The organism is Mycolicibacterium gadium (assembly GCF_010728925.1).
Lineage (GTDB): Bacteria > Actinomycetota > Actinomycetes > Mycobacteriales > Mycobacteriaceae > Mycobacterium > Mycobacterium gadium.
Genome location: NZ_AP022608.1, coordinates 458,655 through 516,325, shown reverse-complemented (window position 1 = coordinate 516,325; position 57,671 = coordinate 458,655). Strand labels below are relative to the sequence as shown.

The window sequence follows — 57,671 nt, the reverse complement described above, 5'->3', positions numbered from 1 at the left end:
TGTAGCGGCCGAGTTCGAGCAGCGACTTGTCGACCTGCTTGATCATGCCGTCGGTGGTTTGAATGTGCGGAACGATGAACGTCTCGGTGCCCCAGCTCAGCGCGAGCTGGCTGCGGACCTCGGGCAGCGACGTGAACGCCAGCAGCGGCAGCGGGGTGTGCAACCGTGCGAGCCGGCGGACCGTGTCACCGGACTGCGTGTAGGCGACCAGCGCCTTGGCATCCAGCCGCTCGCCGATATCGCGGGCGGCATACGAGATGACGCCGCGTTTGGTGCGGGGCACGTGCGTGAGCGGCGGGACGACGACCGAGTTCTCTTCGACCGCACGCACGATGCGGGCCATCGTCTTGACGACCTCCAGCGGGTACTTGCCCACCGACGTTTCGCCCGACAGCATCACGGCGTCCGCGCCGTCGAGCACCGCGTTCGCGACATCCGACGCCTCGGCGCGCGTCGGCCGGGAATTCTCGATCATCGACTCGAGCATCTGGGTCGCGACGATGACGGGTTTGGCGTTCTCCCTTGCCATTTGGATGGCCCGCTTCTGCACCAGCGGAACCTCTTCCAGAGGCAGTTCGACACCGAGGTCCCCGCGGGCCACCATGATCGCGTCGAAAGCCAGCACGATGGCTTCGAGGTTGTCGATGGCCTCGGGCTTCTCGAGCTTGGCGATGACGGGCACCCGCCGCCCGACGCGGTCCATGATCTCGTGCACGAGTTCGATATCGGCGGGTGAGCGGACGAACGACAGCGCGACCAGGTCGACGCCGATCTGAAGCGCGAACTCCAGATCCTCGATGTCCTTTTCCGACAGCGCGGGGGCCGACACGTTCATGCCGGGCAGCGACATCCCCTTGTTGTTGCTGACCGCGCCGCCCTCGGTGACGGTGCACACCACGTCGTTGCCGTCGATCTCGTCGACGACCAGCCCGACGTTTCCGTCGTCGACGAGCACCCGGTCGCCCTCGGTGGCGTCCTCTGCGAGCCGCTTGTAGGTCGTCGACACCCGGTCGTGCGTGCCTTCGCAGTCGTCGACCGTGATCCGCACGGTCTCACCTTCGGCCCAGTAGGTGGGCCCCGCCGCGAACCTACCGAGGCGGATCTTCGGACCCTGCAGGTCGGCGAGGATGCCGACGGCGCGGCCGGTGGCGTCAGATGCGGCGCGAACGCGCTTGTAGTTGGCTTCGTGATCGGAGTAATCGCCATGGCTGAAGTTGAGCCTTGCGACGTCCATTCCGGCCTCGACCAGTGCCTTGACAGCGTCGTCAGTAGCGGTGGCCGGACCCAGGGTGCAGACGATCTTTCCGCGTCTATTCACGCCTGAGAGCATAGTCGTTAATCGATTCAGACGACGGCCAGCGGAAGGGCGCCCGGGATCACCGGTGCGGGCAGGTCCGACTCCCCCATCAGGTAGTTGTCCACGGCATGAGCGGCGCTGCGCCCTTCCGCAATGGCCCAGACGATCAGTGAGGCACCACGGTGAGCATCGCCACAGACGAACACGCCGGGCGCGTCTGTCTGCCAGTCCGATCCGCAGGGCAGCGCTCCGCGTCGGTTGAGGTCGAGACCGAGCCCGTCCAGCAGCGGCATGTGCTCGACACCGTCGAAACCGATCGCCAGCAGGGCCAACTCACAGGGAAGCTCCAACGAGTCGCCGACCGGTGTGATCACACGACGCCCATCGGCGTCCCGTTCGACCTTCACCTCCGCGATCTCGATGGCACGCAGGTTCCCCTGCTCGTCGCCGAGGAAGCGCTGGACCGCCACCTCGTACCGGCGGTCGCCCCCTTCGGCGTGCGCCGGCGACAGGCGGGTGCGCAGCACGACCGGCCACATCGGCCACGGCGAGCGGGACTCGTCGCGCGACTCCGGCGGCTCCGGGTTGTAGTCCAGCTGGGTCACGGACTTCGCCCCCTGACGGTGGGCGGTGCCCAGGCAGTCCGCGCCGGTGTCACCGCCACCGATGATCACGACGTGCTTGCCCTCGGCGGAGACTGGGCTCGGACCGTCGCCCTCGCACTCCTTGTTCGCGGGCACCAAGTGGTCCATCGCCAAGTGCACGCCCTTGAACGATCGGCCCTCCACGTCGCTGTCGCGCGCCCTCAGCGCGCCGACCGCCAGCACCACGGCGTCGTACTGGGCCTTGAGCCGCTCGACGGGCAGGTCGACGCCGACTTCACACTCGGTGACGAAACGCGTTCCCTCCGCCCGCATCTGGGCCAGCCGCTGGTTCAGCGTGGCCTTCTCGAGCTTGTATTCCGGGATGCCGTAGCGCATCAAACCGCCGATCCGGTCGTCACGCTCGTACACCGTGACGTCGTGACCGGCACGTGTGAGCTGTTGTGCCGCAGCGAGTCCGGCAGGACCTGAACCGACGACTGCCACTCGCCTACCCGTCGCGATGGCCGCGGGCTGAGGCTCGACGATGCCGTCCATCCAGGCCTGGTCGGCGATGGTCTGTTCGATGCGCTTGATCGTGACGCTGCCGCCCGTCTGCTCCTCTCCGATGGAGAGGACACACGCCGCTTCGCACGGTGCCGGGCACAGCCGTCCGGTGAACTCCGGGAAGTTGTTCGTCGCGTGCAGACGGTCGCTCGCCGCGTCCCAGCGGCCGCGCCGCACCAGGTCGTTCCATTCCGGAATCAGGTTGCCCAACGGACAACCCGCACTCCCGGAGTGGCAGAACGGGATTCCGCAGTCCATGCATCGACGGGCCTGCTGAGAAACCTCGCCCGCGCGCTGGTGGGGATCCTGTTGTTCGTAGACCTCGCGCCAGTCACCGACGCGTTCGTCGACCGCCCGCTTCGCGGCCTCGACCTTGGGGACCTTGAGAAATCCTGTCGGATCAGCCACGGCTCGCCTCCATGATCGCGGTGTCGACATCGCGGCCCTCGCGTTTGGCGACCAACGTGGCCTCCAGAACCCGTTGGTAGTCGCGGGGCATCACCTTGGTGAACTGCGCACTGCGCCTTGGCCAGTCGGACAGCACACTGGCGGCCAGCGTGCTTCCGGTGTACTTGGCGTGGGTAGCGATGACGTCCCGCAACCAGGTCAGATCCTCGGGTTCGAGCCGCTGCAGCTCGACCATCTCGGTGTTGACCTTCTTCGGGTCGAGCCCGAGTACGAACGCGATGCCGCCGGACATGCCCGCCGCCATGTTGCGGCCCGTCTTGCCGAGCACGACCACCCGGCCGCCGGTCATGTACTCGCAGGCGTGATCGCCCACGCCCTCGACCACGGTCAGCGCCCCGGAGTTGCGTGCGGCGAACCGCTCGCCGACCCGGCCGCGCAGATACAGCTCGCCGGAGGTGGCGCCGAACAGCAAGGTATTGCCCGCGATGACGTTGTCCTCGGGCAGGAACAGCACGTCGTCCGGCGGCCTGACGATGACCCGTCCGCCGGACAGCCCCTTGCCGACATAGTCGTTGGCGTCGCCGATCAGCTCCAGCGTGATGCCGGGCGGCAGGAAGGCGCCAACGGACTGACCCGCGGACCCGGTCAGCCTGATGTGAATCGTGTTGTCGGGCAGCCCCGCAGCGCCGTAGCGTCGGGTGACCTCGGACCCCAGCAACGTGCCGACGGTGCGGTTGACGTTACGCACCGGCAGTTCGAGCCGCACCGGATGCGCGTCTTCCAGCGCGCCCTCGGCGAGCTGGATGAGCGTGCGGTCCAACGCTTCTTCGAGGCCGTGCTCCTGCCCCCTGGTGCGGCGGCGTGCCCAGTCACCGGGCCTGTTCGGCACCGCGAACACCGGCGCCAGGTCCAGACCCCTGCTCTTCCAATGGGCGACGCCTTCGTCGGTGTCCAGCATCTCGGCATGACCCACCGCCTCGTCGATACTGCGGAATCCGAGGTCGGCGAGGTAGTGACGGATGTCCTCGGCGATGAACCGGAAATAGTTCTCGACGAACTCCGGCTTGCCGTTGAATCGCGCCCGCAGCTTAGGGTTTTGAGTCGCGACACCGACGGGACACGTGTCGAGATGACAGACCCGCATCATGATGCAACCCGAAACCACCAGCGGCGCAGTGGCGAAGCCGTATTCCTCGGCACCGAGCAGCGCCGCGACGACGACGTCACGCGCGGTGCGCATCCCACCGTCGCACTGCACGGTGATGCGGTCGCGCAGACCGTTGAGCATCAGCGTCTGCTGGGTATCGGCCAACCCGATCTCCCACGGCATGCCCGCATGCTTGAGGCTCGTGAGCGGCGCAGCCCCGGTGCCGCCGTCATACCCGGAGATCAGCACCACGTCGGCGTGCGCCTTGGACACACCCGCCGCGACGGTCCCGACACCGACGCTGCTGACGAGCTTGACGTGGATGCGGGCGTCGGCGTTGGCGTTCTTGAGATCGTGGATCAGTTGAGCCAGATCCTCGATCGAGTAGATGTCATGGTGCGGCGGCGGGGAGATCAACCCGACGCCCGGTGTCGAGTGCCGCGTCCTGGCGATGTTCGGGTACACCTTGTAGCCCGGGAGTTGGCCGCCCTCACCGGGTTTGGCGCCCTGAGCCATCTTGATCTGGATATCGGTGGCGTTCAGCAGATAATCGCTGGTGACACCGAACCGCCCGGAGGCGACCTGCTTGACGGCGCTGCGACGCCGTGGGTCATACAGGCGTTCGGTGTCCTCGCCACCCTCACCCGAGTTCGACCGGCCACCGAGGTTGTTCATGGCGATGGCCATGGTCTCGTGCGCTTCCGCGGAGATCGAGCCGTAGCTCATCGCACCGGTGTTGAATCGGGTGACGATGGAGTCGACCGATTCGACCTCCTCCAGCGGCACCGGGGGTCTCAGCTTCTTGAAACCGAACAGGCCACGCAGCGTGCCGCCTTCCCTGGAGAGGCGGTTCACCTCCTCGGAATACTGTTTGAAGATGTCGTGTCGACCGGTGCGCGTCGAATGCTGCAGCAGGAACACCACTTCCGGGGTGAACAGGTGCAGTTCACCCTCGCGGCGGAACGCGTATTCACCGCCGACCTCGAGCCGCCGGTGCACCCGCTCGGTCGGGTTCTCCGGATACGCTCGCCGATGCCGGACCTTGACTTCCTCGGCGAGCACGTCCAGCCCGACACCGCCGAGTTGGCTGGGCGTACCGGTGAAGTACTCGTCGATGACGTGCTTGTCGATGCCGACCGCCTCGAAAGCCTGCGCCGCGGTATAGGAGGCGACGGTCGAGATGCCCATCTTGCTCATCACCTTCATGACGCCCTTACCGAGTGCCTTGAGGTAGTTGCGAACTGCCGCAGCGGGTTCGATGCCGGTGAGCTCACCTTCGCGGACGAGGTCTTCGATCGACTCGAACGCGAGATACGGATTGACCGCGGCGGCACCGAATCCGATGAGCATCGCGATGTGGTGAACCTCGCGGGCGTCGCCACTCTCCACCACCAGCGCGACCGTCGTGCGCTGCTTTGTGCGAACGAGGTGATGGTGGACGGCCGAGACCGCGAGCAACGACGGTATCGGCGCCTTCGTGTGGTCGGAGTCGCGGTCCGAGATGACCAGGGTGCGCGCACCTTTGGCGATGGCGTCGCATGCCCGAAGGCGCAGGTCCTCCAACGCGTCGGCCAGGCCGTCACCGCCGCGCTCGACGTCGTAGAGCGCCTTGAGGACCGCGGTCCTCAGGCCGCCGTACTCGCCGTCGTCATTGATGTGAACGATCTTGTTGAGCTCGTCGTTGTCGAGAACCGGCCAGCGCAGCACGATCTGGCGGCACGACGCCGCGGTCGGCTCAAGGAGGTTCTGCTCCGGGCCCATGATGCGGGCCATCGATGTGACGACCTCCTCGCGGATCGCGTCCAGCGGCGGGTTGGTCACCTGCGCGAAGAGTTCGACGAAGTAGTCATAGAGCAGCCGGGACCGCTGCGACAGCACCGCAGTCGGAGTGTCGGTGCCCATGGAGCCCAACGGCTCAGCACCGGAGGCGGCCATCGGGCTGAGCAGAATGCGCAGGTCTTCTTCGGTATAGCCGAAGGCGATCTGTCTGCGCACGACGGTCTCGTGGTTCGGCTGGAAACGGACGCGGTCGGCAAGGGTGTTGATGTCGAGCAGTCCGGAGTGCAGCCATTCGCCATAGGACTCCTGCCCGGCGAGGGATTCCTTGATCTCGTCGTCGCCCACGATCCGACCGGCGGCGGTGTCGATGAGCAGCATCTTGCCGGGCTGCAACCTACCCTTGGCGACGATGTGCGCGGACGGCACGTCGAGCACACCGCTCTCACTGGCTAGGATGAGGCGGTCATCCAGAGTGCGCCACCAGCGTCCTGGCCGTAAACCGTTGCGGTCCAGCACAGCTCCGACGAGTGTGCCGTCGGTGAACGTGACGCACGCGGGGCCGTCCCACGGCTCCATCAGGGAAGCGTGGAACTGCCAGAACGCCCGCTCGGCGGGCTCCATGGTGGTGTTGTTCTCCCACGCCTCGGGGATCATCATGAGCACGGCGTGGGGCAGGGTGCGCCCACCCAGATGCAGGAGTTCGAGGACTTCGTCGAACGACGCCGAATCGGAGGCCTCCGGTGTGCAGATCGGTGAGAGCCGGGACAGGTCGCCGGGAATCTTGGAGCTGGCGAGCATCGCTTCGCGTGCGTGCATCCGGTTGCGGTTGCCGCGCACGGTGTTGATCTCACCGTTGTGCGCGACGAAGCGGAAGGGATGCGCCAGCGGCCAGGACGGGAACGTGTTCGTCGAAAACCGGCTGTGCACAATCGCGATCGCGCTGCAGCAGCGTTCATCGCGCAGATCCGGAAAGTATTGGGGCAGTTGCATGGTGGTGAGCATGCCCTTGTACACCATGGTGCGGCTGGACAGCGAAGGGAAGTACACGCCGTTGCGCTCGGCTCGCTTGCGCAGCGGGTAGACATGACGGTCGAGATCGATGCCGCCGAGGTGCTGCGGCGAGGCGACGAACAGCTGCTCCATGCGCGGCATACAGCCGAGCGCCGTCGCCCCGACCTCGGCTCCGTCCGGGTCGGTGGGGACCTCACGCCAGCCGAGCACGGTGAGCCCTTCCTCGGCGGCGATGGCTTCGACGTCGGCACGTGCGGCCGCCCTGTCGGCGGCGCCCTGCGGCAGGAAGCAGATGCCGGCGGCGAAGGTGTTGGCGCCCTCGGCCGTCGGCGGCGGCAGCTCGAAGTCGACGACGTCGCGCAGCAGTTCGACGGGCAGCTGGATGAGGATGCCGGCACCGTCACCGCTGTTGGGTTCGGCGCCCGCAGCGCCACGGTGTTCGAGATGTTCGAGGGCGACCAGTCCGTCGACGACGATGGCGTGCGACCGGCGACCTTGGATGTCGGTGATCATGGCGACGCCGCAGGAGTCAGACTCGTTATCCGGGTCGTAGAGCCCCTGGGGCTCGGGAAATGCCGAGTAGCGCATCGAGGAAGAACCCTCCGCAGTCCGGGGAAATCATGTCCCGGGACTGCACCGGCCCGAAGTTCGATTGTATCAGCGCAGCGCGCTGGCTACCCGTCGAGAAGCGTCGGGACCAGCGGGAATCCGGGAAGATTCCGTACCACCGTCCACACGATGGCGACCACGACGATGACGGCGCCCGAAACCGGCGTCAGCCATGGGCGTCCACTCTGGCGCCGCACCAGGATCCATACCAGCAGCAGCGGCAGGCCGATCAAGGCGGCGACGTTGTCGACGACGGCGGCGGCCAGGTCGCCGTTGAGTACGTCATGGACCATGCGCAGGCCGCCGCAGCCCGGACAGAACAGACCCGTGGCCGCGTGGAAGGGGCACGCGGGGAACAAGAAGTTCGGCCGGTGGGGGTCGGCGATGCCGATGTAGGCCAGCGCACCGACCAGGGCGGCACCCGATCCGAGGGCGGTGTAGAGCCGCCCCCGGTTGGGGGTCGTGCTGGTCGTACTAGGTGCCATCGCGCAGCGGGCGACCTTGCGGATCGCGCACCTTGTCGGTGAGCATCAGGATCGCGTCGATGATGCCCCAGATTATGGCGCCGATACCGCAGGTCACCAGGCCGACGATGAGCTGGGCCACGCCGAGCCCGGTCTGGCCGATGTACATGCGGCCGATACCGACGAGCCCGAAGAGACCGAGCAGCTGCAGCAGGCCCGCGACGACCTTGGATTTATCCGAGTACGGCTCACCGGTCATCGGGTGGCGACCGAAGGGCGCGCTCGGGTCCATGTAGGCCTGCGGATACTGCCCGCCCGGCGGCGGATAGCCGCCCTGCGGCGGCGGTGGGTAGCCAGGCTGCGGCGGGGGCGGCGGCGCTGGCTGGCTTCCATATTCGTTGCCACCGAACTGCGGCTCAGTCATGCCCACAGCATGCCAGAAACGCCGCCATTACTTCAGGTTTGGCCACTCACCAGCGCAAGGACGTCAGCGAGACCGTCTACCGGCAGCGACGGGTCGATCGAGCGAAGCAATCCGAGGCCGACTCCAAGCGCAAGCATCACGGTGGCCGTTTCGCCGCCGGGCAGCGCCGGCGTGGTGCTGCCGACGGATTCTGCTGCCCCGGTGAGCATTTGGAGTATGCCCTTGAGTCGAGACGCGAGTTCGTTGCGCAGCTGCTCATTGTGACGCGCGTGTGCCGCGAACTCGACTTCCAAGGACGTCCAGGCCGGATCACCGATGACGCGCTCGGCCCAAGCCTGTAGTCCCTCGACGCGGGATGCGGCGTCCGGCGTGGCCATGATGTCGAGAATCTCGCCGAGACGCTCTCCGCGGACCTCGTCGAGCACGGCGATGCACAGCTCGTCCTTGTTCCGGAAGTTCGAGTAGACCGCGCCCTTCGAGAAACCCGCGGCGTCGGCGACCTTCTCCAGCGACGTCGGGTGGTAGCCGTCCTCGAAGAAGAGCTGCCGGGCGGTCTTGACCAGCTGCATCCTGGTCTGGGCCTGGCTTTCGGCGCGGGTCATCCGAGGCACGCTGCCATCGTACCCCGTTGACATACTTTTGGACTCTGGATACCGTCGGTTTCTGAATTGAGAGGAGGTCGTCGTGGGCTATCCCAAGATCGCGCTGGACGGCGCCGTCGTCGCCGTGACGGGGGGCGCACGCGGCATCGGCAAGGCGACCGCCGACCTCTTCGCCTCCGAGGGTGCCGTGGTCTGCATCGGGGACCTCGACTCCGCGGAGGCGGCGGACGCACTCGTCGTCGACGTCACCTCCCGCGCATCGTTCGGCGCGTTCGTCGACACGGTGCTCGAACGTCACGGTCGCATCGACATTCTTGTCAACAACGCAGGCGTGATGCCGCTGGGCGACTTTCTCTCCGAGGACGACACCATCAGCCAAACAACGCTCGATGTGAACGTGGGGGGTCTGATTCACGGCATGAGAGCCGTCATGCCGCACATGATCGAGCGCGGCCGAGGACATGTGGTCAACGTGGCGTCGATGGCAGGCAAGCTGGTGGTCCCGGGATTGGCGGTCTACAACGCCAGCAAGTACGCGGCCGTCGGACTGTCCGCGGCGGTCCGTGAGGAATACCGGAGTACCGGTGTCAGTGTGAGCGCGGTGCTGCCGAGTGCGGTGCGGACGCGACTCGCGTCGGGCGTGCCACTCGGCCATGGGCTGCCGACGGTCGACGCCAATGACGTCGCACGGGCGATTGTCGGCAGTGTCCGCAGTCGGCGCGCCGAGGTCACCGTGCCCCGGTATCTGGCGGGATGGGATCTGGTGAATGCGGCGGTTCCGGAACCGGTGATGCGGCTGGGCCGCAAGCTGATCGGCGATCGCAGGGCGCTGACGTCGGTGCAGGACGGTGTCCGCGCCGCCTATGAGGAGACGATCGCGGCGCAGGCAGGCCGATGACACGGGAGCCTCGAGTTGTCATCATCGGTGCTGGCGTGGCCGGCATCGCGACCGCGGTGACGTTGCAGCGGGCCGGTTTCCACGACTTCACGATCCTGGAGAAGGGTTCCGATGTCGGCGGCGTGTGGCACTGGAACCGCTACCCCGGTCTCACGTGCGATGTGCCATCGCAGCTGTACCAGTTCTCGTTCGCGCCGAAGCCGGACTGGTCGGGGCTGTTCGCACCCGGCGAGGAGATTCAGAGCTACCTTCGTGGTGTTGTCGACAGTCACCGCCTCGGCAGCCGTCTCAGGCTCAACGCTGAAGTTCAGTCGGCGGTATTCACCGGATCATATTGGCGGATAACGACTTCTGACGGTATGGAGTTCGAAGCGGACTTCCTGATATCGGCAACGGGTGTGCTCCATCACCCATTCACCCCCGACATTGCCGGCCTGGAGAGTTTTGCGGGCGACGTCGTGCACACCGCGCGCTGGGATGACGACGTCGTCACCGACGGGCGACGCATCGCGGTAATCGGCACCGGGTCGACTGGCGTGCAGGTCGTGTCCGCTTTGCAGCTCGGCGCGGCACGCATCAGCCATTTGGTGCGGTCGCCCCAGTGGATCATCTGGGCGCCGATGAGGCTTCGTCAGCCGGCAGTGGTGGGCAAGCTGCTGCGAAAGGCACCTACAGCGCATCGTCGGCTTTACGGCGTATTGCTCAGGGGCTCACGCATCTTGACCGACATCGCGCTGCGACCGACCGTGCAGCGTCGACTGGCACAGAGTTATGCGAGATTGTGTCTGCGCATACAAGTTCGCGATCGCGGACTGCGCGACAATCTCACACCGGACTACGAGCCTTTCTGCAAACGGCAAGTCATTTCGAGCTCGTACTATCGCGCGATCCGTGCGGAGAATGCGGAGCTGGTCACCACGCCGATCGAACGGGTTATGCCGCAGGGCATTCGGCTGGCCGATGGCCGTGAGATAGACGTCGACTTGCTAGTGTTGGCGACCGGCTTCCACACCCATCACTACATGCGGCCCATACGGCTGCGAGGGCGAGATGGCATCTCGATCGACGACGCGTGGGCCAAGGGGCCACGGGCGTATCGGATGACGGCGATCCCCGGTTTCCCCAATCTCTTTACGGTGCTGGGACCCAACTCGCCCACTGGCTCGATCTCCCTGCAGTATTCGTCAGAGCTGACGGCCCGCTACATCACGCACTGGCTGCGGAGGTTCCGCGATGGCGAGATCGACACCGTCGAGGTGACCGAGGAAGCCACTGCGAAGTTCAACGACGACGTCAACGCCGCATTGGGCCCCACGGTGTGGAATACCGGTTGCAACTCGTGGTATCTCACCGACGAGGGCAATGTCGACCTCTGGCCATACGACCGCAAGACGATGACGGCAATGCTGAGCCGGCCCGACGATCGGGACTTCCACATCCAGATCGAAAGGGGCTGAACGTCAGCGCGTCGTTTCCCGACGATTACCTCAGTACCGCTATCACTTACGCGGCGTGCAGGTCTGCGACCTCGATGCCGATTCTGACTTCGACTTCGCTCACGGTGACCATTCGAGAACCCGGAAGCGGCGGTGCTGTCGATTGGTAGTGCGCACCAGTGGGTGTCACGAATTCGGCAGTGTGAACGCCATCCACCTCACAGCTGCTTACGTTCCAGCCCGGCGATTCCTTGACATAATTGCAGTGCGCGCACATACCCAGACCGTTGAGCGCATGCGTCGGTCCCTCGCGATTTCGGGGCACGGCGTGATCGCGATGTCGAATTGGGGCGTCGCAATACGGTGTTCGACAGGTTTGGTCTCGCAAACCGATGAACTTCGCCAATCCCTTTGGGAAACAACGCGACCGCGACTCCATTGCCATCAGGGCTCCGGACTTGGGATGGCGGTACAGCCGTCGTAACGTGGCCTTCGACCGCTCATCGGCCACCGCGGAGCTGACGAGCTTGCGAGCGACGTCGGCGGGAATCGGCCCGTAGCCGTCGACCAAGGCCGGGCAGTTGTCCTCACCCAACAACGCTTGATCTGTCATCACTAGGTTCACCGCGATCGGCTCGGGCGTCTCCGCCGGCCGACCCGTGACCCGCTCCACCAAAGTGTCAGCCATGATCTGGCCGCGCGATCGATCGTCGAACGTCGTATCTGCGGAGCGCCGTAGTGCCGCATACACACTGACCCCCTGCTTGACGGGCAACAGTGCGCTCACAATCGTCATGGCATCGGGCGCTGGACGGATGGTCACATTTCGTTCAGCCTCGGCCTTCGCTGCCCGGTCAACCACCGCCTGAACATCCAGACGGCAGGCGATTTCCTTGGCGGAGGCTGCGATCTGCTTGTTGCCCTTCCCGTCGAGATTGCTGACATCGGCGCACATTTCGGCATCCAGCGTCCGGCGGTCGGCAACACTGAGGCAGGCCGACTCGCGCACGATCAGGGTGGCGCGCCATTCTGAGAGCGCGCCTGATTCCAAGGCGGCGAGCGTGTGCGGCATTTCATGAACCAGCGCTTTGGCGAAGCCAAGGTGCCGGTTTCCGCACGACGGGGAATCGCGCCGCGCTAGGGCAACCTCGCTGCACAGGCCTCTGCCTCGTTGTTTCGCCGGCACGCCTGCGGCTTCCTCCGCTGCGCGACGGCGCTTATCCAGCGCTGCGGTCGCGCGGGCCTGCCCAGCTGCAGCAGCCGACTTCAACCGCTCAAAGTCCGCGATCTCAGCGATCAACTCAGCCTCATCCGCGTCCGGATCGACCGAGGTCAGCCCGACTATATCGAACATGTGTTCGACTATACACCGATCCACTGACATTGATTCCGTTAAACGGGTTCGGGTGAGGATGGTCTTGCTCGTTCGCCGCCGGTGATGACTCGGCCTCTGACTGGCGCCCTGCTGGGTTGTCTTCCAATTGATTTGTCTCACCGGCGACGTGCGGGCAAGTACCACAACAGCCCTGGTAGGGCGGACATGACTTAATCAGGAGCCTGTCCGCTGCCTCATCAATGTCTTGTCTGCCCGCCCTACCGGGTTGTCACTCGGCCGCACGGTTCATTGCACGGAGAGGACACCACCATCGTGACATCCCCACGCCGCGTCGTCATCGGCGCTGACACCCACCTCGACACCATCCACGTGGCTGCGATCACCGATACCGGCGGACTGCTTGGCGATGCCGAATTCCGTACCAACCCGAGCGGCTACTGGGCCGCGATCTGCTGGGCGCGTAGTTTCGGCGAGGTCGTCGCTGTCGGTGTTGAGGGCACCAGCTCCTACGGTGCAGGCTTGACACAAGCATTGCAGATCAACGACATTCACGTCGTCGAGGTCAACCGTCCCGACCGCTCGGCGCGGCGCCGCCAAGGCAAATCCGACCCTCTCGATGCTTATAGCGCTGCTCGTGCGGTGTTGGCCGGCCACGGCCTTGCCGTGCCAAAGACCCCACACCGGGGCCCTCAAAGCGCTGCTGATCGCTCGTCGCGGCGCGATCAAAGCCCGCACCGCGGCTATCCAGCAGATCAAGGACCTGCTCGTGACCGCCCCGGCCGACCTTCGGGAACGCTACCGCCGTTACCCCACCACCCTGCGTCTGGTCGAAGCGCTGGCCGGCTGCCGCCCCAGCGCACACGAGAACCCCACAACGGTGTCGGTGCTGATCGCCTGCAAAGCGCTCGCGCAGCGCATCGGGTACCTCGAGCGCCAAGACCGTGAGCTGACCGCTGAGCTCGACGCCTTGACCGCCGCGCTCAACCCCGCTTTGCGGGCGGCCTACGGAGTGGGCCCCGACACCGCCGCCCAACTGCTCATCACCGCCGGCACCAACAGTCACCGACTACGCAGCGAAGCAGCGTTCGCCATGCTGACTGGGGTCGCACCGATCCCGGCCTCATCGGGAAAAACCAACCGGCATCGGCTTTCCCGCGGCGGAGACCGCGCCGCCAACAACGCCCTGCACCGCATCGCTTTGGTCCGCTGGTCTCACGACCGACGAACCCGCGACTACGTCGCCCGCCAACTGGCCGCCGGGCGCAGCAAGAAAGACGTCCTACGTCTACTCAAACGGGCCATCGCTCGCGAGATGTTCCGACACCTCACCCAGCCCTGCCCCATCGACGACTACAGCGACCTACGTCCAGCCCGCCAAGCCCGCAACATCACGTTGACCGCCAGCGGCAGCACACTTCAACGTCTGGCCAATCACGATCTCCCGACTCGAACGCGGCCTCAAACGCGACGACACCCTCGCAACCAACTACCGCCAATGGCTAAACACCCTGATCATCGACGCTGCTTGACCCATAACAGAGATAGGAGCATCACGAGCCGTCAGCTCCGGCGGGCGGCCTCCTGCGCCAGCTCAATACGTAACGTTCCGGCCAGTCTGCCCATCGCGTTTACAGCCGCCCCCTGAGGCGATCGCGGTACGAACGGCCATCCGGGTCGTACGTCAACCGGTACACCGGCTCGGCCCACAGCCGCGTGAACAAGCTGGGTTGCTCCGCCTTGTGCGGCCGAAGCCTGCCCGGCGGCCTCGGACCACGGCGACCAGAGGCGTGCCAGCGCTCCAATTCCTCTGCCGATTCCATGATTTCGCGCACCGCGGTGGCCGGATCGGCCAGTCCGCGATCATCGCTTCCGTCGTCGGCGCGATCGAGGTGTTCACGTAGTAACCGAAGCCTCAGATCACGCGCGAACTCGCCCTCGGTGTCGAGGAGGGCGCACGTCAGCTCGCTGTCGTGCGTCCAAGACCGCCGATTGAGGTTGTCGCTGCCGACGCACGCCCAGACGTCGTCGATGACACACACTTTGGCGTGCACATACACCGGTGTGCCCTCGGGGTTCTCGACGTCGAAGACGTGTACCCGTTCCGGACTGGCCGCGCGACACGTCTCGAGCGCCTGCCAGCGGCCGATGAGGTTGGGCGGCAACTCGAGTCGTCCGTCGACGTCGGGATGGCGCGGGATGACGGCAACCAGGTGTAGGTCCGGATTCTCGTTCAGCGCTTGAGCGAAAAGCTTCGCCACCCGCTTCGACCACAGGTATTGATCCTCGACGTAGATCAGCCGCTGGGCACGCGGCACCACCTTGTTGTAGGCACGCGCAATGCTGCGCTCGCCGTTGGGCGCGAAGTCGTACGCGAAATGGGCATCCGGGTACGTGCGCAGCACCTGTATGGCATGCGGTCCGCATGGGGGCGGATCCGGCGGCTGATCGGGCAACGGATCCGCGCTCATGTCGGCACCGGAGAACTTGTCCCGCAACCACGCCAGCGGATTGAGCATGTCCAGCGACGCTGGATCGTTCCAACGCTCACGGAATGTCGTGTCAAGGGCACCCACTGCGGGACCCTGCACCCGCAGCTGCACGTCATGCCACGGTGGATTCTCGCCGTACCGTTCGGCCATCTGCACCGCTTGGGGATCGCCGCGGTGCGATGCGTCGTCGCGGCGGGAATGGCACAGATCGATACCGCCGGCGAACGCGACGTCCCGCTCGGGCGCGCCGGGATGCCTGATGACGACGAGCTTCTGATGGTGGGATCCGCCGATGCGCACGCGCTGGTCGAGCAACACCTCCCCGCCTGCGCGTTCGATCGCCTCGCCGAGGTGCCGGTTCTCCTCCTCGCTGTAGGCGAACTTGTCCAGATGGGATCGCCACACCAGACCCTTGACGACGACACCGCGTTCGGCGGCGTGACAGAACAATTCGCGAATGGTGGGGCCGTCGTCGCGCATCTTCTGGTCCGGGTCGCCGCGCCAGTCCGTGAAGAACAGGTGATCGCCCTCGCCAAGCGCTTCCACTTCGGTGACGAGCTGATCGAAGTACACCGACCCGTGGATGAGTGGCTCGGCCAGATTCCCCTCGCTCCATGCGGACAAGGTGGAATCCGGGTTGCCGCGTTCGTCTTCGGTGAGGAACCAATCGGTGATGTTCATGGCCGGCGGCCCAGCAGTCGGTCGGCATAGGATCTGCCGTCGGGATCGAAGATCACCCGGTAGGCGGGTTCGGCCCACAACCGGGTCAGCGGATCGACCCGCTCTATCTCGTGCGGGCGCAACCGGCCCGGCGGACGCGTTCCGCGACATCCGGACTGGTGCCAATCCTCCAAAGCCTGTGCGGAAGCGATGATTTCGCCGATGGCAGCGGCTGGATCGGTGAGCCCGCCGTCCTCGCTGCCGTCGGACGCGCGGTCGAGATGCTCGCGCAGTAGCCGTAGCCGAAGGTGACGCGCGAACGTATCGTCGGCGTCCAGCACCGCGCATGTCAGCTCGCTGTCGTGAGTCCACGAGCGCCGGTTGAAATTGTCGCTGCCGACGCATGCCCAGGTGTCGTCGATGACGCACACCTTGGAATGCACGTAAACCGGTGTGCCCTCGTGGTTCTCGACGTCGAACAGGTGGACCCGCTCTGGGGCGGCGCGTCGGCAGGCATCGACGGCCAGCTGGCGGCCGACCAGCGTCGGCGGGCGGCCGAGGCCGCCTTCGAGATCGAAATACCTCGGCACGACGGCCACCAGATGCAGATCCGGGTTCGACGTCAGCGCGCCGACGAGCAGATCGGCGATCTCCTCCGACCACAGGTACTGGTCCTCGAGATAGATAAGCCGACGGGCCCGCCGCACCGCCTTCGTGTAGCCACGCGCGATGGTGCGCTCCCCGCCCTTGGCGAACTTGTACTGGATCAGGGCGTCGCCGTAGGTCCGCAGTACCTGTACGGCGTGTGATCCGCACGGCGCTGGATCCGGCGGCTGCTCCGGCAGCGGATGCCGGTCGGCCGACGCGCCCCCGAACCTGTCGCGCAGCCACGCCAGTGGATTGAAGAGATCCAGCGGCGCCCGCGCCGTCCAGCGCTCGCGGAACGTGGTGTCCAGCGCACCGACGACCGGACCACGCAACTGCAACTGCACGTCGTGCCACGGCGGACGCTCGCCGTAGCAATTCGACATCTGCACCGCCTGCGGATCGCCGCGATGGGAATCGTCGTCGCGACGCGAGTGACATAGGTCGATGCCGCCGATGAAGGCGACGTCGCGCTCGGGTTCCTGGGGATGACGCAACAGCACCAGTCGCTGATGGTGCGACCCGCCGAGCAGCACCCGCTGGTCCAGCAGCACCTCGCCGCCCGCGCGTTCGATGGTTTCGGCGAGATGGCGGTTCTGCTCCTCGTTGAACTGGAGCCTGTTCGGGTACGACCGCCACATCAACCCCTTGACGAGCACTCCGCGCTCGGCGGCGGAGCGGAACAGTTCGGCGACCGTCGGCCCGTCCTCGCGCAACCGCTCGTCGGCGTCGCCGCGCCAGTCGGCGAAGAACAGGTGGTCACCGGCCCCCAGCTGGTCCACTTCGGTGACCAGTCGGTCGAAGTAGGACGCCCCGTGAATGAGCGCCTCCGCCTCGTTGCCCTCACTCCACGCAGGCAGATCCCAATCGGGGTTGCCCCGTTCACCTGACGTGAGAAACCATTCGGCCAGCACAGACACGCACCTGAATGCCCACTTCCGCGGTTATTTACGCACACGAGGGTGTGCGAAGATCCGGGCATGCCCGTTCTCCGGCGGCTATTGGTCGCACTGTGCGCAATCGCCCTGACCGCCGGGTGCACCCCCGGTGTGCCGCCGGCCGAACCGCCCGCGACGACCGGGAACACCGACAACGCCAAGGCCGACGCGGTGATGCGCGCCGTGCGCGAGGCGATGGCCGACGAACACCTGAAGGCGGTCATCGTCCGGGTCACGGTCGACGGGCAAGAGGTCGTCACCGACGCCGTCGGCGAATCGATGACCGGCGTGCCCGCGGCCACCAACATGCACTTCCGCAATGGCGCGGTGGCCATCTCCTATGTCGCGACGCTGCTGCTCAAGCTCGTCGACGAAAAGAAGGTCGGTCTCGACGACAAGCTGTCGAAGTTCCTGCCCGAGATTCCGCACGCCGACCGCGTCACGCTTGGCCAACTGGCCCAGATGACATCGGGTTACGTCGATTACGTCATCGGCAACACCGCGATGAACGATGCGCTGTATGCCAATCCGTTCCGGCGCTGGACAGTTCACGATCTGCTGCAGTACGCGATCGAACAACCGCTGCTCTACGAACCGGGAACCAACTGGAACTACGCGCACACAAACTACCTGCTCCTCGGGCTCGCACTGGAGAAGGCGACCGGTCAGGAGATGCCGAAGCTGTTGTCCGATAAAGTACTTCGGCCACTCGGCTTGACCAACACCGTCAACTCGCTGACGCCGGAGATTCCGGCACCCGCACTGCATGCGTTCAGCTCGGAACGTCGCGCGTTTCTCAAGATTCCGCCGGGCACGCCGTTCTACGAGGAGAGCACCTTCTGGGATCCGTCCTGGACGATCACCCACGGCGCGATTCAGACGACCGACATCTACGACATGGAGGCCACCGCAGCCGGCATCGGTTCCGGCCGGTTACTGTCCACGAAGTCCTACGAGAAGATGGTGTCCACCGACCTCCGCGGAAAGACCCGCAAACAGCCCGGGTGCACCACATGTGACGAGATGACCGACGGCTACACGTACGGCCTCGGCATCGTCATCTCCGGCAACTGGCTGCTGCAGAATCCGTTGATGTCGGGGTATTCGGCCATCGAGGCTTACTTGCCCTCACAGAAGATCGCCATTGCGGTCGCCGCGACGTACCTTCCCGAAGCCTTCGACGACCAGGGCGACTACACCAACGCCGCGGACACCGTGTTCCGAGAGATCGGTGCGGTGCTGGCTCCCGACGACGCACCACCGGTGCGCGGGCCGAAATAAGGTGAGGTGTGGCTCCGAGAGTTCTGTTCCTCTGCAACGAGCACCTCGCGACCGAAGCGCTGCTCGGCGATGCGTTCACCGACCAGGGATACGACGTCGAGGTGTTCGAGGTGGTCCCCGCAGCGCGCGTCGCCGATCCCGCCGTCGACGTGACGTTCCCCGACCCACGCGGCTACGACGTGGTGGTACCGCTGGGTGCGCGATGGCCGGTGTATGACGACACGTTGCGCCGCACCTGGGTGGGCGCCGAGACGCAGTTGGTACGTGACGCCGCCGATGCGGGCGTGGCGCTGCTGGGCGTGTGCTTCGGTGGTCAGCTCTTGGCCCAGGCGTTCGGTGGTTCGGTCACGCGGTCGACGGAGCCCGAGATCGGCTGGTACGACGTCACCAGCGACAGTCCGGACCTCGTCCCCGGCGGACCGTGGTTCCAATGGCATTTCGACCGATGGACCCTGCCTCCCGGAGCCACCGAGATCGCCCGCACCGCCAATGCGTCGCAGGCATTCGTGCTCGGCCGCGCGCTCGCATTGCAGTTCCATCCGGAGGTCGACTCGGAGCTACTCGAGCGGTGGCTGGCCGACGATATCGACGGTGAGGTCGCGAGCATCGGACGCACGCACGATGAATTACGCTCCCGCACAACAGAACTTGCCGATGATGCGGCATCGCGGGTACGCGATCTGGTGCGTGGCTTCGTAACTCACGTCGTTCGTCAGCCGTGCCCCAGTTCGTGAGCGAGCGCACCGTCGATGTGCGGGTGCCGGAATCGATGACCCACCGCCTCCAGTTTGGTCGCGGCCACCCGCTGATCGGCTTCGGCCAGCTCTCGTGATCCCTGCTCCCCCAATAAAAGCCGAGGCGCCAGCGACGGCACGGGTAGCAGCGTCGGCCGGTGCAGTACCCGGCCGAGCGCTTTCGTGTAGTCGGCGTTACGCACCGGTGCGGGCGCGACAGCGTTGACCGGACCCGATAGCCGGGCGTCGTACAACGCGCGGTAGTAGACGTCGAGTAGGTCGTCCAGCGCGATCCAGGACAGCCACTGACGTCCTCCGCCGACGCGGCCACCGAGCCCGGCGGCGAACAATGGACGCAGCAATCGCAGAGTTCCGCCGTTGGCCGACTGCACGATTCCGGTGCGCACATTGACGACCCGAAGTCCGGCCTCGGCGGCGGGCACGGTGGCGGCCTCCCAATCGGCGACGACGTCGGCGAGAAAACCGTCGCCGCGCACGCTGTCCTCGCACACGATGGCGTCGCCGCGGTCGAATCCGTAGATGCCGACCGCCGAGGCGGTGACGAACGGCCCGCTGAAGTCACTCGCGGCGGCGAGTTCGGCCAGCCGACGCGTCGGTCCGATCCTGCTGTCGCGAATCGCCTTCTTGTGCGCGGCCGTGAACCGCCCCGCGATCGACGCGCCGGCCAGATGCACCACGGCGTCAACACCCGACAAAAGATCGGGGGCGGGACGATCCGGATCCCACTGCCGCTCGTCAGGTGATTGCGCCGCGTGGCGCACCAACCGGATCACCCGGTGCCCGCCAGTGCTCAAGAACGCGGACAACGCGGTACCGACCAGGCCGGTCGCACCGGTGACTGCCACCACGAGCGGACGCAGTCCCGCATCACGTGCGTCCCGGTGTGCGGCCAGATCGTCGGCGAGCTGCCGATGCCGATAGGTGAACATCGGTCGCAGCGCAGCCGCGGGTACCGGCGCGTCGATGCGGTCGTACACGCGCGTTCCCGAAGGCGCTTCGCCGAACTCGTGGGTGTGGATCCAGCGTCCGACGATGCGCGGCGGCCAGGACCGGGGACCGTCGGAGGAGAGTACGTCGACGAACCGGCGTCCGGCCTCGTACCCGTCGGGGTCATGCTGCGCGACCCACCGCAACCCGCCCGGCAGCCCGAGGACGGCGCGGCCGTCAACCAGGGAGTCGGCCTCGCTCACCACCTTCATCGGCTGCCACGGCGGGACCAGCCGCCGCATCGCTCCGATTCGCGAGTGCCATTCGAAGACCTCTGCCAGCGGATGGTCGACGACGGTTTCCAACTCGATGCCCATATTTCGATATTCGTACCCGCAGGGCCGACGGATTGCCCCCGGGCTGGGTATCCAGGGTCGTAACCTGAAATTTCGGAGATTCAATGAGCGGAATCCGCGGGCTGACCCGCCGAGATGCGGGTCGTGTGTTCCGGGACCGCCGGGAGGCCGGCGACGTCCTGGGACGGGAGTTGGCGTCCTATCGCGACCGGAGCAACGTCCAGGTGGTGGGGTTGGCCCGGGGCGGTGTCCCGGTCGGCGCGCAGGTCGCGCGTGCTTTGCACGCACCGCTGGATGTATTCCTGGTACGGAAACTCGGCGTCCCACAGTGGGAGGAGCTCGCGATGGGAGCGCTGGCCTCCGGGGGTGGTGTGGTGGTCAACGAGAGCCTGGTCCGCAGCCTCGGCATCAGCGAAGACCAAATGCAGGCCGCGATCGAGCGTGAAACGGATGAACTACACCGGCGCGAACATGCCTATCGCGGTGACCGGCCACCGCTCGCGCTGGCCGGAAAGACCGTGATCCTGGTCGACGACGGCATCGCCACCGGCGCCAGCATGCTCGCCGCGGTGCGTGCGGTGCGAGCCGAGGCCCCCGCCGCGGTCGTGGTCGCGGTGCCCGTCGGGCCCCAATCGACGTGCCGTGAACTGGCAGCCGAAGCCGATGATGTGGTGTGCGCGATGACGCCGCCGGGATTCGAAGCCGTCGGCCAGGTGTACGAGGACTTCCACCAGGTCACCGACGATGAGGTACGCGAGCTGTTGGCCCGCGGCTGAGCCGCGAATTCAATAGCCCCCAACAGGTTAGCGATTGCGGTCGTCGCCTGCGACGTCGTCGGCCTGCTCGACGACCGTCGTCTCCGCTTCGTATTCGGGCTCGGCGGCAGGATCCGCGGACTCCGGATACTCCTCGTCGAACTCCGCGACATCGTCTCGCTCGACGGCACCGTCATCGTTTCGTGAACGGTCCCGGATCGCATCCACGATCAGCAGCACCACGCCGATCACGCTGGCCGCGATGCACACCCATGCGATCAGCTCATTGCTGGTGACAACGGCGGTGACCAGCGCGGCCAGACCGATGACTGCGAGCACGAGCGCAACGATCAACATTGATCAACCCTGGGTCGACGGGACACGGCCTGCGAAACGCCGATGACTAGTTGTTGCCGCGGTTGAACTGGTTGAAACTGCCGGAGTCGTTGTTGGCGCTGGAGTCCACCGGTGCCGCGGAGCCGCGTTGTCCGAGTTCCTCGAGTTGCGACTCCAGGTAGGTCTTGAGCCGGGTGCGGTATTCGCGCTCGAACGTGCGCAGCTGTTCGAGGCGGCCCTCCAGCACGGTGCGCTGCTGGTTGATGGTCCCCATGATCTCGGAATGCTTGCGCTCGGCGTCGGCCTGCAGGGCGTCGGCCTTCTCCTGGGCCTGCCGCAGCTGGGTCTCGGACCGGTTCTGAGCGTCGGCCAGCAGGGCGTCGGCGCGTTGACGGGCCTCGGCGACGGTGGTCTCCGCGGTCTGGCGCGCCTCGCTGACCATCGCGTCGGCCTGGGCGCGGGCGTCGGCGAGCATCTTCTCGGACTCGGCCTGGGCGGAGCCCGTCAACCGGTCGGCGGTGTCCTGGGCGAGGGCCAGCACGCGGGCGGCCTTGATCGCCTGATCCTCGGTGACCGACTGCTGGGCCGCGGGCGCCTCGTATACGGGCTGCGGGGCAGGCTCGGGTGCGGGCGCAGGTGTGGGAGCGGGCTCGTACTGCGGAATCGACTGCGTCGACTGGCCGCCACCGCCGCCACCGGACGCCAGCTCCTGGTCCAGCTCGGCGACCCGCTGACGCAGATCGGCGTTCTCCTCGATCAGGCGGGTCAGCTCGTTCTCAACCAGATCGAGGAATGCGTCGACCTCGTCCTCGTTGTAGCCGCGCTTGCCGATTGGTGGCTTGCTGAACGCGACGTTGTGAACGTCGGCTGGAGTGAGCGGCATTCTCTGCCCCCTTGAAGTCTGGACCGTAAACCGATCTCAAAGTGTAGAGCCTCGCTGGAACGTAACTGGCGTCCATCCTGTCACACCAGACCCGGCGGTCGCGGGAGAGCCCAATAATTAAGAGCGAATTTCAATGTTCCCGGCAAGTACCCGCCCAAGTTCCCCGCCGACGTCGTCGCCAATCGGTGAACGAATATCGACCTCGGCAAACGCCTGGATGAGGGGCCGTCGCTAACGCCAAATCCGCGGCGTCAGACCGATCTCAGACCGCTGCGCCGAATGCCAGCTGCATGCCGATGAACGCCAGGAGCAGCAGCACCATGATCGACAGATCGAAGCGAACGGCGCCTATCGTGAGCTGCGGAATGATCCGGCGCAGCAGCTTCACCGGCGGATCGGTCACGGTCATGATCAGCTCCAGGATCACCACCGTCACCCCCTTGGGCTGCCAGTCCCGGGAAAACGAACGAATGAACTCCACGACGACCCGGGCGATCAGCAGCAGCCAGAACACGAACAGGGCGAAGCCCAGGATCGAGAAGAATTGCGACAACGGAGCCGACCTCACTACAGGTGTGACATTCGATACAGGCACAAGGCCGCGCACGCCTGAAGCCGGAGCGCTCGCGCGACGCCGCCAGCCTACCTGGCACGTTCGGTGACGACGTCGGCGCCGATGGCCCCCAACTGCTCAGGGCCTAGTCCTGGGCAGTTACTGATAGGCGTAGAAGCCGGCTTCAGCGATACGGCGCCGCTGCTCGGCCGTGACGTCCACATCGGCGGGCGAGAGCAGGAAGACCTTGGTCGCGACCTTGTCGAACGAGCCGCGCAGTGCGAATGCCAGCCCGGCCGCGAAGTCGACAAGGCGCTTGGCGTCGGCGTTGTCCATGGTCACGAGGTCCATGATCACCGGGGTCCCCTCGCGGAAACGCTCGCCGATGGTGCGGGCCTCGCCGTAGTCCTTCGGCCGCAATGTGGTGATCTTCGACATCGGGCTGCCCGCCTCGAACAGCTCGGCCATCCGGCGGGGATCCATCGCGAGTGCGCCGCGGGTGGAACCGCGCAGCGCGCCCAGCCGGGAGGATGCGCGCTCGAAGTCGCGCGTGCCGCGCATCCTCGGCTCGAAACGATCTTCGTCGCGGAAGCCGCCGCGATACCCGCCGGGTGCGTCGTCGTATTCGTCGTAGCCCCCGCGACCGGGACCGTAGCCGTCCGCCTCGAAGCGATCGTCGAACCGGTCCTCACGCGAACGGCGTGAGTACCCGCCGCGCGAGGCGCCGCGGTCGTCGTCTTCGTAGTACTCGTCGTCATAGTCGTCCATAGGGGCCATCCCGAAGTAGGCCTTGACCTTGTGGAGTGTGCTCATCGCTCGACCCTTCTGATGACTTTCGACTCTGGTGTCTGTGATGAAGATGTGACTGGAGTGACTACTTCAGGTGACGTTAGAGGACGAGGCCCCATTAGCGCGGTACCGACACGCACACACGACGAGCCGTGTTGAACCGCCGCCTCGAGGTCGCCGGACATCCCCGCTGACAGTTCGAGGCGCTGCGGATAGTTGCGCTGTACCCGCGCGAGCTCGGATTGCAGGCGGCCGAACGCCTGGTCCGGGTCCGAGCCCAACGGCGGGATCGCCATCAGCCCAACGAACTCCAGGCCCTCGCCCGCCTCGGCCGCGGCGCAGACTTCGTCGACCGACGCCGGGTCCTCGACGTCCACGCCGCCCCGCTCGGTGTCGCCGTCGAGACTCATCTGTATGTAGACGCGAAGCGGCGCGGCGCGCTCGCCGTCGGCCAACGCCCGCGCCGCGGCGCGGTTCAGTGCGTCGACGACGCGCATACTGTCGACCGAGTGCGCGGCATACGCCCAGGCCGCGATCGACCGCGCCTTATTGCGCTGGATGCGTCCAACCATGTGCCAGCGAATGGGTGCGCCGCCCACACTATTGGCGACTTCCGCCGCTTTATTCGCCGCTTCCTGTTCGCGTGATTCGCCAAATGCCTCGCACCCTAAATGGTGCAGAATTGTGACATCGGTGGCGGGAAAGAATTTGGTAATAGGCAGCAATTCAATTTCGTCGGAATTGCGGCCGGCCGCCTCGGCCGCCGCGGCGAGCCGGGCTCGGACAGCGGCCAGCGCCTCGGCTAGCTCCTGTTCGCGAGCGGCTGCCATCATGGGGGTCATTCCATCCACACCAGGGACGCCAGGCGTCCCGTCGGTGCGTCGCGCCGGTGGCTGAACAGGTTGCGGTCCTCCACCGTGCAGCGCGGGTCGATGTCGATGGCTTTAACGCCCAAATCCGTTAGCTGCCGGGCAATTCCGGCTCGCAAGTCAAGCCCCGGGGTATTTCTGGCCGTCGTCGTGCGGCTGCCGGGAAGCGTCATCTCGACCTCAGCGGCCATCGCCTCAGGGACCTCGTAGTTGCGGCCGCTGATCGACGGGCCGAGCAGTACCGAGATGTCCTCGACGTGCGCACCCACGTCGAGCATCGCCTCGACCGTGCGCGTCACGATGCCGTTCTGCGCCCCCACCCGGCCCGCGTGCGCGCCGGCCACGACGCCGGCGCGCGCGTCCCCCAATAAAACCGGAACACAATCGGCGCTTACCACGGCCAAAGCCAAACGCGCCCTGGTGGTTACCAACGCATCGGTTTTGTCGACCGGCTCGGTCCGGTGTTCGTCGACCACGACCACGCGATCGCTGTGCACCTGGTTCATCCACACGACACCGTCGTCGCCGAGCCCGACCGCCGCAGCGAGCCGCTTGCGATTGGCGGCCACCGCGCCCGGGTCGTCGCCGACATGGTCGCCGAGATTGAAGGTGTCGAACGGCGGCGCGGAGACACCACCGGCGCGGGTCGTTGTCACGCGCCGAATGCGAACCGTCACGTGTCCCAGTATCGCGGCGGTGTCAGTGGCGCATGAACGGCGGCACGTCGACGTCATCGTCGTCGTCCCCACCGATGCTGACCGTCGCGCCGTTGGTGTGCACCGGCACACTGACAGCATCGGCGGGCTCGAACAGCTGTGACGTCACCTTGCCCGCGGCCGCAGGTGCGATGGCCTGTCCGGCACCCACCACCGGCTTACGGCCCGGTCCCGCCGAATCGAAGCCGGCCGCGATCACCGTGACCCGGACCTCGTCGCCCAGCGAGTCGTCGATGACGGTGCCGAAGATGATGTTCGCTTCCGCGTGCGCCGCTTCCTGAACCAGCGAAGCCGCCTCGTTGATCTCGAAAAGTCCGAGGTCGCTGCCGCCGGCCACCGACAACAGCACGCCCTGAGCGCCCTCCATGGAAGCCTCGAGCAGCGGTGAATTGATCGCGATCTCCGCCGCCTTGAGCGCCCGACCGTCGCCGCGGGCCGAGCCGATACCCATCAATGCGGTGCCGGCTCCGCTCATCACGCCCTTGACGTCGGCGAAGTCGACGTTGATCAGACCAGGTGTGGTGATCAAGTCGGTGATGCCCTGCACACCGTTGAGGAGCACCTCGTCGGCGCTGCGGAACGCGTCCATCAACGACACCGCGGCATCACCCATCTGCAGCAGTCGGTCGTTGGGGATCACGATCAGGGTGTCGCAGCTCTCGCGCAAAGCGGTGATGCCGGTCTCGGCTTGATTGCTGCGGCGCTTGCCCTCGAAGGAGAACGGTCGCGTCACCACACCGACGGTCAGCGCGCCGAGCTTGCGCGCGATGGTCGCCACGACGGGCGCGCCACCGGTACCGGTGCCACCACCTTCGCCTGCGGTGACGAACACCATGTCGGCACCGCGCAGCAGTTCCTCGATGTCGTCCTTGGCATCCTCGGCCGCCTTGCGCCCGACCTCGGGGTCAGCACCGGCGCCGAGCCCGCGGGTGGAGTCGCGGCCCACGTCGAGCTTGACGTCGGCGTCGCTCATCAACAGCGCTTGCGCGTCGGTGTTGATGGCGATGAACTCAACGCCCTTGAGGCCCTGCTCGATCATTCGGTTGACGGCGTTGACGCCGCCGCCGCCGATGCCGACGACCTTGATCACGGCGAGGTAGTTGTGCGGGGGGGTCATCGGATCGCCCTTTCCTCCCAGGTTGGCTGTCGACACGCGGATCACCTCGGCAAACTCTCAACCTCAACCAGAGGGTTATAGTTATGTCAAGTTGATCCGTGCAACCAGAACGGTAGGGCGCGGTCGCGGACGATCCGTGCAGGCGCGCCGACACGCACGCAAAGATTTCTGCGCAATTACTTGACGGTCGGCAGATCCGGACTGGAGACGTCGTAGGTCTTGCCCGGCTGGGTGAGCAGCGCGCCGAGCTTGAGCGCCTTCTCCTCCGTGCGATCCGTCGTCCCCCAGATCACCTGACGTCCATCGGTGAGCTGCAGGGTGATGGCCGCGACCGAGGGCGCGTCGACGCGGGCAACCTGGGCGGCGACTTCGGGCCGCAGCGACGTCATGACCTCGAGCGCGGCCTTCGTGGGCGCATCGTGGGGTCCGGGATTCTTCGTATCGAGGTAAGGCACGCCCGGCGGCGGCACGCCGATAGCGAAGTCCACGCCGTCGCGGTCGAACAGGTGCGGTCCGTCCGGATAGTCCTTGACCACCACCGGTTCCCGCTCGACGATGGTCACCCGTAGCGTCGAGGGGTACTCCCGCTGCACCCGCACGGTCGCGACGCGCCGGATGCCGGCGATCCGCTCGGCGACCGTGTCGGTGTCGACCTGTAACAATGGCGTTCCCGGCGCGACGGCCGCGGCGTTGGTCACTTCTTCCTGTGTCACCGCACCCAGTCCTACGACGACGATGTTGCGGGCGGACATCACCGGCGTGAAGTACAGCAGCAGGCCGAGTCCGACGACGATCACGCTGATCAACGCCGACCACATCAGCAACTTGAGACCCCGAACCGTGCCGTGGCCAACCTTTTTCGTGGTGACGATGCCGGTGGCGCGCCGCTTGGCCTCGCGACGGGCCTCTTCGATGGCGGTGGCGCGCGCCTGGGCCGCGCGTCGTTCTTCGCGTTCCCGTCGTGCGCGGCGCCGCGGTCCCTCAAAATCGGTTTCTTGCGGCTCTGCGTCGGGTTCGGCAGGCGCATCCCCCTCGACGGCTTCGGCCTCGCTCGTTTCGGCCTCGGCCGTCGGCTCGCCGGCTTCCGACGGCTCGGTGGGCTCGGTCATCGAACCGGCCCGCCGGGTGCACCGCGGTTGACCTTGGCGCGCAGCGCCGCAAGGATTTCCGTGCCGAGCATCGTGACGTCGCCCGCCCCCATGGTGGTGACGACATCACCGGGGCTCACCGCTTCGGCCACCCGCTCGGCGACGGCCGAGAAGTCCGGAATGTAGGTGACCGGAACCGTGACGTGTTCGGCAACGCTCGCACCGCTGATACCCGGTATGGGCTGTTCGCGCGCCGCGTAGACGTCGAGCACGAACACCTGGTCGGCGGTGTTCAGCGCCTGCCCGAACTCCCGCGCGAAAGCCTCTGTCCGCGAATACAAGTGGGGTTGGAACACCACGACCGAACGGCCTGTTCCCGCCACCGTCCGCAATGTGCTCAGGTTGGCGTTCACCTCGGTCGGATGGTGCGCGTAGTCGTCGAAGACCCGCACACCGTGGACGGTGCCGACCAACTCCATACGGCGACGCACACCTTCGAAGCCGGCCAATCCGTCCAGCACCGCGTCGACGGGCGCCCCGACGTTCACGGCCGCGATCAGCGCGGCGAGCGCATTGAGCGCCATATGTCTACCCGGCACCGCCAGCCGCAGCACCCACGGCTGCGGGTCACCGGCCAACTTGATGTGCGCGACGGCGCCGGTGTCGTGTTGTTCCCAGCTCAGCAGCGCGGCGTCGGTCGCCACGGCTGGATCGCTGCCATAGCGCAATACCCGGATACCGAGGGCCGCCGTGCGTTCGGCGAGCGCTGCGGCGCCGGGGTCGTCGACGCACACCACAAGTGCGCCACCGGGTTTGATGCGCTCGACGAAGTCGTCAAAGACGGCGCGGTAGGCCTCCACGCTGCCGTAGAAATCGAGGTGGTCGGCGTCGATGTTGGTGACCACCGCGATGTCGGGGCTGTACTCCAGCAGTGAGCCGTCGCTCTCGTCGGCCTCCGCGACGAAGCAGTCGCCGCTGCCGTGGTGGGCGTTGGTGCCCGCCTCGCCGAGGTCGCCGCCGACCGCGAAGGACGGGTCGAAACCACAATGCTGCAGGGCGACGATCAGCATCGACGTGGTCGTCGTCTTGCCGTGGGTGCCGGTCACCATCAGGGTGGTGTCACCGGCCATGAGCTTGGCCAGCACGACGGGCCGCAGGATCACCGGGATGCCGCGGCGGCGGGCCTCGACCAGTTCGGGGTTCGTCTTGGGGATCGCGGCATGCGTGGTGACGACGGCCGTCGGTCCGCCCGGCAGCAGGTCGAGCGAGGATTCGTCGTGCCCGATGCGAATCGACGCGCCGCGCGCCTGCAGCGCCACCACGCCACGCGATTCCTTGGCATCCGAGCCGGACACCATCCCGCCGCGGTCCAACAGAATGCGGGCGATACCCGACATGCCGGCTCCGCCGATGCCGACCATGTGCACCCGCTGCAACTCCTCCGGGAGCGCCTTCGCGTTCACCGCGCACTCGTTCCGTCGGACCCACGCGCGATGCCGAGAGCCACCTCGGCAACCTTCTGCGCGGCGTCGCGGTGCCCGGCCAACGCGGCGGCCGCCGTCATCGCCTGCAATCGCCCTGTCTCGGTGAACAATCCGACGACAGTCTCGGCGACGAATTGCGGCGACAGGTCCGCATCGTCGACGACGAGGCCGCCACCGGCCTTGACGACGGGCAGCGCGTTGAGTCGTTGCTCCCCGTTGCCGATCGGAAGCGGCACATAGACGGCGGGCAGTCCGACGGCCGTCACCTCGGCCACCGTCATCGCCCCCGAACGGCAGACCGCGAGGTCGGCCGCGGCGTAGGCGAGGTCCATCCTGTCGAGGTAGGGAACGGCGACATACGGCGGATCGCCGTCGGCCGGCTCGCGCAAGTCGAGGGTGTTCTTGGGGCCGTGGGCGTGTAGCACCGAGATGCCGGACGCCGCAAGATCTTTGGCGGCTGCGGAGATTGCGCGGTTGAGCGACTGTGCACCCTGTGAACCGCCGAAGACCAACAGCACCTTGGCATCGGCGTCGAACCCGAAGTGGGCGCGCGCCTCCGCACGCAACGCCATTCGGTCCAGCGACGTGATCGCCGCACGCACCGGAACCCCGACGACCTCCACGTCGCGAAGACCGGGATCCGGCACCGCTGAAAGCACCCGTCGCGCAAACCGGGCACCCACCCGGTTCGCCCAACCTGCACTGGCATTGGCCTCGTGGACCACCACCGGCACCCGCTGGCGGGCGGCCAGATACGCGGGCAGCGCGACGTAGCCACCGAATCCGATCACCACGTCGGCGTCGACATCGGCGAGCACGGCGCGGGTCTGTCGCACCGCCTTGCGGATCCGCCACGGCAGCCGGGCCAGGTCCGCGGACGGCTTGCGCGGAAGCGGAACCGGCGTGATCAATTCCAGGTCATAGCCGCGTTCGGGCACCAACCGCGTCTCCAGACCGCGTTCGGTGCCCAGCGCGGTGATCCGCACGTCGGGATCGATCGCTCGCAGCGCGTCTGCCACCGCCATCGCCGGTTCGACATGGCCCGCGGTACCACCACCCGCGAGTACCACCGATACCGTTTTGCTCACCCGTAATGCTGACCTTCCAGTGTGCGAACCCGTCGGCCTTTGCGATCTCGGCCGTCTCCATGATGCCTTGGGGCTCGCACGGCCCGAGCAGCCGTGGCGGTTTGGCGCCGGTTCTCACCGGTGGGCTTGCGGGCTCTGCTGGTAGCGGGCTTGGCGGCTTTGGTCGCCTTCGCGCCCCCGCCACGAGTCGCAGGCCGCGGCCGGGCGTCCTTCTTGGGTCCCTTCGATTTACCTCCGCGCGTGCGCAGCCGGTCGCGCAGCGCCTCGGTGCGGCTGGGCACATACGGCTGCGGCAGCGGCAGTCGTAGCAGCCGGTTGACCCGGTCGTCACGTCCCGCGCGCAGTGCGGCGACAGCTTCGGGTTCGTGTCTCGCCGCATTCGCCATGACGCCGACCATCAACAGCGTTGTGGCCGTTGATGTTCCGCCAGCGGAGATCAGCGGGAGCTGCAGCCCGGTCACCGGCAGCAGGCCCACCACGTAGCCGACGTTGATGAAAACCTGACCCATCACCCACAGCGTCGCGGTGGCGGTCAGCAGCCGCAGGAACGGATCGGCCGAGCGCCGCGCGATCCGCATCCCGGTATAGGCGAACAGCCCGAACAGGCAGAGCAGACCCGCCGCCCCGACGAAGCCGAGTTCCTCTCCGATGATGGCGAAGATGAAGTCGTTGTGCGCGTTGGGCAGGTAGTTCCACTTAGCCGTGCCCTGCCCCAGTCCGTCACCGAAGAAACCGCCGTTGGCCAGCGCGAAGCGGGCCTGACGGGCCTGGTAGCCGGACCCCTGGGAGTCGGCGCCGGGATTCAGCCACGACATCACGCGGTCGGATCGGTAGCCCTCGGCCATGGCCAGCGCGGCCGCGGACAGGATGACCGCGAGCAGCGACGACAGGAAGACCCGCAGCGGCAGACCGGCGTACCAGAGCAGACCGAGCAGGATGATGCCCAGCGACACCGTCTGCCCGAGGTCGGGCTGGGCGACGATGAGTGCCAGCGCAATCACCGCGGCGGGTACCAGTGGGATCAACATCTCGCGCAGCGAGGCTCGATCCATCCGACGGGTGGCCAGCAGGTGCGCACCCCAGAGCAGGAACGCGATCTTCGCCAGTTCCGACGGCTGCATGGAGAAGCCTGCAACGACGAACCAGCCTCGAGAACCGTTGGCCACCTTGCCGATTCCTGGGATCAGCACCAGGATCAACAAAACGATCGAGATGGCGAAACCGCTGAACGCCAGGCTGCGCATCAGGTGGATCGGTACCCGCATCGCGACATAGAACGCGAACAGGCCGACCACGGTCCACAGCACCTGCCGGGCGAACACCATCCACGGCGACCCGTCGGTGTCGTAGGAGTACACACCCGAGGCGGACAGGACCATCGTCAGGCCGAGGATCACCAGCAGCGTCGCGACGGCGATGATCAGGTGGAACGACGTCATCGGCCTGCCGAGCCAGGCGCCGAACCGGGTGCGGGGAGCGGGCTCCGCGGCGTCGGCCAGCTGGTCGTCACCCGTCCTGCGGAGCCGCAATCGGGTCAGGATGTTGCTCATCGCTGCTACCGGGACAGGGCTCGCACGGCCGCGGCGAATGCATCGCCGCGGTGGCCGTAGCCGCTGAACTGGTCGAAGGATGCCCCGGCCGGTGCCAGCAGGACGGTGTCACCAGGGCCGGCGAGACGTGACGCGGCCTCGATGACGGCAGCCATCACCGCCTCTCCAGTCACACCAGTCTCATCTTTCCCTTGCACCCCAAAATCCTCCCCCGTCACAGGCTCAACAACGGGGACATCCGGGGCGTGTCGCGATAACGCATTGGCGATCAGCTCACGGTCGCGGCCGATCAGCACCGCCCCGACCAGCCGATTCCCGACCGCTGCCACGAGTTCTTCGACCGACGCGCCCTTCAGCAGGCCGCCGGCGATCCACACCACGCGCGGATACGCGGCGATCGAAGCCTGCGCCGCGTGCGGGTTCGTAGCCTTGGAATCGTCGATGTACGTCACGCCGTCGTGGGTGCCGATGACTTCGGCGCGGTGCCTGCCCACCTGGAAATCCGCGAGCGCGCCGGCGATGGGCTCCGGCCCGACGCCGACCGCGCGGGCCAGCGCCGCCGCGGCCAGCGCGTCGAGCATGCCGACCGGGCCGGCAACCGTGATGGACGCTGCAGACGCCAGCGGCGCCCGCTCACCGAACGCGTTGTCGACGAGCATGCCGTCGTGCACGCCGAGTTCCCCCGACGCCGGTTCGCCCAGCCGGAAGCCGACCCGTACCGGGGCCGCCGCCGTGTCCAGCAGACCCGCGGCGATCGGGTCGTCGAGGCCGACGACCGCGACCTGGCCGTTGAGCACTCGGGCCTTGTCGCTCGCGTAGGCCTCCAGGCTGCCGTGCCAGTCCAGGTGGTCCTCGGCGACGTTGAGCACGACACCCGCCGCCGGCCGCAGCGACGGCGCCCAGTGCAGCTGGAAGCTCGACAGCTCGACCGCCAGCACCTCGGAGGGTTCGGCAAGCACGTCAAGTACGGGGTTGCCAATGTTGCCGCACAGGACAGCGCGACGTCCCGCCGCGATCAGCATGGCGTGCAGCATCGACGTCGTCGTCGTCTTCCCGTTCGTTCCGGTGACGACGAGCCATTGCCGCGGCGGGCCGAAGTGGCCGGAACTGTCCAGCCGCCAAGCCAATTCGACGTCCCCCCAAATCGGCACGCCCGCCGTCGCCGCGGCCGCCAGCACAGGAGCGGTCGGCGAAAACCCGGGACTGGTCACCACCAGGTCGTAGTCGGCGATGTTCGACTGCGCGTCGGCGGTGGTCACCACGCGCGCCGGCGTGATCAGGCGCTGCAGCGCCAGCGGATCATCGTCGCAGATCGTCAGCCGCACCCCGGTCGGCTCCAGCACGGCGCTCACCGAACGGCCAGTGATGCCCGCACCGGTCACGAGGACGCGCGCACCGGGCACCAGAATCGAGAGATCGCTCACGTCACCCACCGACGGTGGTGAACCACTCGCTGTAGAACAGCGCGACGCCGAGCCCGCAGGCGATGGCGGTCAACAGCCAGAACCGGATGATCACCGTGGTTTCGGCCCAGCCCACCAATTCGAAATGGTGATGGAACGGCGCCATCCGGAAGACGCGGCGCCCGGTGGTGCGGAACGCCAGGATCTGCACGACGACCGATGTGACCTCGGCGACGAACAACGCGCCGAGGACGACCGCGAGCATCTCGGTGCGGCTGGTCACCGACAGACCGGCGATGATGCCGCCCAGCGCGAGCGATCCGGTGTCGCCCATGAAAATCTTGGCGGGCGCGGCGTTCCACCACAGGAAACCGATACAGGCACCTGCCGTCGCCGCCGCGACGATCGCGAGGTCGAGCGGGTCACGGACGTTGTAACAGCCCAAACCGGGACTGATCGCGCACGCGTTGCGGAACTGCCAGAAGGTGATCAGCACGTAAGCCGCACAGACCATCGCCATCGCCCCGGCGGCCAGCCCGTCCAGGCCGTCGGTGAAGTTCACCGCGTTGGACCACGCATAGATCATCGTGACGCAGAACAGGATGAACAGCGCGGGCGGCAATGTGACCGTGGCGATTTCACGGACGTAGGACAAATCGGGGCTGCCCGGTGTCAGCCCGTCGGAGTTGCGGAACTGCAGCGCGAGTACGCCGAAAATCACGGCGGCGGACAGAATGCCGACGGTCTTGGCCGTCTTGTTCAGCCCGAGGTTGCGCGACCGCCGGATCTTGATCAGATCGTCGACGAAGCCGACGAAGCCCAGCGCGGTCGCCAGGCCCAACACGAGCATCCCCGACGCCGACGGGCCCCTACCGTCGATCACCACGCCGACGAGGTGGGTGCCGAGATAGGAGGCCCAGATACCCGCGACGATCGCCACCCCGCCCATCGACGGCGTGCCGCGCTTCTTGTGGTGGCTGGGCGGACCGTCCTCGCGGATCTCGTGGCCGAAACCCTGCCTGGTGAACAGGCGGATCAGCACCGGGGTGAGCAGAATCGAAACCGTCAGTGCGATCCCGACGGCGATGAGGATCTGCCTCATGCCAGCGGATCCCCCTCATCGGCGATCAGGACATCGGCCAGCGCGCCGAGCCCGGCCGAGTTGGAGCCTTTGACGAGCACCACGTCACCGGGCCGCAGTTCGGACCGGAGAACAGCCAGCGCGGCGTCGGCGTCGGCCACCATGGTGGCCTCGGGGCCCCACGACCCCTCCATCACCGCGCCGTGGTGCATGGCGCTCATAGCCCTCCCGGTTCCGATGACGATCAGTCGTGACACATCTAATCGCACGGCCAACCGGCCGATGCTGTCATGCTCGGATATCGCGTCGTCACCGAGTTCGGCCATCTCGCCCAAAACCGCCCAGCTGCGACGTCCTCCCCCATCCCCGCGCGCCATCCACGCCAGCGCCTTGAGACCCGCACGCATGGAGTCGGGGTTGGCGTTGTAGGCGTCATTGACGATCGTGACACCGTCGGCGCGGGTGACGACCTGCATGCGGTGCCGAGACGCCGGACCCGCCGCGGCCAGGGCGGCCACCACCTGGTCGAGCGTCGCACCGCATTCGAGCGCGACGGCGGCCGCACACAACGCGTTGGACACCTGGTGGTCGCCGTGCACAGCCAGGGTGACGTCCACCTGGCCACCGCCCCCGTGCAGCGTGAACCGCGGCCGCGCCAGTTCGTCGAGCGTCACCGCGTCGGCCCACACATCCGCGTCGGCTGACCTCGACACCCGCACGACCCGCGCCGCCGTCACGTCGGCCATCGCGGCCACCGCGGCGTCGTCGACATTGAGAACGACCGCCCCTGATGACGGGACAGCTTGGGGCAGTTCAGCTTTCGTCGCCGCGATCGCTTCTCGTGACCCGAACTCACCGAGATGCGCGGTGCCGACGTTGAGTACGACTGCGATCGACGGCGGTGCGATGGCGGCCAGGGCCGCGATGTTGCCGCGGTGCCGCGCGGACATCTCCAGCACCAGGTAGTCGGTTGACTCCGTCGCCCGCAACACCGTCCACGGATGACCGAGTTCGTTGTTGAACGAGCCGGGCGGCGCGATCACCTCACCGAGCGGGGTGAGGACAGCTGCCAGCAGATCCTTGGTCGACGTCTTGCCCGACGAACCGGTGACGCCGACGATCGTCAGTCCACCGTCGACCAGGCGAGCGGCGACGGCGGCGGCGAGGCGCGCCAGAGCGGCCAGCACCGCGGCCCCCGAACCGTCGGTGTCGTATTCGAGCACGCTGGCGGTTCCGTCGCCGGCCGACGGGGCAGCGGGCTCGACGACGATCGCCGGCGCGCCGACGGGCCGGGCGGCGAGCACCACCACCGCACCGCGTTCGACCGCCGCGGCCGCGAAGTCGTGTCCGTCGGAACGGGCACCGGGCAGCGCGAGGAACAGGCCGCCGGGGCCGACGGCGCGCGAGTCGAACTCGACGGTTCCGGTGACGCGCGTCGCCGCCGCCTGTTCGGGGCTGATGTCGGCGAGCCGTCCACCGACGATGTCCGCGATCTCCGCGATGGTCAGGGCGATCACGTGGGGGTCCCCAAGGCCTCGAGGGCTGCGGCGAGCTCGTCGCGATCGTCGAACGGCCGGGTCACACCGTGGCTGGTCTGTCCCGGCTCGTGTCCCTTACCGGCGATCAGCACGATGTCGCCCGGTTGCGCCCAGGAGACGGCGAAGTCGATGGCCTGACGGCGGTCCCCGATTTCGACCACTTCTGCGCGCCCCGCCGTGCCCGCGACGATCTCGGCACGGATGGCCGCGGGGTCCTCGTCGCGGGGGTTGTCGTCGGTGACCACGACGAGCTCTGCGAGGGCGGCGGCGACCTGCCCCATCGGTGCACGCTTGCCGGGGTCCCGATTACCGCCGGCGCCGAACACGACGGCCAGCCGGCCCGCGCCCTGCTCCCGCAGCGTCTGCAGCACCGCTTCCAACGCGCCGGGCTTGTGCGCATAGTCGACCAGCGCCAGGAATGGCTGGCCGCGGTCGACGGACTCCAGGCGTCCGGGCACGCTCGCCGTCCGCAGCCCGTGCGCGGCCTGCTCCGGTGACACCCCGACGGCGTCCAACAGCGCCACCGCGAGCAGACAGTTCGCGACGTTGTAGCGCCCCGGCAGGCCGATCCTCAGCCCGTGGTGCACCCCAGCGGGGTCGACGGCAACGAATTCCTGGGCACCCGCGTCGACCGCCCGGACGTCTTCGACGCACCAATCGGCGGCGGCTCCGCTCGTGCTGACCGATACCGGATCGTGCGCGAGCCCGGCGATCGCGCGGCCCGCGTCGTCGTCGACGCACACCACCGAAACGCTTGCGTGCGTTGGAGATTCGGGATCGAACAGCTTGGCCTTGGCGTCGAAGTAGTCCTGCATCGTCGGATGGAAGTCCAGATGGTCGCGGGACAGGTTGGTGAACCCGCCGACCGCGAAGCGGACCCCGTCGACGCGTCCCAGGGTCAGCGCGTGGCTCGACACCTCCATCACCACGGTGTCGACGCCCTGTTCGGCCATCACCGCCAGCAGCGCCTGCAGGTCGGGGGCCTCCGGTGTGGTGAGCGCGCTGGGCTGATCGCGGCCGTCGATCCGGATGCCGACCGTCCCGATGAGTCCGGGCATCCGGTCGGCCGAACGCAAACCGGCCTCGACGAGATAGGTCGTGGTCGTCTTACCCGATGTCCCGGTAACGCCGATGACGCGCAGCTTCTCCGACGGATGCCCGTAGACCGTGGCGGCGATCTCGCCGAGCACCGAGCGCGGAGCCGGGTGGACGAGCACCGGGACGCCGACATCGGCACCGATCTCGGCGACTCCCGCGGCGTCGGTCAGGATCGCGACGGCCCCGCGCGATACCGCCTCGGCGGCATGGCGGGCACCGTGCGACGAGGCACCGGGCAGTGCGGCGAACAGATCCGAGGCCTGCACGTCCTGGCTGCGCAGCGTGACCCCGGTGATCCGGATGTCGGGGACTCGCGGGCCGTGCGCCGGAACCGCCGCGACCTGCGCGGCAACCAGTCCGAGCGCGCTTCCGGCAGGGTGGCTGGGACGCAGGTTCATGGCGATGACACGTTACCGGCCCGGTGTCCGGCCCATTCCCCTGGCAAGCCGTGGGCCCAGGCCGCTCAGTCCGCTTGCAGAGTCAGCCGCGGTCCCTCGGGTGAGAGCGGCACGTTCTCCCGCTGAAGCAACCAGGAGGCGATGTTGTGGAACAGCGGTGCCGCGGTCGTCCCGGGTTGGCCGTCGGCCGTGCGGTGCGGGTTGTCCATCATCACGCCGATGACGTAGCGCGGGTCGTCGGTCGTGGCGATGCCGGCGAAGGTGATCCAGTACACGTCGCTGTAGTAGCAGCCGCACGCCGGGTTGATCTGCTGCGCCGTGCCCGTCTTGCCGGACAGCTGGTAGCCCTCGACGGCGCCCTGCGACCCGGTGCCCTGCTGGACGCCCATCGGATCGCGCTGCAGCGTCGCGCGCAGCATCTGCCGCACCGTCTGCGCGGTCTGCGCCGACACCACCCGAATCCCTTCCGGCCGAGGTTCGTCGGTGCGGCTCCCGTCGGGGGCGATGGTGCTCTTCACGATGCGCGGCGGGACGCGCACGCCATCGTTGGCGATCGCCTGGTACATGGCCGTCATCTGCAACAGAGTCATCGAAAGACCCTGTCCGATAGGCAAGTTGGAGAACGTACTGCCCGACCACTGGTCGATCGGCGGGACCAGGCCCGCGCTCTCCCCCGGCAGCCCGACGTTGGTGCGCTGGCCGAGGCCGAACTTGCGCACCATCTCGAAGTACTTCTCCGGCCCGAGGCGCTGGGCCAGCATCAGGGTGCCGACGTTCGAGGACTTCCCGAAGATCCCGGTGGTGGTGTACGGCATGACGCCGTGCTCCCAGGCGTCGCCGACGGTGACGCCGCCCATGTTGATCGAGCCCGGCACCTGCAGCACCTCGTCGGGGTTGGACAGCCCGTACTCGATCACCGACGCGGCGGTGATGATCTTGTTGACCGACCCGGGTTCGAACGGCGAGGACACCGAGAGGTTGCCCAGCTGCCGGTTTTCCTGCCTGCCGATGTCCTGGCTCGGATCGAAGGTGTTGTCGTTCGCCATCGCCAGGACTTCACCGGTCTTCGCGTCCAGCACCACCGCAGACGCGTTCTTCGCACCGGAGAGGTCCTTGGCCTGCTGCACCTGCTGCTGGACATAGAACTGGATGTCGTCGTCGAGGGTCAGCACGACCGTCGACCCGTCGACCGCGTCGTGGCGGTTGCGGTAGCTCCCGGGGATCACCACACCGTCGGACCCCCGGTCGTACGTGACCGAACCGTCGGTGCCGGCCAGTACCGCGTCCAGCGAGTCCTCCATGCCCAGCAGACCGTGGCCGTCCCAGTCGATTCCGCCGACGATGTTGGCCGCCAATGCCCCGCCCGGGTACTGGCGCAGATCCTGCCGCTCCGAGCCGACTTCGGGGAACTTCGTGGTGATGACGTCGGCGAGGGCAGGGTCGACCGCGCGGGCCAGGTAGACGAATGTCTCGTTGCTCTTGAGCTTCTTCAACACCGTGGCCGCGTTCGGCTTGTTGTTGAGGCGCAGCGCCACCTCATCGGCGATCTCGCGCAGCCTGGTCTCCGGATTCGGCGCCTCCGACGTCTTCGCCCGCGCCTCTTCCAACTGCTTGCGCACCCGTACCGGCTGGAACGTCAGCGCGCGCGCCTCGATGGTGAAGGCCAGTTTGTCGTTGTTGCGGTCGACGATCGCCCCGCGCACAGCCTGGTCGACGTCGGTGACCTTGAGCTGGCTCGCGGCCTCCGCGCGCAGACCCTCGGCGCGCGGAACCTGGAGGTGGAACAGCTGTGCGGCCGCGACGATCAGCACCAGGAAGATGACGGCGTTGCCGACGCGATGTCGAAATACGAACGACGCGCTACGTATGCCCCCCTCGGCCGACGGCGTTCGGGTGCGTCGCGACCGCGCGGAGCGCTCCTGCGTCTTCGCCGTCTTTCCCGCGGTGCGCGCCTTCGACTTGCCAGCGACGGGACCCTTGTCGCGGCGGCTCATGCCGGTGCGCCGGGGATCGGCGCGACGGGTCCGGGCGCCTGTGGTGCAGCCTCGACCGGTGGCACCTGCAGCGGCTGCTGGATCACCGGCGCCGAGGGTGCCGCTGGTGTCGCGGGCAGCGGCCCCAGTGCGGGCAGCGTGCCTTGGGTCGCGTGCGGTACCTCGACACCGGGCGTGGCCGCCGGTGGGACCGCGGGGATCGGCACGGGCTGGCTGATGCCCGGGATGGGCTGGCTGGCGCCGGGCGTCGGCACGAGCGCAGGTCGCTCCGGTATCCGCACGGTGAGTTCACGCGGTTCGGTGACGCGCGCCGCCGGAGCCTGCGGAGGTGCGGGCGGCGCTTCCTCGGGAAGCGGCGTGTTCAGCGGGGGCGGTGGAACGCCTTCGGCCGGTTTGGGAGTGCCGACGACGATCCAGTTTCCCGACGGATCCTGCACGAGGTGCGCGGTGTCCCGCGACGGGATCATGCCCAGGCCGCGAGCCGCCTCGGCCAGCGCGGGCGCCGCCTGCGCCTCGAGGACGTCCCGCTCCAGCGCTTCTTTCTGTTGCAGCAGAGCCTGATTCGTCTCACGGGCGTTTCCGAGCTGATACGAACGCTCGGCGGCGTCGGTCGACAACCACAGTGTGGTTCCCAGACCTGCACCGAGCGATCCGATGACCAAGACAACGAACGGCACCCTGGCGATCAGCGCGCGGGGACGCAGGTCGACAGATGACAGTGTGACGAGGATGCGCTCGCGTAGCGGAGGACGAATGACCTTGGGCGCCTTGGCCTTACGCGCCTTGGCGCGTGCCTTGGCCTGGCCGGAGCTCTTCGGCCGGGCCGGAGCACCGGCGGGCCGCGGAATCGGGGCGGTCTGCGGCGCGGACCGCCGCGGCCGCTGGTCGCGGGCGGTCTGCGGCGCGGACCGCCGCGGCCGCTGGTCGCGGGCGGGCTTGCGGCGCGAGGGCGCTTCGGCGGGACGACCACCGTTTCGGGGGTTGCGACGCTCGTCGGTCCCGCGCACAGGTGCCGAACGCTTGACCTGCTTGCGCTGCTTGGCCTGCTTGCGTTGTTTTGCCTGATTGCTCTGCTTGGCCTTCATCGTGGCTCCCCCACCTTTTCCAGCGCCCGTAGCCGCACACTTGCGCTACGTGGGTTGATTGCGATCTCTTCGTTCCCCGCACGCTCGGCGCCACGGGTCAAGGCGACGAATTCCGGTTCATGACCGGGCAATTCGACCGGCAGGTCTTGCGGTGTCCTGGATGCCGTGGCCGCCGAGAATTGGTTCTTCACGATGCGGTCCTCCAGGGACTGGTAGGCCATCACCACGATCCGTCCGCCGGGCGTCAGCGCGTCGAGGGCGGCGGGCAGCGCGGTGCGCAGCGAGTCCAGTTCTCCGTTGACGGCGATGCGCAGCGCCTGGAACGTCCGCTTCGCGGGGTGTCCGCCGGTGCGGCGGGCGGGTGCGGGTATCGCCTGGTACAGCAGCTCGACCAGCTCGGCGGTGGTCGAGAACGGCCGGATGGCGCGCCTTCGCGCGATCTGCGAGGCGATCCGGTTGGCGAACCGCTCCTCGCCGAACTCACGCAGCAGCCGCGCCAGCGTGCGCTGGTCGTAGGTGTTGACGACCTCCGCCGCGGTCAGCGGCGCGTCGGGGTCCATCCTCATGTCCAGCGGTGCGTCCACGGCGTAGGAGAAGCCACGTTCGGTGCGGTCCAGCTGCATCGAGGAGACCCCGAGGTCGAAGAGGATGCCGGCCACTGCGAATTCGCCGCCGCGTGCCCAGTCACCGGACTGCTCGAGTGCGCCTTCGATCCCGTCGTAGCGGGTACGCACCAGCAGCACCCGGTCGCCAAAAGCGGACAGCCGCTCGCCGGCGATCCAGAGGGCATTGGGATCGCGGTCCAGCCCGATGAGCCGCAGAGCGGGGAACTCGGTGAGAAATCGCTCGGCATGGCCACCTGCGCCGAGCGTCGCATCGATGAGCACGGCGCCGCTGCCGTCGGCGGCGTTGCGGGTCAGCGCCGGGGCGAGGAGTTCGACGCAGCGGTCGAGGAGGACCGGGACGTGCCCGTGATCGGGAACGTTGATTTCGTCAGGCATCGCCCAACCTCCAGGTAGGCCACCGGTGAAGACCCGTGCATCGAGGTCCCTGTCCGAGGGTGCGGACCTGGCGTCGGGGAAGTACGCCAGGGCCGGGTCGGACAGAGGCCACGATGCATGGGCACCGAGCCGGTCGAGTCCCGCATCAGATGATGTCGTGCAGAGCTTCATCTGTGGCCGCGGAGAAGTTCTCTTCGTGCGTCTGCTGGTATTCCTGCCACGCCGCCGAATCCCAGATCTCCAGGTAGTCAACCGATCCGATCACCACGCAGTCCTTCGACAGGTTGGCGTAGCGACGATGATCGGCCGACAAGGTGATCCGGCCTTGTGAGTCGGGGTGCTGTTCGTCGGTGGCCGCGGCCAGGTTGCGCAGAAATGCCCGAGCCTCCGGATTGCTCCGAGACGCCTGCGACGCCCGTCGTGCCAGCTTTTCGAACTCTGCGCGCGGGTACACGGCGAGGCTGTGATCTTGGCCTTTGGTGACCATCAACCCTCCTGCCAGCGCGTCGCGGAACTTGGCGGGCAGTGTGAGCCGCCCCTTGTCGTCGAGCTTCGGCGTGTAGGTGCCGAGAAACATCTCGCCACCTCCCGCGCCGTCCGGAGCCCCGGTCGCTCCGTTGCCGCCACTTTACCCCACAATCCCCCACATCACTCCATTTGATACCAAGATTTGTTCGCGCGTCCCCACCTAGCAGGGACATCGGTGACATTTCCACACCCTCGTTCGACATCGGGAGCTGTCCGGGCTGGTAAAACCGCAGCTAGAGGGGCAAGAACAAATCGGTGGGGCGCGGTGGGGCAGCAACCCAGCAGCTGACTCGGCCATGCCCACAAAAAAGGGGTAACCCGGTGTGGGCTACCCCTGGGGTCGGGACGTGGTGCTACTCGTCGAAACGACGGCGGAACCGATCCTCCATACGACTGGTGAACGAACCGCCGGAGCCTTTGGCGCGCTTCTGCCGCTGCTGTCCGACCTGGTCGGTGGCCGCACGGTCACGGCCGCCACCTGCCACGCGCGGGCCCGTGATCGCGAAGACCACGCCGCCGAACATGACGATGAAACCGATCACGGACAGAATCGCGAAGTCGCCGATCCGAGTGGCGGGGATCGCGATACCCGCCACCAGCATCGCCAGTCCGGCCACGAAAAGCGCTGCACCCTGAAGTCGACGGCGGGTGGACGGCGCGCGGAGCGTCCCACCGCGAACGCTCGAAGCGAACTTCGGGTCCTCGGCATACAGCGCGCTCTCGATCTGATCGAGCATGCGCTGCTCATGATCGGAGAGTGGCATTCGTCCCTCCCTCGGGGCCCAGGAGCCGATGCGACCGGTCTCAATCGTTCAAACTGATGTCCGCCCGCATTCACGGACGCCTAACAGTCATGATACGAGGTCAGTCTGAGCCGTACCACCTTGTTCGACGGTCGATTGTATGACGTGCACCGCCGCCGGTGAGCGACAGCTCGCTCGGTTCGATAATGGGGGCACGTGACCGCACGAGTTGGTCTGAGGACAGGAGCAAGTTGGCGACGTTTCTGATCGATCTGTCGCCGAGCGATATGCAACGGCGGCTCGGTGACGCGCTCGCCGTGTACGTCGACGCCATGCGCTATCCGCGTGGCACCGAAGACCAACGCGCATCGATGTGGCTCGAGCACACGCAGCGGGGTGGGTGGAAGGCGGTCGCCGCCGTCGAGGCGTCCGACCTCGACGGACCCGACGCGACTCCGCCTTCAGCCCCGGAACTGGCGTCGGCGTCGCTGCTCGGCATCGCGTACGGCTATTGCGGCGCGCCGGACCAATGGTGGCAGCAGCAAGTGGTCGCCGGCCTGCACCGGGTAGGCGCCGACCCGGCCCGCATCGCCGAGCTGATGTCGAGCTACTTCGAGCTGACCGAATTGCACATTCATCCCCGCGCGCAGGGGCGCGGACTCGGGGAGGCGCTCGCCCGCCGGCTGCTCGCCGATCGTGCCGAATCACAGGTTCTGCTGTCGACGCCCGAGATCAACGGCGAAGCGAACCGGGCCTGGCGGCTCTACCGTCGCCTCGGCTTCGCCGACATCATCCGGGGTTACCACTTCGCCGGCGATCCGCGCGCGTTTGCCATCCTGGGGCGGGCGTTACCGCTCTGATACCTCTCTCCCCCCTCGCCGAACTGCTCCGGTCTGGCACGATGACCACGTGCGCGCCCAGCATTCTCGGAAACGTCGGCTGCTCGCCGTGATGTTGCTGATCCTGATCGCCCTTCCGGCACTCGTCGGATGCGTTCGGATCAGGGCGTCGATGACGGTGTCGCCCGACGACAGGGTGTCGGGACAGATCGTTGCCGCGGCCAAGCCGCGCAACGACGACGACAAGGGCCCTCAACTCCTCAACAATCTGACATTCGCCAACAAGGTGGCGGTCTCCGAGTACAGCCGCGACGACTACGTCGGATCTCAAGCGGTGTTCTCGGACCTCACCTTCGCCGAACTCCCCCAGCTGGCCAACATGAACCGCGACGCCGCCGGGGTGGACATCGCGCTACGACGCGCCGGCGACCTGGTGATTCTCGAGGGCCGCGTCGACCTCACCTCACTGAGCGACTCCGAGGCCGACGTCTCGCTTTCGGTGTCTTTCCCCGGCGAGGTCACCTCGACCAACGGGACTCAGGTGTCCGCCGAGATCGTCGAGTGGAAACTGCGACCCGGTGTCGTCAGCACGATGAACGCCCAGGCCCGCTATACCGACCCGAGCGCCCGTTCGTTCACCGGCGCGGCGATCTGGCTCGCCGTGGGCTCATTCCTGGTTGCCGGGATCATCGGCGGACTCGCCTACTACAACCGCGACCAATCGCCCCGCGTCGGCGAGCGCCGCACCGAGTCCCCTTGACACCCCGCTCTGACTTGCTAAACCAGCAGGCGCAGGCTCTACTCTGAATGCACTCGGGGCGAATAGTGCACAAGGAAAGGGGCGCCCGCTGAGCGTGTACGCAGCGGCACCGTCAGCCGTCGAGTTGGCCAAAGCCGTGACCGAGCAACTGCGCGCCTATCTCGCCGAGCGCCGCGGCGAGTGCGCCTACATGGGCGCCGATTACGGCGAGCTGACCGCCGCGCTGGAAGAGTTCGTGCTGCGCGGCGGCAAGCGCCTGCGGCCGGCCTTCGCGTACTGGGGCTGGCGCGCGGTGGCCGACAGCCCCGACGACCGCGATGAGGAGCAGGCCCTGCGCCTGTTCTCCGCGCTCGAGTTACTGCACGCCTGTGCCCTCGTCCACGACGACGTCATCGACGCATCGGCGACCCGTCGCGGATTGCCGACCGTGCATCGGCTGTTTTCGGAGAAGCACCGCACCAACGACTGGCACGGAAACTCCGACCAATTCGGCCTGTCGGCAGCGATCCTGCTCGGTGACCTCTCGCTGGTCTGGGCCGACGACATCGTCGCGACGGTCGATCTGCCGATCGAGGCGCACCGTCGCGTGCACCGGATCTGGGGCGCCATTCGCACCGAGGTCCTCGGCGGCCAATACCTCGACATCGTGGCCGAGGCCAGCGGCGCCGAATCGGTGGCATCGGCGATGACGGTGAACATCTACAAGACTGCGTCGTACACGATTTCGCGTCCGCTGCAGCTGGGCGTCGCCGCGGCGGCGGACCGCCCGGACGTGCAGGCCGCCTTCCACGAGCTGGGCACCAATCTCGGTGTCGCGTTTCAGCTGCGCGACGACGTGCTCGGTGTGTTCGGCGACCCCGCGGTGACCGGAAAGCCCTCCGGCGACGATCTGCGTTCGGGTAAGCGCACCGTGCTGCTGGCCGAGGCGGTCGAGCTGGCCGAGAAGCACGATCCGGTCGGGGCCAAGATGCTCCGCACGTCCATCGGCACAGAGCTTTCCGACGCGCAGGTCAAAGATCTGTGTCTGCTCATCGAATCGGTCGGCGCACTGGCCGCGGTCGAGGACCGTATCGATGTGCTCACCCGCAGGGCACTCGCGATCCTCAACGTCGCAGCGATCGACAGCCAGGCCAAGACCGGCCTATCGGAGCTCGCCAGATTGGCCGCCAACCGGACCGCCTGACAATGACATCTTCGTCACCGGCGGCGCCGTCGGACACATCCGCCATCGGGCGAGGCATTTCGCGATTCGTCGCGTTCGCGACGTCGCCGGAGGCGAAACCCGCGCGGCTCGGCGCACTTGGCGCCGTGCTGATCGCCGCGGGCGGACTCGGCGCGGGCAGCACGCGCCTGCACGATCCCCTGCTGGAATCGCTGCACCTGTCATGGCTGCGTTTCGGTCACGGCCTGGTGCTGTCATCGGTGCTGCTGTGGGTCGGCGTGGCCTTGATGCTGTTGGCCTGGCTGCGGTTGGGCCGCAGCGTGATCGACCGCACCGCGACCGAGTACACCATGGTCGCGACGACGGCGTTCTGGCTGGCTCCGCTGCTGTTGAGCGTCCCGGTGTTCAGCCGCGACACGTATTCGTATCTGGCGCAGGGCGCACTCCTGCGCGACGGATTCGACCCGTACGTCGTCGGGCCTATCGAGAACCCGAACTCGTTGCTGGAGAACGTCAGTCCCATCTGGACGACCACAACGGCACCCTACGGACCCGCCTTCATCCTGGTGGCAAAGTTCGTGACCCTGGTGGTCGGCGAGGACGTGGTCGCGGGCACGATGCTGCTGCGGCTGTGCATGTTGCCCGGTTTGGCGCTGTTGATCTGGGCGGCGCCGCGGGTGGCCCGGCACGTCGGCGCCGACGGCGCTGCAGCACTGTGGATATGCGTGCTGAACCCGCTGGTGATCATCCATCTGATGGGTGGCGTACACAACGAGATGCTGATGGTCGGGCTGATGATGGCCGCGATCGCGCTCACCTTCAGCGGCCACCACTTCTGGGGGGTAAGCCTGATTGCCGTCGCGGTCGCCGTGAAAGCCACTGCGGGCCTTGCCCTTCCGTTCATGGTGTGGGTGTGGGCACGGGACCTGCGGCACCGGCGCGGCTATGGACCCGCCAAGTCGTTCACGGCGGCGACCGTCGCCTCGGCACTCGTGTTCGTCGCGGTGTTCGCGGTGTTGTCGCTGGCCGCCGGCGTCGGCCTGGGCTGGCTGACAGCACTCGCGGGTTCGGTGAAGATCATCAACTGGCTGACACTGCCGACCGCAGCGGCCAACCTGATCAACGTCATCGGCAGCATCTTCATGCAGGTGAACTTCTACGCCGTGCTCGACGTCGCCCGGATCATCGGCATCGCCATCATCGCGATCTCACTTCCATTGCTGTGGTGGAGGTTTCGTCACACCGACCGCGAGGCGCTGGTCGGTATCGCCCTGGTGATGGCCGTCGTGGTGCTGTTCGTGCCCGCCGCGCTGCCCTGGTACTACACCTGGCCGCTGGCGGTAATCTCAGCTCTGACACAGAGTAGGCGGTCGATCGCGATCATCGCGGGCTTGTCCACCTGGATCACGGTGATCTGGAAACCCGACGGAGCGCACGGCATGTACTCGTGGCCGCACGTGCTGCTGGCCACAGCTTGTGCGGCGGGCGCGTGGTACTCGCTCTACAAAACGCCGGCGGTCAGTACGGCACGACCCGCCGAGCCGTCAATAAGCTAGCGCCTGGGCTCGACGCACCACCTCACGGGCCTGGTGCGAGTGCAACGCGTCAACCGGCCGGGCATTGGCCTGCTTGTCGGCCGCCCCGTCCCTGCGGATCGTGAGCGACGAGTCCGGGGTGAACAGCCAGCGCACGATCTCGGTCTCGCGGTAGCCGCCGTCGTGCAGCAGGACAAGTAACCCGTGCAGGCTCTTCACGACGTGACCGGTGTCGTCGAAGAATATCTTCGGCACCACCACCGCGCCGTTGCGACGTACGCCGATGAGGTGTCCCTCCCTCAAATGCTGCTGCACCTTGGTCACCGGAACACCGAGCAGATCGGCGACGGCGGGCAGGTCGTAGACGGCCTCGCCGGGGTCAAGGACATCGTCGGCGGCCGGAATGCTGCTCACCCCATCGAGTCTAAGTCGAGGGGGCCGACTCGTAACATGTGTTTCGTGGAGACCCACCGGCAGTCGGCGCCGCTCGTCGGGACCGTGCTGGACGGTCGGTACCGCGTCGACAACATGATCGCCACCGGTGGCACGAGCTCCGTGTACCGCGGCCTGGACCTTCGTCTCGACCGTCCGGTGGCGCTCAAGGTCATGGAATCCCGCTACGCGGGCGACCAACAGTTCCTCACGCGTTTTCAGCGCGAGGCGCGCGCGGTGGCCCGGCTCAAGGATCCCGGCCTCGTCGCCGTCTACGACCAGGGCGCTGGAATTCCCGGCAGGCAGGCTCCTTATCTCGTCATGGAGCTCGTCGAGGGCGGCACCCTGCGAGAGCTGCTGCGCGAGCGCGGACCGATGCCCCCGCATGCCGTCGCCGCGGTGCTCAAACCGGTACTCGGCGGGTTGGCGGTCGCGCACGCAGCCGGTCTGGTGCATCGCGACATCAAGCCCGAGAACGTGTTGATCTCCGACGACGGCGAGGTCAAGATCGCCGACTTCGGTCTGGTTCGCGCGGTCGCCGAAGCCAAGATCACCTCCACCAGCGTCATTCTGGGCACCGCTGCCTACCTGTCACCCGAACAGGCCGGCACCGGTGACGCCGATCCCCGCAGCGATGTGTACTCGGTCGGCATCCTGGCCTACGAGCTGCTCACCGGCGTCACACCGTTCACCGGTGACAATGCGCTCACGGTCGCATACCAGCGGATGGATCACGATGTACCCGCGCCGGGAACGGTGATTGCCGGCGTACCAGCACAATTCGACGAACTCGTGCTGCACGCCACCGCCCGCGATCCGCAGCGGCGCTACACGGACGCCGGGGACATGGCCGATGATCTCGCCGAGATCGTCGACGACCTCGGCCTGCCCCCCTTCCGCGTGCCTGCGCCGAGCATTTCGGCTCAGCACGCTGCGGCGACCACCGTCGTCACCGCCGGCAAACCCCGGCCCGCGCCCCAACACACCCGTGAGCTCATTCTCGGCAACATCCCACCCCAAGAGCCCGAATATCAGCCAGTGTCAGGACACCACGCCGGTGTCGACCTCGACGAGTTCTACTGGGCGCGGCAACGCTCCAAGCGCGTGCTGCTGTTCTGGGTGATCGCCGTCATCACGCTGACCGGGCTGGTGGCCGCGGGCTCGTGGACGGTCGGCAGCAATATCGGTGCGTTGCTGTAGTCAGTCGCGCAGCATCTCCGCGACCAGGAAGGCCAGCTCCAGCGACTGCTGAGTGTTCAGTCGCGGGTCGCAGGTCGTCTCGTAACGCCCGGCCAGGTCCGAATCGGAGATGTCCTGAGCGCCGCCGAGGCACTCGGTGACGTTCTCGCCGGTGATCTCGACGTGGATGCCGCCCGGATGCGTGCCCAGCGCGCGGTGCACCTCGAAGAAGCCCTGCACCTCGTCGACGATCCGATCGAAGTGCCGGGTCTTGTAACCCGTCGACGACTCGTGGGTGTTGCCGTGCATCGGATCGCACTGCCAGATCACCTGATGCCCGGTCGCCTGCACCTTCTCGATGATCGGTGGCAGCAGGTCGCGGACCTTGTTGTTGCCGAAGCGCGTGACCAACGTCAACCGGCCGGGCTCGTTGTTCGGGTCGAGCCGTTCCACGTATTCGACGGCGAGCTCCGGGGTCATCGTGGGGCCGAGCTTCACGCCGATCGGGTTGGCGATCACCTCGGCGAACGCGATGTGTGCTCCGTCGAGCTGGCGGGTGCGCTCGCCCACCCACACGTAGTGCGCGGACAGATCGAACAACGCCTGCTCGCCCTCGCTGTTGTCGGCCAGCCGTAGCATCGCCCGCTCGTAGTCGAGCACCAATGCCTCGTGCGACGCGTAGATCTCGGCGGTCTGCAGGTTGGGATCGTTGACACCACACGCGTTCATGAAGCGCAGACCGCGGTCGATCTCGCCAGCCAGGGCCTCGTACCTGGCGCCGGCAGGTGACGTCCGGACGAATTCCCGGTTCCAGTCGTGCACGAGGTCCAACGACGCGAGCCCGCCCGATGTCAGGGCGCGGGTCAAGTTCATCGCGGCGCTCGCATTCGCGTAGGCGCGCACCAGCCGCGACGCGTCGTGCTCGCGGACCGCGGCGTCGGGAGCGAAACCGTTGATCATGTCGCCGCGGTAGGACTTCAGCCCCAGGGCGTCGGTGTCCGACGAGCGCGGCTTGGCGTACTGGCCCGCGATTCGGGCGACCTTGATCACCGGCATGCTCGACCCGTAGGTCAGGACGACGGCCATCTGCAGCAGGGTGCGGATGTTGCCCCTGATATGGGGTTCGGTGTTGTCGGCGAACGTCTCGGCGCAGTCGCCGCCCTGCAGCAGAAACGCCTCGCCGCGGGCCACGTCGGCCAGCAGGCTCTTGAGCCGCTCGATCTCAGAAGAAACGGTGATGGGCGGCACGCTCTCCAGGACGGTCCGCATCGCCTTGGCCTGTTCGGCGTCCCAGCTCGGCTGTTGGGCGGCGGGCTTGGCGAGTGCGGTGTCCAGGCGTTGCCGCAGCTCATCAGGCAGCGGCGGCAGCGCAGGCAGCTGGTCGATGGGTACGTCGACGGTCCAGTTCACCCGTCAATGGTAACTGGACGCCGATACCGGTTTTCACCGCTGGACTGGCACTTCGCCGGTCGTCATCAACTGGAAGCGCAACAGGTTGTGACGCGCGTCGACCAGGGCGTCGTGGGCGTCGCGTGGTCGCGGCGGCATCCGGGGCGATCCCCTCTCCTCCCAGAACTGCCGCAACTCCCGGGTGAATCGAGGAATCGCAGGCGGCAGATCGGTCATCGGGCCCCACAACTGACACAGCACGACGTGGTCGTAAGCCCCGACCCACGCCCACAGTTCGATCGGCTCGTCACCGTCGACGCCGAAGAAATCTTCCAGCTCCGAGCGGATCTGCCGACGCGAGCGCCATAGCTGCGACGACGGCGAAGGGAGTTTGGGCAGCACGTTCCTACGCACCCAGCTGCCCGCCCGTTCCGGGTTGAATTCCGTTGAAATACCGTAGTATTCGCGACCATCCTCGGCCGCGACGCCAATGGAGATCAGCTCGATCGTCCGGCCGTTGTCGATGAACTCGGTGTCATAGAAGTACCTCACGCCCCTGGCACTCCCGTCGCCGCCCGCGGCGCCGGGGCGGCGCGGATCTCACGGTCGAGTTCCTGGTTCACTTCGGCGTCTTCCGGGAAGCGCGGCTCGCCCGCGATCACGTGTTGCAGCCACAGCTTGGCCTGCACGACCGGTCGTCGCAGCCGGCGTTCGCGCTCCAGCGCGCGATGCATCTTCCTGGGGTGGTCGCCGTATCGCCAGCGGGCCCACGGCGCGTGTGGGCGGGACAGCCGGATCGCCCCGATGAAGAGCAGCGGGGTGATGAACATCCCCACCAAACCGGTCCAGACCTTCCCCTTGAGCAGGACGACGACCGCGAGCACCAGCGTGAGCACCGCAAGGGCGATCACGCTGGCCCTCGCCTCGACCGAGTGGTCGTTGCGCCAGATACCGATATCGAAGAAAGACAGCGGGTTGAACCCCAGGACGAGCAGTCCCGCAACGGCGACGGCAGCGAACACCGCGTCGACCGAAGTTCGCCCGTCCTCGGCCCAATACACGTCCTGCAAGTGCAGGATCAGCGCGAACTCATCGAGCACCAGCGCAGCTCCGATTCCGAAAAAGGTTGCCGCGACCGTGAATTCGGGTACTCCCCCGTTGACCGCCAAAGTCACCATCGACACACCGGAGATCATGACGAGTATCACACCGATAACCACGTGGTGGATGTGCAGTCCGCCGCCTGCAGAAATGTTGCGCGGCTGCCACCACTTGCGGGGCGCGTCGGAGTCGGCATGGCTGCGGATGTACCGCACGATCGTGCGCGTCACGAAGAACGTGAGAATGAACGCGACCAGGCAGAACACCAGCGGTATTCGGCTGTGTGGAATGCCGAAGTCGAGGTCGAACGTCGCGCGCACGGTCGAAAACTTACGCCGACCTGCGCGTGTCACGCCCGGGATACCCTCCGACGCGCCGGTGGCCACCGATAGTCTGGTCGCGAAATGAGTACGCGGCGGTCTCCCGGCAGGCTTGATTGGGGACGAATGCTCGCCTGGCGGCTGGTCCAGCTGCTCACCGTGGCGGCATTGGTCTGGGCTGGCTGGCGGCTGCTGGGGCACACCCCGTACCGCATCGACATCGACGTCTACCGGATGGGCGGGCAGGCCTGGCTCGACGGCCGGCCGCTGTACGCCGACGGTGTCATGTTCCACACTCGCGGCGGGCTCGACCTGCCTTTCACCTACCCTCCGCTGGCAGCTGTCCTGTTCGCGCCGTTTGCGCTCCTGTCGCTGGACGGTGCGAGCATCGCCATCACGCTGGCCACGCTGGTTCTGCTGATCGTCGCGACGACCATCCTGCTGACTCGACTGGACGTATGGCCGGATCCGGCGGACGGCAAGAGCGCTGTCACCTCGGAGCCGGCATGGCTGCGCCGGACCTGGCTGGCCGCGGCGATAGTGGCCCCCGCGGTCATCTACTTCGAACCGATCCGGTCGAACTTCGACTTCGGCCAGATCAACGTGGTGTTGATGACGCTGGTGATCGCCGATTGCGTCCCGCGCAAGACACCGTGGCCGCGCGGCATGCTGCTGGGGCTGGCGATCGCCCTCAAACTCACCCCTGCGGTGTTCCTGCTGTACTTCGTCCTCCGTCGGGACACCCGCGCGCTGCTCGTCACCGCGGCGTCTGCCGCGGCCGCCACGCTGGCCGGGGTGGCGTTCGCCTGGCGGGACTCGTTCGTGTACTGGACCGAAACTGTGCGCAACACCGACCGCATCGGCACTGCGACGCTGAACACCAACCAGAACATCGCGGGTGCCCTGGCCCGGTTGGGCCTCGGCGAAGGCATGCGATTCGTGTTGTGGACCGTCACCTGTCTGGCGGTGCTGGCGCTGACGGTGTGGGCCGTGCGACGCGTCTTGAAGGCCGAGCAATCGGTGCTCGCCCTGATCTGCGTGGCGATGTTCGGGCTGGTGGTGTCGCCGGTCTCCTGGTCGCATCATTGGGTGTGGGTGCTGCCCGCCGTGCTGGTCACCGGCATCGTGGCCTACCGCCAGCGGCACGTGGCCCTGGGGGTTGTCGCCGCTGCGGGCGTCGCGCTGATGATCTGGAGCCCGATCCCGCTGATGCCCGAACACCAGGAAACCGCGGCTTCGCTATGGCGGCAGCTGGCCGGCGGTTCCTATGTGTGGTGGGCGATCGCGGTGATTGTCGTGTCGGGCACGATGTCGTGGCGCCAGACCCAGGGCTCCGATACCGCCCTCGACGAGGCGCGTGTCCCCGCGGTCAACTAACCGGCGGCAACTTCGGGCATACGGGCCGACGGCTTCGCCGTGGCATCCGCCTTGCCTTCCTTGACATCGGCGGCGTACAGGTCGACATATTCCTGCCCGGACAGCCGCATGAGCTCGTACATCACCTCGTCGATCACCGCGCGTTCGATGAACCTGTTACCCGCCAGACCCTCGAACCGGCTGAAATCCATCGGCTTGCCGAACTTCACCGTCACCCGGCCGAAGCGCCACCCCTTTTTTCCGGGTGGATTGACGACATCGGTTCCTATCATCGCGACCGGAATCACCGGAACGCCCGTCTCCAGCGCCAGTCGCGCCAGACCCGTCTTGCCCTTGTACAGCCGTCCGTCGGGCGAGCGGGTGCCCTCGGGATACATCCCGAGCAGCTTGCCCTCACTGAGGACGCGGGCGGCTGTGCTCAATGCGGCCTGGGCACTGTCGGCGTCGGAACGGTCGATCGGCACCTGGCCCGCGGCGGTGTAGAACCACCGCTGGAACCACCCTTTGAGCCCCGTTCCGGTGAAGTACTCGGCCTTGGCCAGGAAGGTGATCCTGCGGCGGACCACAAGAGGCTTGAAGAAGCTATCGGCAACCGCTAGGTGGTTACTGGCGAGGATCGCGGGCCCTGAGCGCGGAACATAGTCCAGCCCTTCGACTTTCGGCCGGCCGAGCAGCGACAGCAAAGGGCCCATGAAGATGTACTTGAACAGCCAATACCACATGGGCCCCTCCTGATGATCGAACACACCTCGGTGTTCTGCGACAACTGTACCCACGCACCGGGCACGCGACCACAGGGCAGCCTCGGCGACGCGAGAATGAACTCAGCTACTCCTCGACCGTTACCGGAATGTGCTGATAGCGCCCGGGTCCCGGTGGTGCGGGCCCGTCACCGTCGGGCGGATCCGGCGGCGACGGCGGGCCGTCCGGAGACGGAGGCGGCGCGCCACCCGACTGGCCGGATTGCGCAGAGTCTTCGATGAGCGCCCTCACCACGGTGAGCAGCGCGACGCTGTGATCAGCGATGACCGTCAGCAATGGATGCTGTTCGCCCGACGCCAGCGCGGCCAGTGCGCACACCGGGCACCACACCTGCTGGCACTTGCCGGGGGTGGCGTCGGGGGCGGCGGCGCGCGCCGCGGCCATTCGCAGCGCGGGGTCAAGTCGATCCAGGATGGTCTGCGCCAGCTGCCGCAGCTCCGGACCGATGTCGGAGTGTTCGCCGTTCACTGAGGCCACACCTCCGGATTCGGTCGGAACCGCACTGTCAGTTCACTGCCTCGCAGCTGCGCGTCGATGACGATGCAACGACGTAGTACCGAAGCGAGTCGAACACGGCGTCGCATCCCACCGACACCGATGATCAAGTCATCGTCGACCCGCCCGAGCGCGAGGGCAGCTGAGTCGACCTGCGGCAACTCTAGCCGCATTCGGTAGACGGCCTCGAGACCGGCGCCGGATTCCCTGTCCACGATCGGCCGCAGCGGACCAGGGGGCGGTGAACCGTCACGCCTGCGTGCGGCGTCCAGCAGCTCGCCCAGTGCTTTCGGGCCGATCGGCTCGCCGGCCAGATGCGGAACGAGGACGAGCTGTACGTCGCCGATCATGCCGTCCAGTTCATCGAGCACCGACTGCTGCTCGGAGATCCGTTCGGAGTACCAGTCAAACGCGGGATGATCGGGCAGGTTGCGGTACTCGTATGAATCGTCTTGCACCAGAATCTGGTTGACGATCAACTCGTCGATCCGGACGCCCATCAACGCCAGCGAGCCCAGCGTGCGCGCCGCCTCGGCGGCGACCACCCGTTCCGCGGTCATCACCAGATGGGCGCTCAGTACCGACCCGTCGGTGAGCAGCGCGCTCAACCGCTCGGTGCCAGCGCCGATGCGTTCGACGAGTCCCACCACCGCAGCCGTACGCGCGTCGTCGGTGCCGGACAGCCGGCGGTGCCGCGGCCAGGCGCGCTCCAGATAGAGCGCGAACGTCGCGGGCAGCGTGAGCATGCGCAGTGCATCGGCGGTCGACGCGCAGTCCACCACGACGTGATCCCACCGACCAGCGGCCGCCAGCTCGCCGACCTCGTGCAAACCGAGCACTTCCTGGATACCTGGCAGCGCTGAAAGTTCTTCGGGGGCAACGTTTCCCAGATCCGACTCGGGAAATCTACCGGCCAGCATGCCGGCGATCTCGCGCCAGTGGGTTTCCAGCAGTGCCAGCGTGTCGAGTGCCAGCGCGTCGAGGAGACCGCCCGCGTCGGTGCCGTTGTCGAGGTCGGCGAAGACCCTGGTGGGTTCTCGTCGCCCGGTCGGAGTGATCGGCGCGCCCAGCACATCTCCGATCGAGTGCGCTTGATCCGTCGACACGAGCAGCACCCGCATGCCCGCGCGGGCGTCGCGCACGGCGGTGGCGGTTGCCAGAGTCGACTTCCCGACACCGCCCTTGCCGACGAAGAGACTGATCCGAGCCACCGGCGGGCCCGGATTCACACCGTGACGGGGTGGCGGGAGGTCACTCAGCCTCGGCTCGTTTCTTGAGGTCCTTCAACGCGGTGTCGGTGAGCCGCCGTTCAGCCTTTCGCTTCAACAGCCCGATCATGGGGATGATCAGGTCCACCGACAGCTCATAGGTAACGTCGGTTCCAGACCCCTTGGGCGACAACCGATATGCACCGTTCAACGACTTCAGCAGCGAGCTGGACACCAAGGTCCACTCCACCGAGCCGCGCTCGACCTGCTTCCAGTCGTATGCCAGCACCATCGTGTCCTTGAGCACGGCCGCGTCCAAAACCAGTCGCGCCGTCTTCGGATACCCCTCCGGGCCTGCCTCGAGGACCTCACAGTCCTTGTACTCGTTGACCCACTCCGGATAGGACGCGATGTCGGCGATGACACCCATCACCCTTGACGGGTCGGCATCAATGTAGATGGTCTGCGCCGTCTTGTCCGCCACTGCCTTCTTCTCCGTCTATCTGCCGATGGCCCAGAATGTACCCCGCTCGGAGGTGTTGAACCCAAGTCTCACGCCAGCCGGGATACCCCGACCGGGCGCGTCGCCTCCAGGCGGCGCTTCACCTCGAACGCCATGCCTTTGCCCGCTACCCGCCGCTGATGGTTCATTTTGGCGAGGTTCATCTTCTGTAGCTGCCAGGCCGCCACGCCCGACGGTTCTGCGTGCAGGAAATAATGCAGGATCACCCCGTCCAGGGCGGGTTGCAGCCAGACTTCCATCGTGCCGGTGAGCGCGCCGGCGACCGTCCACCGGTGACCGACCTCACCGCGGTCCTCGACCACGGTCAGCCGCAGGTCAGGCCACCAGCGGCGCCAGTTGGCGGGGTCGCCGACCGCCATTCCCACCTCGACGGGGTCCGCGGAGACAAACGTCTCGTCGGCGATCTGGATGCTGTGCATGGCCTACAAGCTATACATGCGTGCGCCGGTCGGTGTCGACGGAGGCCGACTACGCTGTTGAGCGGCAAAGCCGCTAGTCGAGAGGCCATGATCGTGCGCGAGTTCAGTGTCCCCGCTTCATTCACCGTGGGTGAGCACGACAACGTCGTCAGCTCCGTCTTCAGCCACGAGCGTGACGATCCCGACCACGTGATCTTCCAGCGCCTCGTCGACGGCGTATGGACCGATGTCACGTGCAGGGAGGCCGCCGATCAGATCCGTTCGGCGGCACTGGGCCTGATCGCCGAGGGCGTGGCGCCCGGTGATCGCGTCGCCATCCTGTCGGCCACCCGGTACGAGTGGGTGATCCTGGACTACGCGATCCTGGCAATCGGCGCGGTGACCGTCCCGATTTACGAGACCTCATCCCCCGACCAGGTGCGCTGGGTATTGGAGGATTCCGGCGCGGTGCTGGCCTTCGTCGAGATCGAGGCGCATGCGTTGATGGTCAAAGCGCTGCTCGACGAGTTGCCCGCGCTGCGCAAGGTGCTCGTGATCGAGTCGACGGCGCCGTCGGCCGTGGACGCACTGGCCGACGCCGGCGCATCGGTGGATCGCAAGCAGCTCGACGAGCGGTTGGCGGGCATCCGCTCCACCAATCCGGCCACCCTGATCTACACCTCGGGCACCACAGGCCGCCCCAAGGGCTGCCAACTGACCCATTCCAACCTGCTGTACGAGACGCGCGGTGCGTCGGCCTCCTTCCCCAGCCTGCTGCGCAAAGGTGAGCGGCTGCTGGTGTTCCTTCCGTTGGCGCACGTCCTGGCGCGCGCGCTGTCCATGACGGCATTCGCGAACGGGGTCACCATCGGCTACACGAGCGACATCAAGAATCTGGTACCGATGTTCGGGCTGTTCAAGCCGACGGTCATCGTGTCTGTCCCCCGCGTCTTCGAAAAGGTCTACAACACTGCGGAATTGAACGCTTCGGACTCGGGGAAGGGTGCGATCTTCGCGAGGGCGGTGCAGACCGCGATCGAGTGGAGTCAAGCCCAGGACACCGGCGGGCCGGGCCTGCTGCTGCGGGCCAAGCACGCGTTGTTCGATCGGCTCGTGTACGGCAAGCTGCGCGCCGCGACCGGCGGCGACTGCCGGGCGTCCATCTCCGGCGGTGCCCCGCTGGGTGCGCGTCTTGGCCACTTCTACCGCGGCATCGGGCTGACGATCTACGAAGGCTACGGGCTGACCGAGACCAGCGCCGCGATCACCGCTAACCGGATCGGCGAGCTGAAAATCGGCACCGTCGGAAAACTTCTGCCTGGCAACAGTATGGCGGTCGCCAACGACGGCGAGCTGTTGGTCAAGGGCGGCGTGGTGTTCGACGGCTATTGGCGAAACGAGACCGCCACACGCGAGGCGATCGTCAACGGCTGGTTCCACACCGGGGACCTCGGACACATCGACGACGATGGGTTCCTGTCCAT

The 57,671-nt window shown here is 67.0% G+C and carries 51 protein-coding genes and 1 pseudogene (2 of these 52 cut by a window edge); 13 read left to right on the top strand and 39 right to left on the bottom strand.

Features of this window, described 5'->3' with window-relative positions; translation table 11 throughout:
• The 6 genes from pyk to G6N36_RS02415 form a co-directional block, all read right to left on the bottom strand.
• Positions 1–1,318: the 5' portion of a pyruvate kinase gene (pyk, locus tag G6N36_RS02440; RefSeq protein WP_163684643.1), read on the bottom strand. It extends 101 nt beyond the left edge of the window; the window shows 1,318 of its 1,419 coding nt (coding positions 1–1,318); the start codon lies at positions 1,316–1,318; its stop codon lies off the left edge, out of view.
• Positions 1,319–1,344: 26 nt separating this feature from the next.
• Complete coding sequence (locus tag G6N36_RS02435) at positions 1,345–2,853, bottom strand: glutamate synthase subunit beta (RefSeq protein ID WP_163684642.1); 1,509 nt, start codon at positions 2,851–2,853, stop codon at positions 1,345–1,347.
• Positions 2,846–7,378 carry a glutamate synthase large subunit gene (gene gltB, locus G6N36_RS02430; RefSeq protein WP_163684639.1) on the bottom strand — a complete coding sequence of 1,511 codons (4,533 nt, stop codon included), beginning with the start codon at positions 7,376–7,378 and terminating at the stop codon, positions 2,846–2,848. The genes G6N36_RS02435 and gltB overlap by 8 nt, the downstream gene beginning before the upstream one ends.
• A gap of 86 nt (positions 7,379–7,464) precedes the next feature.
• A complete protein-coding gene (locus G6N36_RS02425) occupies positions 7,465–7,884 on the bottom strand; it encodes a DUF2752 domain-containing protein (protein WP_163684637.1) in 420 nt (139 codons plus the stop codon).
• Positions 7,874–8,287 (bottom strand): NINE protein, encoded by a 414-nt coding sequence (locus tag G6N36_RS02420; protein ID WP_163684636.1) that lies wholly within the window; start codon positions 8,285–8,287, stop codon positions 7,874–7,876. Before G6N36_RS02420 ends, G6N36_RS02425 begins: the two co-directional genes overlap by 11 nt.
• Positions 8,288–8,319: 32 nt before the next feature.
• The gene (locus tag G6N36_RS02415; protein ID WP_179964892.1) at positions 8,320–8,889 is read right to left on the bottom strand and encodes a TetR/AcrR family transcriptional regulator; all 570 of its coding nucleotides are present in this window, start codon (positions 8,887–8,889) and stop codon (positions 8,320–8,322) included.
• An 82-nt stretch (positions 8,890–8,971) separates the two neighbouring features.
• Here G6N36_RS02415 and G6N36_RS02410 point away from each other — a divergent pair, with 82 nt between their 5' ends.
• Complete coding sequence (locus G6N36_RS02410) at positions 8,972–9,787, top strand: SDR family oxidoreductase (RefSeq protein ID WP_163684631.1); 816 nt, start codon at positions 8,972–8,974, stop codon at positions 9,785–9,787.
• The gene (locus tag G6N36_RS02405; RefSeq protein WP_163684630.1) at positions 9,784–11,244 is read left to right on the top strand and encodes a flavin-containing monooxygenase; all 1,461 of its coding nucleotides are present in this window, start codon (positions 9,784–9,786) and stop codon (positions 11,242–11,244) included. The genes G6N36_RS02410 and G6N36_RS02405 overlap by 4 nt, the downstream gene beginning before the upstream one ends.
• Positions 11,245–11,290: 46 nt before the next feature.
• Here G6N36_RS02405 and G6N36_RS02400 read toward each other — a convergent pair whose 3' ends face one another.
• Positions 11,291–12,577, bottom strand: a complete 1,287-nt coding sequence (locus G6N36_RS02400) for an HNH endonuclease (protein ID WP_163690326.1) — start codon at positions 12,575–12,577, stop codon at positions 11,291–11,293.
• Positions 12,578–12,871: 294 nt separating this feature from the next.
• On the opposite strand from G6N36_RS02400, the pseudogene G6N36_RS02395 reads away from it, so the two are divergent.
• Positions 12,872–14,088 (top strand): annotated as a pseudogene (locus G6N36_RS02395) (IS110 family RNA-guided transposase).
• 99 nt (positions 14,089–14,187) lie between these two features.
• Here the strand turns inward: G6N36_RS02395 and G6N36_RS02390 are convergent.
• Positions 14,188–15,729, bottom strand: a complete 1,542-nt coding sequence (locus G6N36_RS02390) for a phospholipase D family protein (protein WP_163684628.1) — start codon at positions 15,727–15,729, stop codon at positions 14,188–14,190.
• Complete coding sequence (locus G6N36_RS02385) at positions 15,726–17,273, bottom strand: phospholipase D family protein (protein WP_163684626.1); 1,548 nt, start codon at positions 17,271–17,273, stop codon at positions 15,726–15,728. The genes G6N36_RS02390 and G6N36_RS02385 overlap by 4 nt, the downstream gene beginning before the upstream one ends.
• 60 nt (positions 17,274–17,333) lie before the next feature.
• On the opposite strand from G6N36_RS02385, the gene G6N36_RS02380 reads away from it, so the two are divergent.
• The gene (locus tag G6N36_RS02380; protein WP_163684624.1) at positions 17,334–18,572 is read left to right on the top strand and encodes a serine hydrolase domain-containing protein; all 1,239 of its coding nucleotides are present in this window, start codon (positions 17,334–17,336) and stop codon (positions 18,570–18,572) included.
• Between the two features lie 8 nt (positions 18,573–18,580).
• Positions 18,581–19,306, top strand: coding sequence for a type 1 glutamine amidotransferase (locus G6N36_RS02375; protein WP_163684622.1), 726 nt, complete (start codon positions 18,581–18,583; stop codon positions 19,304–19,306).
• Here G6N36_RS02375 and G6N36_RS02370 read toward each other — a convergent pair.
• Entirely contained in the window at positions 19,285–20,631 is a 1,347-nt protein-coding gene (locus G6N36_RS02370) for a TIGR01777 family oxidoreductase (RefSeq protein WP_163684620.1), read from the bottom strand. The two genes, G6N36_RS02375 and G6N36_RS02370, sit on opposite strands and share 22 nt — an antisense overlap.
• 83 nt (positions 20,632–20,714) lie before the next feature.
• Here G6N36_RS02370 and G6N36_RS02365 point away from each other — a divergent pair, with 83 nt between their 5' ends.
• Positions 20,715–21,386, top strand: a complete 672-nt coding sequence (locus G6N36_RS02365) for a phosphoribosyltransferase (RefSeq protein WP_163684617.1) — start codon at positions 20,715–20,717, stop codon at positions 21,384–21,386.
• 27 nt (positions 21,387–21,413) lie between these two features.
• Here G6N36_RS02365 and G6N36_RS02360 read toward each other — a convergent pair whose 3' ends face one another.
• The 20 genes from G6N36_RS02360 to G6N36_RS02265 all read right to left on the bottom strand — a co-directional run bounded on the left by G6N36_RS02360 (position 21,414) and on the right by G6N36_RS02265 (position 42,728).
• Complete coding sequence (locus tag G6N36_RS02360) at positions 21,414–21,722, bottom strand: DUF308 domain-containing protein (RefSeq protein ID WP_163684615.1); 309 nt, start codon at positions 21,720–21,722, stop codon at positions 21,414–21,416.
• A gap of 46 nt (positions 21,723–21,768) precedes the next feature.
• The gene (wag31, locus tag G6N36_RS02355; RefSeq protein ID WP_163684613.1) at positions 21,769–22,584 is read right to left on the bottom strand and encodes a DivIVA-like cell division protein Wag31; all 816 of its coding nucleotides are present in this window, start codon (positions 22,582–22,584) and stop codon (positions 21,769–21,771) included.
• Between the two features lie 262 nt (positions 22,585–22,846).
• The gene (locus tag G6N36_RS02350) at positions 22,847–23,137 is read right to left on the bottom strand and encodes a YggT family protein (RefSeq protein ID WP_083125548.1); all 291 of its coding nucleotides are present in this window, start codon (positions 23,135–23,137) and stop codon (positions 22,847–22,849) included.
• Positions 23,138–23,296: 159 nt separating this feature from the next.
• Positions 23,297–23,950 carry a cell division protein SepF gene (locus G6N36_RS02345; protein WP_163684611.1) on the bottom strand — a complete coding sequence of 218 codons (654 nt, stop codon included), beginning with the start codon at positions 23,948–23,950 and terminating at the stop codon, positions 23,297–23,299.
• On the bottom strand, positions 23,947–24,756 hold the full coding sequence (locus tag G6N36_RS02340; RefSeq protein ID WP_372512322.1) for a YggS family pyridoxal phosphate-dependent enzyme: 810 nt from the start codon (positions 24,754–24,756) through the stop codon (positions 23,947–23,949). Before G6N36_RS02340 ends, G6N36_RS02345 begins: the two co-directional genes overlap by 4 nt.
• 8 nt (positions 24,757–24,764) lie before the next feature.
• Positions 24,765–25,472 carry a peptidoglycan editing factor PgeF gene (gene pgeF / locus G6N36_RS02335; protein WP_179964700.1) on the bottom strand — a complete coding sequence of 236 codons (708 nt, stop codon included), beginning with the start codon at positions 25,470–25,472 and terminating at the stop codon, positions 24,765–24,767.
• A 22-nt stretch (positions 25,473–25,494) separates the two neighbouring features.
• Positions 25,495–26,628, bottom strand: a complete 1,134-nt coding sequence (ftsZ, locus tag G6N36_RS02330) for a cell division protein FtsZ (RefSeq protein WP_163690324.1) — start codon at positions 26,626–26,628, stop codon at positions 25,495–25,497.
• 176 nt (positions 26,629–26,804) lie between these two features.
• The gene (locus G6N36_RS02325) at positions 26,805–27,737 is read right to left on the bottom strand and encodes a cell division protein FtsQ/DivIB (RefSeq protein ID WP_163684605.1); all 933 of its coding nucleotides are present in this window, start codon (positions 27,735–27,737) and stop codon (positions 26,805–26,807) included.
• Entirely contained in the window at positions 27,734–29,137 is a 1,404-nt protein-coding gene (murC, locus tag G6N36_RS02320; RefSeq protein WP_276067788.1) for a UDP-N-acetylmuramate--L-alanine ligase, read from the bottom strand. Before murC ends, G6N36_RS02325 begins: the two co-directional genes overlap by 4 nt.
• 38 nt (positions 29,138–29,175) lie before the next feature.
• Positions 29,176–30,288, bottom strand: coding sequence for an undecaprenyldiphospho-muramoylpentapeptide beta-N-acetylglucosaminyltransferase (gene murG / locus G6N36_RS02315; protein ID WP_163684601.1), 1,113 nt, complete (start codon positions 30,286–30,288; stop codon positions 29,176–29,178).
• On the bottom strand, positions 30,285–31,838 hold the full coding sequence (ftsW, locus tag G6N36_RS02310) for a putative lipid II flippase FtsW (RefSeq protein ID WP_163684599.1): 1,554 nt from the start codon (positions 31,836–31,838) through the stop codon (positions 30,285–30,287). Before ftsW ends, murG begins: the two co-directional genes overlap by 4 nt.
• A gap of 5 nt (positions 31,839–31,843) precedes the next feature.
• Positions 31,844–33,271, bottom strand: a complete 1,428-nt coding sequence (gene murD, locus G6N36_RS02305; RefSeq protein WP_163684597.1) for a UDP-N-acetylmuramoyl-L-alanine--D-glutamate ligase — start codon at positions 33,269–33,271, stop codon at positions 31,844–31,846.
• Complete coding sequence (gene mraY / locus G6N36_RS02300) at positions 33,264–34,343, bottom strand: phospho-N-acetylmuramoyl-pentapeptide-transferase (protein ID WP_083125477.1); 1,080 nt, start codon at positions 34,341–34,343, stop codon at positions 33,264–33,266. Before mraY ends, murD begins: the two co-directional genes overlap by 8 nt.
• On the bottom strand, positions 34,340–35,839 hold the full coding sequence (locus G6N36_RS02295; protein WP_163684595.1) for a UDP-N-acetylmuramoyl-tripeptide--D-alanyl-D-alanine ligase: 1,500 nt from the start codon (positions 35,837–35,839) through the stop codon (positions 34,340–34,342). Before G6N36_RS02295 ends, mraY begins: the two co-directional genes overlap by 4 nt.
• On the bottom strand, positions 35,836–37,356 hold the full coding sequence (locus tag G6N36_RS02290) for a UDP-N-acetylmuramoyl-L-alanyl-D-glutamate--2,6-diaminopimelate ligase (RefSeq protein ID WP_163684592.1): 1,521 nt from the start codon (positions 37,354–37,356) through the stop codon (positions 35,836–35,838). The genes G6N36_RS02295 and G6N36_RS02290 overlap by 4 nt, the downstream gene beginning before the upstream one ends.
• 65 nt (positions 37,357–37,421) lie before the next feature.
• Positions 37,422–39,350 (bottom strand): peptidoglycan D,D-transpeptidase FtsI family protein, encoded by a 1,929-nt coding sequence (locus G6N36_RS02285; protein ID WP_163684590.1) that lies wholly within the window; start codon positions 39,348–39,350, stop codon positions 37,422–37,424.
• On the bottom strand, positions 39,347–40,435 hold the full coding sequence (locus G6N36_RS02280; RefSeq protein WP_163684588.1) for a cell division protein FtsL: 1,089 nt from the start codon (positions 40,433–40,435) through the stop codon (positions 39,347–39,349). Before G6N36_RS02280 ends, G6N36_RS02285 begins: the two co-directional genes overlap by 4 nt.
• Positions 40,432–41,607: a 16S rRNA (cytosine(1402)-N(4))-methyltransferase RsmH gene (rsmH, locus tag G6N36_RS02275; RefSeq protein WP_179964699.1), complete on the bottom strand. Its 1,176-nt coding sequence runs from the start codon at positions 41,605–41,607 to the stop codon at positions 40,432–40,434. The genes G6N36_RS02280 and rsmH overlap by 4 nt, the downstream gene beginning before the upstream one ends.
• Positions 41,582–42,013, bottom strand: a complete 432-nt coding sequence (gene mraZ / locus G6N36_RS02270) for a division/cell wall cluster transcriptional repressor MraZ (RefSeq protein ID WP_163684585.1) — start codon at positions 42,011–42,013, stop codon at positions 41,582–41,584. The genes rsmH and mraZ overlap by 26 nt, the downstream gene beginning before the upstream one ends.
• Positions 42,014–42,317: 304 nt before the next feature.
• Complete coding sequence (locus G6N36_RS02265; RefSeq protein WP_163684583.1) at positions 42,318–42,728, bottom strand: SCO2097 family morphological protein; 411 nt, start codon at positions 42,726–42,728, stop codon at positions 42,318–42,320.
• A gap of 230 nt (positions 42,729–42,958) precedes the next feature.
• Between G6N36_RS02265 and G6N36_RS02260 the strand changes: the two genes are divergently transcribed.
• From G6N36_RS02260 to G6N36_RS02245, 4 genes are all read left to right on the top strand, one after another.
• On the top strand, positions 42,959–43,567 hold the full coding sequence (locus G6N36_RS02260; RefSeq protein ID WP_163690323.1) for a GNAT family N-acetyltransferase: 609 nt from the start codon (positions 42,959–42,961) through the stop codon (positions 43,565–43,567).
• A 91-nt stretch (positions 43,568–43,658) separates the two neighbouring features.
• Positions 43,659–44,306 carry an LppM family (lipo)protein gene (locus G6N36_RS02255; protein ID WP_163690322.1) on the top strand — a complete coding sequence of 216 codons (648 nt, stop codon included), beginning with the start codon at positions 43,659–43,661 and terminating at the stop codon, positions 44,304–44,306.
• 94 nt (positions 44,307–44,400) lie between these two features.
• A complete protein-coding gene (gene idsA2, locus G6N36_RS02250) occupies positions 44,401–45,489 on the top strand; it encodes a bifunctional (2E,6E)-farnesyl/geranyl diphosphate synthase (protein ID WP_163684580.1) in 1,089 nt (362 codons plus the stop codon).
• Between the two features lie 2 nt (positions 45,490–45,491).
• Entirely contained in the window at positions 45,492–47,024 is a 1,533-nt protein-coding gene (locus tag G6N36_RS02245) for an alpha-(1->6)-mannopyranosyltransferase A (protein ID WP_163684578.1), read from the top strand.
• On the opposite strand, the gene G6N36_RS02240 is transcribed toward G6N36_RS02245, so the two are convergent.
• Positions 47,013–47,417, bottom strand: a complete 405-nt coding sequence (locus G6N36_RS02240) for an Rv2175c family DNA-binding protein (RefSeq protein ID WP_163684577.1) — start codon at positions 47,415–47,417, stop codon at positions 47,013–47,015. The two genes, G6N36_RS02245 and G6N36_RS02240, sit on opposite strands and share 12 nt — an antisense overlap.
• A 36-nt stretch (positions 47,418–47,453) precedes the next feature.
• Between G6N36_RS02240 and G6N36_RS02235 the strand changes: the two genes are divergently transcribed.
• A complete protein-coding gene (locus G6N36_RS02235; RefSeq protein ID WP_163684575.1) occupies positions 47,454–48,635 on the top strand; it encodes a protein kinase domain-containing protein in 1,182 nt (393 codons plus the stop codon).
• Here the strand turns inward: G6N36_RS02235 and G6N36_RS02230 are convergent, their stop codons facing one another.
• The 3 genes from G6N36_RS02230 to G6N36_RS02220 are packed head-to-tail and all read right to left on the bottom strand — an operon-like array spanning position 48,636 to position 51,424.
• Positions 48,636–50,024, bottom strand: a complete 1,389-nt coding sequence (locus G6N36_RS02230; protein ID WP_163684573.1) for a class II 3-deoxy-7-phosphoheptulonate synthase — start codon at positions 50,022–50,024, stop codon at positions 48,636–48,638.
• 33 nt (positions 50,025–50,057) lie between these two features.
• Complete coding sequence (locus G6N36_RS02225) at positions 50,058–50,555, bottom strand: polyadenylate-specific 3'-exoribonuclease AS (protein ID WP_163684571.1); 498 nt, start codon at positions 50,553–50,555, stop codon at positions 50,058–50,060.
• Positions 50,552–51,424, bottom strand: coding sequence for a hypothetical protein (locus tag G6N36_RS02220; protein ID WP_163684570.1), 873 nt, complete (start codon positions 51,422–51,424; stop codon positions 50,552–50,554). The genes G6N36_RS02225 and G6N36_RS02220 overlap by 4 nt, the downstream gene beginning before the upstream one ends.
• An 84-nt stretch (positions 51,425–51,508) precedes the next feature.
• Between G6N36_RS02220 and G6N36_RS02215 the strand changes: the two genes are divergently transcribed.
• Positions 51,509–52,801, top strand: a complete 1,293-nt coding sequence (locus G6N36_RS02215; RefSeq protein ID WP_163684568.1) for a glycosyltransferase 87 family protein — start codon at positions 51,509–51,511, stop codon at positions 52,799–52,801.
• Here G6N36_RS02215 and G6N36_RS02210 read toward each other — a convergent pair.
• From G6N36_RS02210 to G6N36_RS02190, 5 genes are all read right to left on the bottom strand, one after another.
• Entirely contained in the window at positions 52,798–53,523 is a 726-nt protein-coding gene (locus G6N36_RS02210; protein ID WP_083125460.1) for a lysophospholipid acyltransferase family protein, read from the bottom strand. The two genes, G6N36_RS02215 and G6N36_RS02210, sit on opposite strands and share 4 nt — an antisense overlap.
• 106 nt (positions 53,524–53,629) lie before the next feature.
• Entirely contained in the window at positions 53,630–54,031 is a 402-nt protein-coding gene (locus G6N36_RS02205) for a hypothetical protein (RefSeq protein WP_163684566.1), read from the bottom strand.
• Positions 54,028–55,287: an ArsA family ATPase gene (locus G6N36_RS02200; RefSeq protein WP_163684564.1), complete on the bottom strand. Its 1,260-nt coding sequence runs from the start codon at positions 55,285–55,287 to the stop codon at positions 54,028–54,030. Before G6N36_RS02200 ends, G6N36_RS02205 begins: the two co-directional genes overlap by 4 nt.
• A gap of 22 nt (positions 55,288–55,309) precedes the next feature.
• On the bottom strand, positions 55,310–55,750 hold the full coding sequence (locus tag G6N36_RS02195) for an SRPBCC family protein (RefSeq protein WP_163684562.1): 441 nt from the start codon (positions 55,748–55,750) through the stop codon (positions 55,310–55,312).
• Positions 55,751–55,818: 68 nt separating this feature from the next.
• Positions 55,819–56,208 (bottom strand): polyketide cyclase / dehydrase and lipid transport, encoded by a 390-nt coding sequence (locus G6N36_RS02190; RefSeq protein ID WP_163684560.1) that lies wholly within the window; start codon positions 56,206–56,208, stop codon positions 55,819–55,821.
• A 93-nt stretch (positions 56,209–56,301) separates the two neighbouring features.
• Between G6N36_RS02190 and G6N36_RS02185 the strand changes: the two genes are divergently transcribed.
• Positions 56,302–57,671 carry the 5' portion of an AMP-dependent synthetase/ligase gene (locus G6N36_RS02185; protein ID WP_163690320.1) on the top strand. It continues 433 nt past the right edge of the window, so only the first 1,370 of its 1,803 coding nucleotides appear in the window; the start codon lies at positions 56,302–56,304; its stop codon lies beyond the right edge, outside the window.

What these genes read in the sequence shown, in the direction of transcription:
- G6N36_RS02400 (WP_163690326.1), bottom strand. Translation starts at nt 12,577, where the DNA reads ATGTTCGATATAGTCGGGCTGACCTCGGTCGATCCGGACGCGGATGAG.
- G6N36_RS02290 (WP_163684592.1), bottom strand. Translation starts at nt 37,356, where the DNA reads ATGAACCTGCGTCCCAGCCACCCTGCCGGAAGCGCGCTCGGACTGGTT.
- G6N36_RS02420 (WP_163684636.1), bottom strand. Translation starts at nt 8,287, where the DNA reads ATGACTGAGCCGCAGTTCGGTGGCAACGAATATGGAAGCCAGCCAGCG.
- G6N36_RS02210 (WP_083125460.1), bottom strand. Translation starts at nt 53,523, where the DNA reads ATGTGGTATTGGCTGTTCAAGTACATCTTCATGGGCCCTTTGCTGTCG.
- G6N36_RS02365 (WP_163684617.1), top strand. Translation starts at nt 20,715, where the DNA reads ATGAGCGGAATCCGCGGGCTGACCCGCCGAGATGCGGGTCGTGTGTTC.
- G6N36_RS02245 (WP_163684578.1), top strand. Translation starts at nt 45,492, where the DNA reads ATGACATCTTCGTCACCGGCGGCGCCGTCGGACACATCCGCCATCGGG.
- G6N36_RS02215 (WP_163684568.1), top strand. Translation starts at nt 51,509, where the DNA reads ATGAGTACGCGGCGGTCTCCCGGCAGGCTTGATTGGGGACGAATGCTC.
- G6N36_RS02190 (WP_163684560.1), bottom strand. Translation starts at nt 56,208, where the DNA reads ATGCACAGCATCCAGATCGCCGACGAGACGTTTGTCTCCGCGGACCCC.
- G6N36_RS02265 (WP_163684583.1), bottom strand. Translation starts at nt 42,728, where the DNA reads ATGCCACTCTCCGATCATGAGCAGCGCATGCTCGATCAGATCGAGAGC.
- G6N36_RS02255 (WP_163690322.1), top strand. Translation starts at nt 43,659, where the DNA reads ATGTTGCTGATCCTGATCGCCCTTCCGGCACTCGTCGGATGCGTTCGG.
- G6N36_RS02235 (WP_163684575.1), top strand. Translation starts at nt 47,454, where the DNA reads ATGTGTTTCGTGGAGACCCACCGGCAGTCGGCGCCGCTCGTCGGGACC.
- G6N36_RS02345 (WP_163684611.1), bottom strand. Translation starts at nt 23,950, where the DNA reads ATGAGCACACTCCACAAGGTCAAGGCCTACTTCGGGATGGCCCCTATG.
- G6N36_RS02360 (WP_163684615.1), bottom strand. Translation starts at nt 21,722, where the DNA reads ATGTTGATCGTTGCGCTCGTGCTCGCAGTCATCGGTCTGGCCGCGCTG.
- wag31 (WP_163684613.1), bottom strand. Translation starts at nt 22,584, where the DNA reads ATGCCGCTCACTCCAGCCGACGTTCACAACGTCGCGTTCAGCAAGCCA.
- mraY (WP_083125477.1), bottom strand. Translation starts at nt 34,343, where the DNA reads ATGAGGCAGATCCTCATCGCCGTCGGGATCGCACTGACGGTTTCGATT.
- G6N36_RS02425 (WP_163684637.1), bottom strand. Translation starts at nt 7,884, where the DNA reads ATGGCACCTAGTACGACCAGCACGACCCCCAACCGGGGGCGGCTCTAC.
- G6N36_RS02380 (WP_163684624.1), top strand. Translation starts at nt 17,334, where the DNA reads ATGCCCGTTCTCCGGCGGCTATTGGTCGCACTGTGCGCAATCGCCCTG.
- G6N36_RS02280 (WP_163684588.1), bottom strand. Translation starts at nt 40,435, where the DNA reads ATGAAGGCCAAGCAGAGCAATCAGGCAAAACAACGCAAGCAGGCCAAG.
- G6N36_RS02325 (WP_163684605.1), bottom strand. Translation starts at nt 27,737, where the DNA reads ATGACCGAGCCCACCGAGCCGTCGGAAGCCGGCGAGCCGACGGCCGAG.
- ftsZ (WP_163690324.1), bottom strand. Translation starts at nt 26,628, where the DNA reads ATGACCCCCCCGCACAACTACCTCGCCGTGATCAAGGTCGTCGGCATC.
- gltB (WP_163684639.1), bottom strand. Translation starts at nt 7,378, where the DNA reads ATGCGCTACTCGGCATTTCCCGAGCCCCAGGGGCTCTACGACCCGGAT.
- G6N36_RS02340 (WP_372512322.1), bottom strand. Translation starts at nt 24,756, where the DNA reads ATGGCAGCCGCTCGCGAACAGGAGCTAGCCGAGGCGCTGGCCGCTGTC.
- ftsW (WP_163684599.1), bottom strand. Translation starts at nt 31,838, where the DNA reads ATGAGCAACATCCTGACCCGATTGCGGCTCCGCAGGACGGGTGACGAC.
- G6N36_RS02390 (WP_163684628.1), bottom strand. Translation starts at nt 15,729, where the DNA reads ATGAACATCACCGATTGGTTCCTCACCGAAGACGAACGCGGCAACCCG.
- G6N36_RS02285 (WP_163684590.1), bottom strand. Translation starts at nt 39,350, where the DNA reads ATGAGCCGCCGCGACAAGGGTCCCGTCGCTGGCAAGTCGAAGGCGCGC.
- G6N36_RS02370 (WP_163684620.1), bottom strand. Translation starts at nt 20,631, where the DNA reads ATGGGCATCGAGTTGGAAACCGTCGTCGACCATCCGCTGGCAGAGGTC.
- rsmH (WP_179964699.1), bottom strand. Translation starts at nt 41,607, where the DNA reads ATGAAGCTCTGCACGACATCATCTGATGCGGGACTCGACCGGCTCGGT.
- murC (WP_276067788.1), bottom strand. Translation starts at nt 29,137, where the DNA reads ATGGTCGGCATCGGCGGAGCCGGCATGTCGGGTATCGCCCGCATTCTG.
- mraZ (WP_163684585.1), bottom strand. Translation starts at nt 42,013, where the DNA reads ATGTTTCTCGGCACCTACACGCCGAAGCTCGACGACAAGGGGCGGCTC.
- G6N36_RS02415 (WP_179964892.1), bottom strand. Translation starts at nt 8,889, where the DNA reads ATGACCCGCGCCGAAAGCCAGGCCCAGACCAGGATGCAGCTGGTCAAG.
- G6N36_RS02405 (WP_163684630.1), top strand. Translation starts at nt 9,784, where the DNA reads ATGACACGGGAGCCTCGAGTTGTCATCATCGGTGCTGGCGTGGCCGGC.